This is a genomic window from Bradyrhizobium sp. CCBAU 11430 (assembly GCF_028128855.1).
Classification (GTDB): domain Bacteria; phylum Pseudomonadota; class Alphaproteobacteria; order Rhizobiales; family Xanthobacteraceae; genus Bradyrhizobium; species Bradyrhizobium ottawaense.
Genome location: NZ_LBJV01000058.1, coordinates 57,672 through 114,082, shown reverse-complemented (window position 1 = coordinate 114,082; position 56,411 = coordinate 57,672). Strand labels below are relative to the sequence as shown.

The window sequence follows — 56,411 nt, the reverse complement described above, 5'->3', positions numbered from 1 at the left end:
ACTCCGCTCGCGCCTCGCTCATGGCGTCGGGCATCCAGTCGTCGACGATCTCGCGCAACATCGCCGGTGCCAGCGCCACCGGCTATTCGCGCAAGATCGCCGTGCTGGACAACCTCCCCGGCACCGGCGTCTACGTCGCGGCGATCCAGCGCGCCGCCAGTTCGGGCCTCTATTCGAACGTGCTGACCGCGACCTCGTCGTCGGCCAAGCAGAGCGTGATCTATGACGGCCTGCAGAAGATCGCGGCCGCGACGGTGGACGATCCCGAGCTCGAGCAGTCGCCGACCGCCCAGCTCAACAAGCTGAAGCAGGCGTTGCAGCAATACGCCAACTCCACCGACAATGCGACCCTGGCGCAGGCGGCCGTGACGTCCGCCAAGGACATGGTGACCGGGCTCAACCAGGCCACCAAGACGGTTCAGTCGGTCCGCGAGGGGGCCGACGCCGACATGGCGAATTCGGTCGCCAACATCAACCAGCTGCTGTCCCAGTTCCAGACGGTCAACACCGCCATCGTGAAGGGCACGATCTCCGGCGACGACGTCACCGACTATCTCGACCAGCGCGACAGCATCGTCTCCAGGCTGTCGCAGGAGGTCGGCGTCTCGATGTCGATCCGGACCAATGGAGATGCCGCGCTCTATACCGACAGCGGCGTCGTGCTGTTCGACAAGACGGCGCGGGCCGTGAGCTTTGCGCCGACCAACGCCTATACCGCCGGCACCACGGGCAATGCCGTCTTCATCGACGGCGTTCCCGTGACCGGTGCCAATTCCGTCATGCCGCTCAAGTCCGGCAAGCTCGCCGGCCTGGCCCAGCTGCGCGACAAGGACACGGTCACGTATCAGAGCCAGCTCGACGAAATCGCGCGCGGCCTGATCGAGGCCTTCAAGGAAAGCGACCAGTCGGCTGTCCCGACGCTGGCCGACAGGCCCGGCCTGTTCACCTATCCCGGCGCGCCCGCGATGCCCGCGAGCGCGACGATCTCGGTGGGCCTCGCCGGGAGGATCTCGGTCGCCGCCTCGGTCGATCCGGCCGTAGGCGGAAATCCGAACCTGCTGCGCGACGGCGCCATCAGCGGCGTTGCCGCCTATAATTACAACACGACCGGCAATGCCGGCTTCTCGGCGCGGCTGCAGCAGCTCATCAACAAGATGGAAGCGCCGCAGCCATTCGATGCCACGGCTCAGGGCAAGCCGAGCGGCAGCGTGATCGAGTTTGCGTCTTCCTCGGCGAGCTGGATCGAAAGCCAGCGCAAGACCGCCGACGACAACGTCCAGTATCAGAATACGCTGCTCGACCGCAGCACCGCGGCGCTGTCCAACGTCAGCGGCGTCAACATGGACGACGAGATGGCGTTGATGCTCCAGGTCGAGCGCACCTATTCGGCGTCGTCGAAGATCATTTCCACCGTCGATGAGATGCTGCAGAGCCTGCTGGCTGCCGTAGGGAATTAAGTCATGATGAGCGCGAACTACATCTCGACCCTGATGCTGTCTTCATCGTTGAGGTCGTCGATCACGAACAACCAGAGCGCGCTGACCAAGGCCTCGAAGGAGGCGACCACCGGCCGTTTCGCCGATGTCGGCCTCGAGCTCGGCACGGGAACGGGCCGCGACGTGGCGCTGCGCGCCGATTTCAACTTCGCCGACCAGCTCGTCGACACCAACGAGCTGGTTTCGGGGCGCCTCGATGTGACCCAGAACCGGATCACGCAGCTAGGCAAGACCGCGTCGGAATTCCTCAAGAACCTGATCGCGGCCCGCGACGCCGACAGCGGCGCGAAGATCATCCTGCCGAGCGCGTCCGCGAACCTTCAGGACGTCATCGGCGCGCTCAACGTTTCCTACAACGGGTCGTATCTGTTCGGCGGAATCGATACGCAGACCGTGCCGGTCACGAACTACACGGCCGGCTCTACCAGCAAGAACCAGGTCGATGCGGACTTCCTGGCGACGTTCGGCTTCTCGCAGGCTGCGGCCGGTGTGAGCACCATCACTCCGGCGCAAATGCAGAATTTCCTCGACAACACCCTCGACCCCGAGTTCGCGAGCCCGGCCTGGAACGCCAACTGGTCGTCGGCCACGGACCAGACGCTGTCGAGCCGCATCTCCACGACCGAGGTTGTCGACAGCTCGGTCAGCGCCAACCAGCCCGGCTTCCGCAAGCTGGCCGAGGCCTACACCATGCTCACTGATCTCGGGAACACGAGCCTGAGCAAGGACACGTTTCAGGTCGTCGTCGACAAGGCCATCAGCCTGGTCAGCGGCGCGATCAACGATCTCGCCGTGCTCGGCGGGACCGTCGGCTCGATCCAGCAACGGGTCACCGGCGCGACCGAGAAGCTGAAGATCCAGAAGGACATCCTCAACGACCAGATCGTCAAGCTGGAGGCGGTCGACCCGACCGAGGCCTCGGTCCGCGTCAACACCCTGCAGACCCAGATCAAGACGGCGCTCGCGCTGACCTCGCAGCTCCAGCAGATCAGCCTCATCAACTATCTCTAGAGCCGAGGCTCGCAACCTCGTCCTGTTACCCGGTCTCCTGCGCAGAGTGATGCTGATGACGTTTGAAGCCTATGAATCGGTCGTCGACGAGAGCGGTTACGAGGCGCGGGGCCGCGAGCGGCAGGCGCTCAGCCTCGGCATCGACCGGCTCGAACGGATTCAGCGAGGCGTGTTCCGCCTCGAGGATCTGGTCGAGAGCCTGCTCTATGTGCGGCGCCTGTGGACGATCTTCATTGAGGATCTCTCGCACCCCGAGAACGGGCTTCCGGACAAGCTGCGCGCCGACATCATCTCGATCGGCCTGTGGGTCGTCAAGGAGGCCGATCGTCTTCGCGAGGAGAGGTCGAACGACGTGATGCAGCTCATCGAAATCAACCGCCTGATCCGAGACGCTCTTTGATGAAGATCTCCTTGCGGGCGGGCGAACGGATCTACATCAACGGCGCGGTGCTGCGCGTGGACCGCAAGGTCTCCGTCGAGCTCGTCAACGACGTGATGTTCCTGCTCGAAGGGCAGGTCATGCAGGCGTCCGACGCCACCACGGCGCTGCGGCAGCTCTACTTCATCGTCCAGCTCATGCTGATGAACCCGACCGACATCCGCGACGCCGCGGCACTCTACGCCCAGCATCACGCGGCCCTGTGCGCCGTGTGCGAGAGCCGGGAGATGCTGGACGGACTGGGCGCGGTCGACGAGCTGGTCGAGGCGACCCGCTACTTCGAGGCGCTCAAGCGGATCCGGGCCCTGTTCCCGGTCGAGCAGGCCATCCTGGCCGGCGCCATCACCGAGTCCCCATTCCAGGCTGCCTGACAGCGGAGAGGTACATGAACGTCAACAGTGCGACCGACAGCACGAGCAAGTCGTCCAGTTCGACCGGCTCCACCAATTCGACCTCGAGCAACAGCGTCGACTACAACACGTTTCTTCAGCTTCTCGTCGCCGAGATGAAGAACCAGGATCCGACCAATCCGATGGATACCTCGCAATATATGAGCCAGTTCGCGCAGCTCTCGACGGTCGAGCAGGCCATGCAGACCAACTCGAAGCTGGATGCGCTGCTGTCCTCGCAGTCGTTGTCGCAGGCCAACGGCCTGATCGGGAAAACCGTCAGCTTCACAGACGCCACCGGCGCCAGCTTCAGCGGCAAGGTCGTCTCGGTCTCCATCAACGCCGACGGCTCCATCGCGACCCTCGAGAACGGCACCAAGGTCGCGGTCGGGCCGGGACTCACGATCAGCCAGTCATGAACGAACGCGACGCTCTCGACATCGTCCAGGCGGCGATCTGGACCATCATCGTCGCCTCCGGGCCCGCGGTCGGCGCCGCGATGCTGGTCGGCACTATCATCGCGCTGATCCAGGCCCTGACCCAGATCCAGGAGGTGACGCTGACCTTCGTTCCGAAGATCATCGTCATCCTCCTGGTCGTTGCCGTCTCCGGCTCCTTCATCGGCGCGCACCTCTCCACCTTCACCGAGATGGTCTATTCGCGGATCGAGCGCGGCTTCTGACCCGCGCGGCCTCGGCCACCATCCCCGCGTAAGCTTTGCGGGGCAGATTAGGGGCGGACCCTCTGCCGGTGACCCATGGCCGATACGTTAGCTGCTAGCCTGCCGACCCCACGACGATTGGGGGCCGACGCCTTTTTCGCCGGCGGCATCGTGGCCATGCTCACGATCCTGTTCCTGCCGATCCCGCCGATCCTGATCGATCTCGGCCTCGCGTTCTCGATCGCGCTGTCGGCGCTGATCCTGATGGTCGCGCTGTGGATCCAGCGACCGCTCGACTTCTCCGCCTTCCCGACTGTGCTGCTGATCGCGACCATCCTGCGGCTGGCGCTGAACGTAGCGACCACCCGCCTGATCCTGTCGCGCGGCGGGGAGGGCGAGCAGGCTGCCGGCCACGTCGTCGCCGGCTTCTCCAAGTTCGTCATGGGCGGCGACTTCGTCATCGGCCTGATCATCTTCGCCATCCTGGTCACCGTGAATTTCGTCGTGATCACCAAGGGTGCGACGCGTATCGCCGAAGTCGGCGCCCGTTTCACCCTCGACGCCATCCCCGGCAAGCAGATGGCGATCGACGCCGATCTGTCGGCGGGCCTGATCGACGACAAGGAAGCCCAGCGCCGGCGCCGCGAGCTCGAAGAAGAAAGCGCGTTCTTCGGTGCCATGGACGGTGCCTCGAAGTTCGTTCGGGGCGATGCCATCGCCGGCCTGCTCATCACCGCGATCAACATTTTCGGCGGCATCATCATCGGCGTCACCCATCACGGGCTGACGCTGTCGCGCGCCGCCGACGTCTACACGAAGCTCTCCGTCGGCGACGGTCTGGTGTCGCAGATGCCGGCACTCATCGTGTCGCTGTCGGCCGGCCTGCTGGTCTCCAAGGGCGGCACGAGAGGATCGGCCGAGCAGGCCGTGCTGCGCCAGCTCGGCGGCTATCCCCGCGCTGTGTCGGCCGCCGCGCTGATGATGTTCGTACTCGCCTTGATGCCGGGGCTGCCGTTGGCGCCCTTCGTGCTTCTCGGCGGCGTCATGGCCTTCGTCGGCTACACCTTGCCGAGGCGGCAGGCGGCGCGGGAGCGGAAGGAAGATGTGCGCAAGGCCGACGAGCGCGCCCAGGCTGAGGCCAAGGAATCCGTCAAGGACCAGCTCAAGACCGCCGAGATCGAGCTTGCGCTCGGCGGCCATCTTTCGGTCCATCTGCTGGGCTCGCGCACCGAGCTGGCCCACCGCGTCGCCAAGATCCGCAAGAAGTTCGCCAAGCAGTACGGCTTCGTCATTCCCGAGATCAAGCTCAGCGACAATCTGTCGATCGACCCCAAGGGCTACCAGATCCGGATCCACGACACCCGCGTCGCCCATGGCGAGCTCCGGCTCGGCGAGGTGCTGGTGCTGGTCGACAAGGACGGCAAGCCCGACGTGCCCGGCGAAGAGGTGGTCGAACCCGCTTTCGGCATGAAGGCGCTGTGGGTGACGGAAGCCTTCACGGACGAAGTCAAGCGGCAGGGCTGCAAGCCGGTCGACAATCTGTCGGTGCTGCTCACGCATTTGAGCGAGGTGCTCCGGGCGAACCTCGCCCAGCTCCTGTCCTACAAGGACATGCGCGCGCTGCTCGACCGGCTCGATCCCGAGTACAAGCGCCTCGTCGAGGATCTCTGCCCGTCGCAGATCTCCTATTCCGGCCTGCTGGCGATCCTGAAGATCCTGCTGGCCGAGCGGGTCTCCATCCGCAATCTTCACCTCATCCTCGAGGCGATCGCCGAGATCGCGCCTCACGTGCGGCGCTCCGAGCAGGTCGCGGAGCACGTGCGGACCCGGCTTGCCCAGCAGATCTGCGGCGATCTCTCCGACAACGGCGTGCTCAACGTCGTCCGTCTCGGCAACCGCTGGGACCTCGCCTTCCACCAGAGCCTGAAGCGCGACGCCAAGGGCGACGTCGTCGAGTTCGACGCCGATCCGCGCCTGATCGAGCAGTTCGCGACCGAAGCCAGCGCCGCGATCCGCAAGTTCACCGAGAACGGCACCAGCGTGGTGCTGGCGGTGACGCCGGAAGCCCGGCCCTATGTCCGGATGATCCTGGAGCGGGTGTTCCCGACCTTGCCGATCCTGTCGCATGTCGAAGTCGCGCGCAGCGCCGAGATCCGGGCGCTCGGAGCCGTGTCGTGATCAGCGGCCTTGCCGACAGCGTGCTGGTGACGTTCATTGTGTTCTGCCGTATCGGCGCCTGCCTGATGCTGGTGCCCGGCTTTTCCAGCGTCAACGTTCCGGCACAGGTCCGCCTGTTCGTCGCGCTCGTCACGACGTTCGCGCTGACGCCGATCCTGATCGCGGTGCTGAAGCCGCTCACGGACAACGCCGCGCCGCTGACGCTGGCGCTCCTGATCTGCTCCGAGCTCGTGGTCGGCAGCGTCATCGGGCTCGGCGGGCGGGTGTTCTTTCTCGCGCTCCAGACCATGGCGACGGTGATGGCGAGCGCGATCGGGCTCAGCAACATCCCGGGAACGCCGGTCGCCGACAGCGATCCGGCGCCGGCGCTGGTGCCGCTGATCATGGTGTCCGTCACCACGCTGTTCTTCATGACCGACCAGCATTGGCAGGTCCTGCGTGGGCTGATGAACTCCTACGACGTCTGGCGTCCCGGGAGCCGGCTCGGCGGCGGCATGGCACTCGACCTGCTCGTCGGCCGCCTGTCGGAAGCGTTCGTGCTGACGCTGCGGATCGCCAGCCCGTTCATCGTCTATTCGGTGATCGTCAACCTGGCGGTCAGCCTGATCAACAAGCTGACGCCGGCAATTCCAGTCTATTTCATCTCCGTACCCTTCGTGCTATTCGGCGGCTTCCTGCTGCTCTACCTCACGAGCGACGAGCTGCTGACGCAATTCATGCTCGGCCTCTCGTCCTGGCTGGCGGAGTGAGCCTGTGATGACGTCGCGCGCGGACAAGCTCGGCCGGATGGTGTCGCTGGTGAAGCTCCAGCTCCGGTTGTCCGAATGGCAGCTCGCGCAGCTGCGGCAGCAGGAGCGAAGCCTGCAGGACGAGCAGGAATGGCTGGTGGGAGCCCTGAACGATGGCAAGCCGCCGGCGGGATCGTCGAGCGAATCGATCGCGCGGCGCTTGAACAGGACGAGCGTCGGTGCGCGCGAGATCCGGACGCAGGCCGCGCAGCAGCTCGACCAGGTCCGCGCCGAGAGCCGCCGCGTGAAGCAGCTCGAGCAGGTCGCGAAGGCGGCGCTGGCCGACAAGCTCCGTGACGCCGAGAAGCGCTCCCTCGAGGAGATGACGGGAATAAGCCCAGCCGTGCGCGCGTGGACGCCACGGCCAGCCAATCGGAACAAGCCATGATCGTGACCGCGACGCCCGACCTCGTTCTCGACGTCCTCGAGGCCGCCGATCCCGTGACCCAGCGCGCGGCGACCGCGAAACTCGATGCGCTGAAATCCTCCGATGCCGACTTCGCCGCAACGATGGACGCGGAGGCCGGCAAGGCGGCAGCTGCCGAGCAGTCCGCGACGAAGGTCTCCGAGGCGTCGTCGGATGCGGTGAATGGGGCCCCGGTGCGGATGATCAAGGCGCCGGCGTCGGGCGAGGTGTACCGGAAGTTCGAAGCTTTCATCCTCCAGACCTTCGTCGAGACGATGTTGCCGAAGGAATCCGAGCAGGTCTTTGGCAAGGGCACGGCCGGCGGCGTCTGGAAATCGATGCTGGCGGAGCAGCTTGGCAGCCAGCTGGCAAAGGGCAACGGCATTGGCATCGCCAAGCAGCTGGCCGCCGCCAATCCGGCGGGGCCGAACGGTGCCGGCAAGGCCGGATGATGATCCGCGAACGGGTGACAGAAGTTGAAGGGTGAATTTCCTATGCAGGCACAAGACAGCGCGGCGGCCATGGTGATCGAGCAGCCGGTCGTGGACACCGGGGTGATGACGACGGAAGCAGCAGAAGCCGATGCGCTGCTGCCGGTGCTGCTGCCGATCATGAGCGGCGAGGCCGTGGTCGACGGCGCGGATGCGGCGAGATTGGATGAAGTGCGGGGCCTGCTGGCAGCGATCCGCCGGCTCGAGAGCATCGTCGAGGAGGAGACGGTCGCGCTCACGACGCGTCAGAAGATCGATTTCGACGACTTCAGCGCGCGGAAGAGCCGGAGCATGCTCGAATTCGTCCGCCTGATGCGGGCGCGGATGCATCTCGGCGGCGACGTCGAGGTCACCGACGAGATTCAGCGGCTGCGCGAGAAGCTCGAGCGGAATCGCTCGATCCTCGAAATGCACTACGACGCGGTGCGCGAGATCGCGGGCATCATCGTCAAGGCGATCAAGGAGGCCGAGTCGGACGGCACCTATACCGGCCGCGCAGCGCAGGACGGAAAATGATCAGACTGGTGCTGGCCGGGCTCTGGGTATGCATCCTCACCGCGGGCACGAGCTATGGCGTGGCCTATTGGAAGGAGAACGGCAGCCTGCTGCCGGCGAAGGACGAATATCTCGACGGGCTGCAATACCAGAAGACCAGGGCTTTGAGCGTGCCCATGGTCGAGAACGGCAATGTGCAGGGCTATATCGTCGCGCGCTTCGTCTACACCGTGGAGGCGCGGACGATGCACCAGCTCAACGTTCCGCCGGAGCCGTTCGTCGTCGACGAGGCCTTTCGCAGGATCTATGCCGACGACCGTCTCGACTTCAGGAAGCTCGCCCGCTACGACCTCTCCATCCTGACGGCCGCCATCAAGCAGCGCGTCAACGAGCGGATGCAGGCTGACGTCGTCCAGGACGTCCTGGTCGAGGATTTCAATTACGTCTCCAGGGAAGAATTCCAGCAGAAGCCGTAGAGCGCGGGCTGAATAGGCGCAGCTGGTTCGTCACAAAGACGTCGTCATGCCCGGGCTTGCCCCGGGCATCCACGTTCTTGGTCCGGCGTAGCAACCCGTGGATGGCCCAAGCCCGGCCATGACGACGTGGAGACTCTTGCGCCCAATAGCTCCGATGGGATTGCCTCTTCACAAGAGGAAAACGCACCTCCATCGAGGCGCTATAGGGGGCTCATCCCACATCTCCCGCCGCCGAAAATGCAACGGCCTCTGCGATGGTGCTTCGCAGAGGCCGTTGTCTGTTCGTGGCAGGCTTGTGCCGTGTCAGTTGCCGACCGGATAGGCGGCCGGGACGGCATGCGCCCTGTTCAGGATGATGCCGACCTCGTCGAGCTCCTGCATCGGCACGTCGAGGGTGTCGCCGGCAGGGATGTCGAGGCGGTATCCGACGTAACGCCGGGCCACGATCGCGTCGAAGCCGAGGCGGTCGCGGAGTTTCTTGCGCAGCTTGCTGACGTGGCTCTCGATCACGCTCTCGTCGAAGGTGGACTCGAAGATGCCGTAGACCGCGTTGAAGATCTGCGTCTTGGTGATCCACTTGCCGTGATTGCTGACCATATATTCGAGAATGCGCAGTTCGCGGCGGGGCAGCGTGAGGGCGTGGCCCGCGATCTCGGGGTCACGGCCGTTGAAGAAGACCTGGATCCTGCTCTCGCAGGGCCTCGGCAGCTCGCCCACCCGGCGGCGCGCGATCGCGGCCGTTCGGGCAAGGATCTCGCGCAGGTGGATCGGTACGTGCACGACGTCGTCGACACCCGATTCGAACAGCTCCAGCGTGTTCTTGAGCATCTTCTGGCCGCTCATGGCGATGATGGGAGCCGAGGAACGCTTGCGCATCGCCCGCGGCAGGCTTCCGCGGGCATCGCAATCCCCGAGGAGGAAGGCGTCCACCGCTGCCAGATCCGATTCACTCGCGGATTGCAGCCAGTCCCAGAATTCCCCGGAGGAGAAGCCGATCGACGATACGCCTTCGCGAACGAGCCCTCCGACATAGCTGTTCGCGACGCTCTCGCGATCATCAACGATAATATACATCAGTCTTTCGCCCCTGTTTCGCACCTGTCGCGGCCGGATGGTTGTTGTGATGCCCGGCTCGGCAACGATGCTGTTTGACGACATTCCTTCCCGCGAACCGTTGTTATGGTTTCGATATTCGCGGGCAGCCCTACGCATTCAGTGCCTGCGTCTCGCAGGCCTGGTACTTCAACTCGATACTGAACGCTTACTGCGTGAGGCCCGGCGGGTGTCTTACGGATCACCTCGCGGGGCGGATTGAGAAACGACCTAGAACAGTTGCGCCAAGTTGCTCATCGCGTCCGAACGCCACTGAATCTGTGTCGATCTCCTCGCCAACTGGCGAGAATCACTTGAGTAGGACCGTAACAATTGCCGATTTCCGATCAAGCGTGCGAAACAAAGCGATTGCTACGTGTGCTTGATGCTGTTGGTTTGTTTCGGGTTGTTTCTTGATATATTCAAACGCATCAGTTGATTTGGAAACTAAACTAGTTCTGCATCGTGATGGGTCTAAGGTTCCGCATCCCCGTACAATCACAGCTATTTTAGGTGGTGGGGTGGATCAGGCATATCGAGGGGTTTTCAACCCGGGATTGACTCTCATGGGCGTGTTTCGCCGTGCGACAATTCGACTCACGTGTGGCGGCGAGACTCCAGCTTGGCGAAATCTTGGCGAGTGTGTGTCTTTCGAGTCGCACTCTCGCCACGTCCATGACGCGATTGACTCATGTGACGTCGCATCGCGCGCGATGGAAAAGTTTTCGATGCGCACGTTTCAGGCAAGCTTCGGCAAATAACGTCATCGTTCGACAGATCGAACCGAACGGAGCATTTTCACATGTTGTCCGATGGACAAGCTCGTCCCAACGCGACCACTGATGTTTCCGCAACGACGAAGCCGGCTCCCGAAGCACGCGATACGAAGGACGATACGGCGCGAGCGCCCAGGCCTGCCGCGGGCCCAAAGCGAGCGTCGGCCGCGGCAAGTGATGAAGCTCTGGCGAAGGAGGCACTCGAGGGGCTGAAACGTATTCGGGCCAAGGCGCGTCTCGACAAGATGGCGATCCCCAAGCCCGCGCCGACCGTGATCAAGCCGGCCGTGATCGTCGCCAAGCCCCCGCCGCCCCGTCCGACATGGGTTGCGCCGCTCGCGACATTGGCGGTCGCCGCCATGTTGGTGGTCTGCGCCTGCACCGGCGTGATCGCCTATCTCACCACGCAGCCCGCCCAGAACAACGTTGCAGCCAATACGGAGATCAGGAATCTGCGCGAGACCGTCGCGCATCTGCGCAAGCAGGTGTCGGGCGTGTCGGAAAATCTCGATGGCCTGCGCACCGCGGTGGATCAGTCGAGCAAGGCGACCAATGACCGTTTCGGCAGGTTCGCCGAGAATTTGGACCGTATCGAGCGGGTGAGCTCGTCCTCGACGGTGAAGCTCGACAAGCTCGCCCAAGCGCAGGTTCAGACGCCGGCTCCGGCGCCGGCCATGGTGCAATCGCAGCCCTCGCCACAGCAAGGATCGATGATGGCCTCGGTCGCAGCGCCCGAGTTCACGGGCTCGGTGTCTCCGTCCGAGCGCGCGCCGGCGCCGCGGAAGGTGATCAAGGGTTGGTCGGTCCGCCAGGCCTATGAAGGCATTGCGATCCTGCAGGGTCCGAACGGCGTCATCGAGGCCGTGCTGGGACAGCAGGTGCCGGGTCTTGGCCGCATCGAGGAGATCAGGAGCGAGAACGGGCGCCTGGTGGTGGAGGCGAGCGGCGGTGTCATCTATTCGTCACGTAAGGCGACGCCCTGATCGAGGGCTGTCCTCTATTGGCGGTGATGCTCGAAGCTGGTGCATAGCAGATCGACCTCCGCCTCCGCGATCGGCGAGCGGAACAGACGGCAGCTGAACTCGGCCGCTGCCTTGCTGTCGTTGGTGGTGCGCTCCTCCCGGAGGAAGATGCATCGTTTGCAAACGTCGGTGTGGTGCCGCTGCTCGGCCGCGTCCGACTGATCCAGCACGTGCCTGAAGGTGTCGCGGAAGCGGATCTTGACCTCCTCGTCGAGGACGGCAATCGCCTCGACCAGAACGCTGACGGGGTCGCGCACCAGGAACTTCTTGCCCTGCTGCGTCACGCTCAGCATCACCGAGCGCTTGTCGGTGGCCGAGCGTTTTCGCTCGATATAGCCCAGCCGCTCGAGCTCCCCGATGATGAACGAGGCGGTGCCGCGCGTGGTGCCGACGTAACTCGCGAGCGCCGAAGGCGTCCGGGAAAAACGGTTGGCGCGGGAAAGGAAGCGCAGCGCCATCCACTCGCGGTCGCGCAAGCCGTGCTTGGTGCCTTCGAACCACAGGATTCGTGCGACCTGCTCCAACAGTTCAATCGATTCGCGAGCCAAATTCATTTCAATTCCAGATCGGATAAAGCTTTATTCAATTGAGCCTTGGGGTGCGCAATCTGTGTGGACGAGAATGAAGTCCTCGCGTGACCCTTCGTCCGTTGCCGGACGGCGGACCGCGTGGGGAAGAAGCTCTCTGTTGCAGAGATGGAACTTCCGGCCGTGGAACTAGTGCGTCACAAAGAAAGTTCGAGTAAATCGCACGGCTCAAGTCCTCCGAAAATTTCAATCAAATGACGACGGCTCGCGCGTGATTGACGGTGATGTGTCCGATGCGCAAGCAACATGATGTGTCATTGTGGCCACTGCGGTGCCCATTTGTTGCGGGTGAGCGTCTCGAAGGCGCACACATGCGCATCACCTGCAGCAGTTGGCGGTGCGGCCGGCCGCGGGAGAACCCTCTTTTTCGGTTAATGGATGTTGCGATGCAGTGCAGCTAGACGGTTAAGTCCGGCACACGAGCGAAGCGAATGTCAGAGTGCCGTTGGGAGTCGAAACAGTCAGCGTTGTTCAACGTCCTGCAGCGTTGGCAGCCACGGTGGGCTCCTGCGTGGCGCAATCGTCGAACTTTGGCGCGATGAGCCCGATGCCCGAGATTGCGCCGGTGCAGAAACCGCACGGTCTGGCCTGAAAGCGCGCGTGCTCGCAGGCTGGTGATTTGCATCTCGCCGGCAACTATTGGCGAATGCGTCGCCCCCCGGGGATACCAGCACAGGCAGCAGCAAGGGATAGATCGATGAGCTTCGAAACTACCATGGCATCCGACGTCGTCGGGTTGACGAAAGTCGCCCCGGTCTCTCGCCGCGGGTTCATGAGCGCCACCGCGGCCGTCGCCGCCGGCTACACGCTTGCGGCCGGGCCCGTGCGCGCCGAGGCGATCACGACCGACGCCAATGGCCTTCAGGTCAGTGACGCCAGGATCAAGGTCGGCTCCGAAGAGATGCCCGTCTATTTCGCCCGTCCCGCCGGCAACACCAAGGCGCCGGTGATCATCGTGGCGATGGAGATTTTCGGCCTGCACGAATATATCAAGGACGTGACGCGGCGCCTCGCCAAGCTTGGCGCGTTCGCAATCGCGCCCGACTATTACTTCCGCAAAGGCATCGATCTGACCAAGGTCGCCGAGGTCAAGGATCTGCTCCCGGTGGTCAATGCCAAGCCCGACGCGGAGCTGCTGTCCGATCTGGACGCGGTGGCGGCCTGGGCTGGATCGCAAGGCGGCGACACTGCAAAGCTTGGCATCATCGGCTTCTGCCGTGGCGGGCGCACCGTCTGGGAATATGCCGCCCATAGCAGCACGCTCAAGGCCGGCGTCGCCTTCTACGGCACCTTGGTCGACCCCGAAAATCCGTTGCTGCCGAAGAGCCCGATGCAGCTCGCCCCCGAGATGAAAGCGCCGGTGCTCGGCCTCTATGGGGGCGCCGACACCGGCATTCCCGTCGCCCAGGTCGAGCAGATGAAGGCCGCGCTCGAGCAGAACAAGAAGACGGCCGAATTCAAGATCTACCCCGAAGCGCCGCACGGCTTCCATGCCGACTACCGCGGCAGCTACCGAAAGGACGCCGCGGAAGATGCCTGGAAGCAGGCGCAGGCCTGGTTCAAGAAGTACGGCGTGTTGAGCTGACGCTGGGTCAAAACAAAAGGGCGGCCCGATCGGCCGCCCTTTTTCTTTCAGTGCGTGCCGATCTCACTTCACCATCGCACCATAGACGATGTCCTGAACCTGCTCGCGATAATACTTCCTGAGCTCGCCGGGCGCAGCCGTTCCCACCACGACCACGAGACGCTCCTTCGGGTCGCAGAAGAACTGCGTTCCGTAGGCACCGTTCCAGGTGAACTCGCCGGGATTGCCGGGGACAGACGACAGCCCTTCGCTGGTGCGAACCGCGACCGAAAGGCCGAAGCCGAAGCCGCCGCGATGCGGCTCGACATTGGCCACGTTGTTCTTGATCTCGGGGCCAAGGTGGTTGGTCGTCATGTGATGCACGGTCTTCGGACCCAGGATGCGCTGGCCGTCGAGCTCGCCGCCGTTGAGCAGCATCTGCCCGAAGCGGGCGTAGTCGCCGACCGTCGCAAACGAGCAGGCGCCGCCGCAGTCGAACTTGGTCGGGGTGTCGAGCAGCTTGATCGCCTGCGGCTTGCCCGTCAGCGGATCGTTGGCAAACGGGCGGGCGAGGCGAAGGCGTTGCGCGTCGGTCGGGTGGAAGGTCGCGTCCTTCATGCCGAGCGGCTGCCAGACATTGGCGGCGAGATACTCGCCGAGCTTCTGCTCGCTCACCTTCTCGACGACGGCGCCGAGCACGTCGATCGAGAAGCCGTATTCGAACTCGGTCGAGGGCTGATGCGCCAGCGGCAGTTTGGTCATGCGGTCGATGAACGCCTGGGTGTCACCTTCGATCGCGGGCGCGACGCCGTCAGGATATTGCCGCGCCACCGGGCTCGAACTGTCGGGACGGCCGCCATACATCAATCCGGAGGTGTGCCGGTAGAGATCGTGGATGAAGATCGGCGAGGCCTGCGGCTCCAGCTTGAGCGAACCGTTGGCCTCGGTCACGCCGATTTTCATGTCGGAAAAGCCGGGATAGTAATCGGACAGCTTGGCCTGGAGCGGCAGCCGTCCCTGCTCCATCAGCGTCAGGCCCGCGACCGCTGCCATCGGCTTGGTCATCGAGGCCAGCGCGAAGATCGCATCGATCGGCATCGGCGTGCCCTTGTCCGGATCCAGCATGCCGTAAGCCTTGTAGTGCACGAGCTTGCCGTCGCGCGCGATGGCGACGACCGCGCCGGGGACGCGCTTGGCGGCGATCTCGCGAGCGAAGAAATTGTCGAGGCGCGCAAGGCCCTGACTGGAGAAGCCGACATCGTCGGGTTTGGCTTCGGGCAGCGGCGCGGCGATGGCCGTGCCGAATGTGATGACGGCAGTCGCCGCCGCGATCATGGCGATCGTCTTGTTCATTATGTTCCTCCCGCACGAGCTCGTTGTGTGAGGGGCTCGTTGCACGCCCAGATCACGACTGCACCGACGCGAAGTCAAGCGCGGGCAGGGCATGTCTGGGACGTGCCGGACGCGGCGGTGCCTTATCGTGCTTCGCCTGCATGCCACAACGCATCGAGGCCGCGCCGATAGGTCGGGTGGACAAGCGTGACGCCGAGCTCGCGCTTCAGTTTTGCGTTGGAGACGCGGGCGCTGCTGGCATAGAAGCTGCGGGCCATCGCCGACATCTCGGCCGTCGCGAACGCCTCTTCCGGCGGCGGCACAACGCCCATCAGTTTCGCCGCATAGGCGATCACGTCCTGCGGCGGCGCCGGCTCGTCGTCGCAGACGTTCCAGATGCCGCCGGTTCGGTGGGGAAGCGCGGCCATGATCGCGTTCGCGATGTCGTCGACATGGATGCGGTTGAAGACCTGGCCCGGCTTGATGACGCGGCGGGCTGTCCCACCCCGCAGTGTCGCCAGCGCGTTGCGGCCTGGGCCGTAGATGCCCGCAAGCCGCAGGATGGCGGCATCGCCGCGCGCCATGTCCATCCAGGCCTGCTCGGCGGCAACCCGCATGCGGGCGCGGTCGAGCGTTGCCTGCGGCGGAGTACTCTCGTCGACCCAGCCGCCGCCGTGATCGCCGTAGACGCCGATGGTGGAGAGATAGACGATCTTGCGGCGGCCCGTCGCCAGCACGTCGCCGAACGCGGCGATGGCGGGATCGCCGCTGCTACCGGGCGGGATCGATATGAGAAGGACATCGGCCTCGCGAACCTGCTCGACCGTCTCGCGTGCAGGAGGCTCGCCGGAAAAGGCATGCACCTCGATGCCGGCGAGGTCATCCCGCTTTCCGGGATCGCGCACGGTGCCGGCGATATGCGAGAAGCTGCCGCCATGTTTGCGGACGAAATGCCGGGCACTATAGCCGAGGCCAAGGATGAAGAGCCGCATGCGTCTCCTGTGCAGGTCGAAAGTTCCCGTCCGCGCCGTCGCGCGTCGTTTGCTCATAAGAGATTTTTGGGTCCGGCAAAAGATATTGCGATTTGTCTCGCCTCCTGCCTCGGGCGATGTTCGCCTGTCACCGGGAGGCATCGATCATGCAGGCAGAAGCGCTCGCCTTGGTGCCGCCGGATGCCAATGAGCTGGTCCGGCGCGCGGCCGCGCTGATCTTCGACGTCGACGGCACCCTGGCCGAGACCGAGGAGCTGCATCGGCAGGCCTTCAACCACGCCTTCGCGCACCACGGTCTCGGCTGGCAGTGGGACCGCGCGGTCTACAAGGACCTGCTGCGGGTGACCGGCGGCAAGGAGCGCATGCGCGCCTACCACGGAAGGCTGCGGAACGTCCCGCCGCTGCCGGACGAGGACATTGCCGCGCTTCACCGCATCAAGACCGCGCATTACGCCGAGCTGGTCGAAACCGGCTGCTGTTCCTTAAGGCCGGGCGTGATCGAGCTGCTCGCTGCGGCGAAGGCGCGCGGCCAGCGGCTTGCGATCGCGACCACGACCTCCCACGGCAATATCGATGCGCTGCTGTCGCAGGCGCTGGGGCCGAACTGGGCTGCGCAGTTCGACGCCATCGTCGCCGGTGACGATGTCAGGCACAAGAAGCCGGCACCGGACGTCTATCTGGAAACGCTGGCGCGGCTGCAACTCGGCGCGGCCGACTGCGTGGCAATAGAGGATTCCGCCAACGGGCTGATTGCGGCCTCACGCGCCGGCATTCCGGTTCTGATCACCCGGAGCATGTTCTTCGCGGATGATGATTTTTCCGCGGCGCGGGCCGTGCTGGATGACCTGTCGGAACTCGAAAAACAACCCCATGCACAGTAGCTCACGCCCGCGGGTCCGCCGCAGTCAGTGCACGCGGTGGCTCGCTCTATCGTCTTCAGCCTGCTCGACAATCTGCGCGATCGGGCTCGATTGGTGATGCACTAGCAGCCACTCGTCGCCGACGCGGCGAAAATGGTTCGCCGCGGCCAAGGCGGTGCCGTCGACGATCTCGATGCAGAGCACGCGGGCGCTGTCGCCGTCGACGATGACCTGCGGCTCGGCGCAGACGATCTGCGGCCGCTCCGGGTTTTGCAGGATGTCGCGCCAGCTTCCGATCACCGTGGCGCGCCCGATGATGGCCGGCCAACCGGGATGGATGCAGGAAATGGCGTCGTCGTCCACCCACAACCGTTCCATGCCGTCGAAGTCGCCGGTCGAAAACGCGGCGTAGAAGGCCGCGTTGGCGGCGATGATCTTGCTGTCCTTTGCCATCGCTCTCGGGTGGGGCAAGGACAGGCAAAAATCAAGCGCGACTTCCGTTCGACCTTGTGTCCGATTTGGACCGCAGTGCAGCATTGCCCGCTCAGTGGTCAGGCCGCGACGAGCGTCTCCACGGCCCGCCGCGCACCATCCCTGTAGAGACGGCCGAGCGCCGTGGTCACGGCCTCGCGCAGGCGCGGCTCGGACCCCAGCGGCCCGAACACCTTCTGAACCCCGAGCAGCGCAGGCGCGAGCCGCTCGGCAACGGGCCCCGCCTCGCGCGCCAGCGCGGCGAATTCGGCGGCGAGGGGATCGCGCACGTCGATGGCGCGGCCCTGCTCGTCGAGGCCGCTGACGTAGCGCATCCAGCCGGCCACCGCGAGCGCATGGGTCGAGATCGGCAGGTTCCGGGCGAGGCGGTCCTGCATCGCGCCGAGCAGCCGCTGCGGCAGCTTTTGCGAGCCGTCCATCGCGATCTGCCAGGTGCGGTGATGCAGTGCCGGATTGGCGAAGCGCTTGAGCAGTGAAGCGCGATAGGCGGCGAGATCAGTGCCGGCAGGCATCGTCAGCGTCACCGCGGCTTCCTCCATCACCTGCGCGGCCAGCCGCGCGAAGTGCGGATCCTGCATGGTGTCGGCGATGGTCTCGTAGCCCGCGAGATAGCCGAGATAAGCCAGCGCGGAATGGCTGGCGTTGAGCAGCCGCAGCTTCATCAGCTCGAACGGCTTGACGTCGGCAACGAGCTCGACGCCCGCGGCGGCAAGATCGGGCCGGCCCGCCGTGAAGCGATCCTCGACCACCCATTGCGTGAACGGCTCCGTCATCACGGGCCAGGCGTCGCGCATGCCGAGTGCGTTCGCGACCGCATCGCGGTCGCTATCCGTCGTCTCCGGCACGATGCGGTCGACCATGGTCGAGGGAAAAGCGGCATTGTCCGCGATCCACTTGCCGAGTTCCCTGGAGCGGAGCGCGGCGAATTGCGTCACGATGCGCTGCACGGTGTGGCCGTTGGCAGCGAGATTGTCGCAGCACAGCACTGTGAAGGGCGGTGCGCCTAGCGCGCGCCGGCGTGCCAGCGCCGCGACGATGAAGCCGGGCGCCGAGCGCGGCGCGTCGAAATTGTTGAGATCGTGCACGATGTCAGGATGCCGTTCATCGAGATCGCCGGTCTGCGGCGTGTGGCAATAGCCTTTCTCGGTGACCGTCAGCGAGACGATGCGAATGGCGGGATCGACCATCCGCTCGACCAGCGCCGCCGGCTTCTCGCGCGCGACGACGCTGTCGAGCAGCGCGCCGATCACGCGGTGCTCGGTGCCCTCGGCGGCACGCACGGCAACGGTGTAGAGATGATCCTGCGGGGCGAGGGCGTCGCGCGTATCCGGGCTGCGCAGGCTGGCGCCGACGATGCCCCAGGACGAGCTGCCGCTGGCAAGGCAATCGTCGATGACGACGGCCTGATGCGCGCGATGAAAGGCGCCGAGGCCGAGATGCACGATGCCGGGCGTGATTCGCGAACGGTCGTAGGCCGGGCGGCGGACGGCCGGCGGCAACCGGTCGAGATTGGCGCTGCCAAGACGCACGGAACCTGGGCGCATGGACGTCTCCCCTTGCCTTGCCGCTGCTTGACATGGCGCCCGTATCAGGTCAATGCTCCGGTCAATTGGTAAGACCAATTTTCCAAAATTGGCGGGCCGCGGGTCGAAATGCCTCGCGCGACCCTTTCGGGAGGACCAGCGTGCCGCTGGAAGCTGTGGAGGCGAGACGGCTTTATCGCCAGGTCGCCGATCAATTGCGGAGCCTGATCGACAGCGGCGAGTACGCGGTCGGCAGCCGCTTGCCGACCGAGCGCGAGCTCGCCGAGCAGCTCAAGGTGTCCAGGCCGACCGTGCGCGAAGCCTTGATTGCGCTCGAGGTCGAGGGGCGCCTGCGCATCCGTGTCGGCTCCGGCATCTATGTGATCGAGCCCGCCGCCATCGCCGCGCCCGCAGCCGCCTCCGTCATCGAGGGCCCGTTCGAGCTGCTGCGCGCCCGCGAATTCCTCGAAAGCGCCATCGCCGAACAGGCTGCGCGCGTCGCGACCAAAGACGACATCGCCCGCATCGATGCCTCGCTCCTCGCAATGGAGAATGTCGAGCATCCCGGCGAAGCCTCGATGGTGCATGACCGCGCGTTCCACGTCGCGATCGCCGGCAGCCTCGGCAATGCCGTTCTGGTGCGCGTCGTCGGCGAGCTGTTCGACCAGCGCCTCAATCCCTATTTCGCGCAGCTCGCGCATTATTTCGAGAGCCCGGGCACCTGGCGCACCGCGCTCGACGAGCATCGCGCCGTGCGCGAGGCGATCGCGGCGCATGATCCGCAAGCCGCGCGCGAAGCGATGCGCGCGCATCTGGCGCGCTCGCAGGAGCGCTTTGCGCAGAATTTCGGCGCCGAGAACGCGGCAGGATCATCTTCGGGGCGGGGCCGGACGGCGCGAGCACCGGCAAAGCCATCGAAACCGAAACCGGCGCCGAAGAAGAAGCAGGCCGGAGGCGGCAGCGCGCGGCGGCGATGAGATTGTACGGCCCGCATCCGTGCCGGGGCGGGTGAACAAGAAGCAGACTTGAACGATGGAGGAAAAGTCGATGTTGAAGAAAATGACGATTGCAGCAGTGATGTCCGCCGCCACGCTGTTGGCGGCCACCCAGGCCAGCGTGGCGCAGACCAAGCTCAAATGGGCCCATGTCTACGAGACCTCGGAGCCGTTCCACACCGCTTCGGTCTGGGCCGCGCAGGAGATCGGCAAGCGCACCAACGGGCGCTATGCGATCGACGTCTATCCGGCCTCGCAGCTCGGCAAGGAAGCCGACATCAACCAGGGCCTCTCGCTCGGCTCGGTCGACATCATCATCTCCGGCTCGAGCTTCGCGGCCAAGAGCTTCCCGCCGATCGGGGTGACCTACTATCCCTACACCTTCCGCGATGCCGATCATCTGCTCGCCTACACCAAGAGCGACATCTTCAAGGAGCTCGCCAAGGGCTATGAGGACAAGAGCGGCCACCACATCGTCGCGGTCACCTATTACGGCGTGCGCCAGACCTCGTCGAACAAGCCGATCAAGACTTGCGCGGACCTCAAGGGCCTGAAGATGCGCGTGCCCGACGTGCCGGCCTATCTCGCGATGCCGCGCGCCTGCGGCGCCAACACCGCGCCGATCGCCTTCGCGGAAGTCTACCTCGCGCTCCAGAACGGCACCGTCGAGGCGCAGGAGAACCCGCTGACCACGATCGAAGCCAAGAAGTTCTACGAGGTGCAGAAGCACATCGTGCTGACCGGCCACATCGTCGATCACCTCAACACGGTGGTCGCTGGCGCGCTGTGGAAGAAGCTCTCCGACGAGGACAAGAAGATCTTCACCGACGTCGCCCAGGAGGCCGCCGCCAAGGCGACCGCGGAGATCAAGCAGAACGAGGCCAAGCTGGTCGCCTTCTTCAAGGAGAAGGGCTTGAGCGTGACCGAGGTCGACAAGAACGAGTTCCGCGACACCGTGCTGAAGAACGTCGCGTTCGAGACCTTCGGCTATCGCAAGGCCGACTGGGAAAAGATCCAGGCGGTGAAGTGACGACGTAGTCGTCATCCCGGGGCGGCTCGAAGAGCCGAGCCCGGGATCTCGAGGTTCCGGGTCTGGTGCTAACGCACCATCCCGGAACGACGGAGCCAGTTTGAGGAGTCCCCCATGTCCACCGCCGAAATACACCGGCAGATCACCGCGGACGAGATCGCCCATACCTTCGAGGAGGAGGCGACGCCGAAGGTCGACCTCGGCATCTACGCGTTCGAGGACTGGGTGGCGCTCGCGATCTTCTGGGTGATGGCGCTCGCCGTCTTCCTCCAGTTCTTCACGCGCTACGTGCTCAACGACAGCTATGCCTGGACCGAGGAGATCGCGACCTATTGCCTGATCGGCGTCGTCTTCATCGGCGCCTCGATGTGCGTGCGGCTGTCGCGGCACATCCAGGTCGACCTCCTCTACCGCTATTTGCCCCACATCGTGGCGCGCGCGCTGTCGACGGTGATCGACCTGATCCGGATCGCCTTTTTCGGCTACGCCATCAAGCTGGTCTGGGTCTACATCCAGATCATCGGCGACGAGCAGATGACCACGATCAATCTTCCCAAGGACTACGTCTACTACGCCGTCCTGGCCGGCTTCGTGCTGATGTTCGTGCGCTCGGTGCAGGTGGCCATACAACATTTGCGACAGGGTTATTCGATCCTCGAACGTCCCGGCGCCTACGACGGTTTTGAAGGATAATCCCATGTTGCTGCTGCTTGGAGGCTTCCTCATCCTGATGCTGCTCGGCGTTCCCGTGGCGATTGCCATGGCCGCGTCGTCGCTGCTCTACATCCTGGTCAGCGGCGTGACGCCCGACGTCACGCTGGCGCAGCGCATGATCGCCGGCGTCGAGAGCTTTCCGCTGCTCGCGGTGCCGTTCTTCATCCTGGCCGGCAACCTCATGAACATCGCCGGCGTCACCGGGCGCATCTACAAATTCGCCGTCGCGCTGGTCGGCTGGATGCGCGGCGGCCTCGGCCACGTCAACATCATCGGCTCGGTGATCTTCTCCGGCATGTCCGGCACCGCGATCGCGGATGCCGCCGGTCTCGGCACCATCGAGATCAAGGCGATGAAGGACCACGGCTACTCCACCGAGTTTTCGGTCGGCGTCACCGCGGCCTCCGCGACGCTCGGCCCGATCATCCCGCCGTCGCTGCCCTTCGTGATCTACGGCATGATGGCGAACGTCTCGATCGGCGCGCTGTTCCTCGGCGGCGTCATTCCCGGCATCGTCATGACGCTGCTGATGATGGCGACCGTCACTTATTTCGCGCACAAGAACAAATGGGGCAGCGACACGCCGTTCTCCTGGCCGCAGCTCGGCTCGGCCGGCCTCGAGATCGCCATCGTGCTGGCGTTCCCGATGGCGATCTGGCTGATGGTGCTCGCGGGCATGTCGGTCAACATGGCCGTCGTCATCGGCCTCGGCACGCTGCTCATCATCGACTGGTATTTCGACTTCTCGGCGGTGATGGCGCTGATGGCGCCGGTGATCCTGATCGGCGGCATGACGCTCGGCTGGTTCACGCCGACGGAAGCCGCGGTTGCCGCCGTGATCTGGTCGCTGTTCCTCGGCCTCGTCCGCTACCGCACCATGACGCTGAAGACCGTGGCGAAGGCGACGTTCGACACCATCGAGACCACGGCCTCGGTGCTGTTCATCGTCACGGCGGCCTCGATCTTCGCCTGGCTGCTGACGGTGTCGCAGGCCGCCCAGATGCTGTCGGACTGGATGCTCAGCATCACCCACAACAAATGGGTGTTCCTGGCGCTCGCCAACGTGCTGATCCTGTTCGTCGGCTGCTTCATCGACACCACGGCGGCGATCACCATCCTGGTGCCGATCCTGCTGCCGATCGTGCTCAAGCTCGGTATCGACCCGATCCATTTCGGCCTGATCATGACGCTGAACCTGATGATCGGCCTGTTGCATCCGCCGCTCGGCATGGTGCTGTTCGTGCTCGCCCGCGTGGCCAAACTCTCGGTCGAGCGCACCACGGTCGCGATCCTGCCCTGGCTGGTGCCGCTGATGCTGGCGTTGATCGCGATCACCTACATCCCCGAACTGACCCTCTGGCTGCCAAAATACATGGGACTCTCCAAATGACCTCCACCGCTCTCGCCGCAACCCTGTTCGGTCCCGAAGATCTGCGCATGGTCGAGCATCCGCTCGACAAGCTCGCAGACGGCATGGTGCGCATCCGCTTCGGCGCCGGCGGCATCTGCGGTTCGGACATGCACTATTTCCGCCATGCCCGGACTGGCGATTTCGTGGTGAAGTCGCCACTGGTGCTCGGCCACGAGATATCGGGCGAAGTCGTGGAGATCTCCGGCTCCGCTGCCAATCTGAAGGTCGGCGACCGCGTCGCGGTCAACCCGTCGCGCTGGTGCGGCCATTGCGTCGCCTGCCGCGAGGGCCGGCCGAATCTGTGCGAGAACATCTACTTCATGGGCTCGGCCTCGAAGACGCCGCACATGCAGGGCGGCTTCGCCAACTATTTCGACGCGGTCCCCGCGCAGTGCGTGAAGATTCCCGATCACGTGTCCTATCAGGCTGCAGCGCTCGCCGAGCCGCTCGCGGTCTGCCTGCACGCGGTCGCGCGCGCCGGCAATATCGAGGGCAAGCGCGGCATCATCTTCGGCGCCGGCCCGATCGGGCTGTTGACCATGCTCGCCGCGCATCGCGCCGGGATGGCCGACATCACGGTCGCCGACATCGCGCCGGCACCGCTCGCCTTCGCGACCAAGCTCGGCGCTTCGCATGTGGAGAATGTCTCGGGCGGTGAGGAAGGACTGAAGGCGCAGGCTGCGTCGCGTCCCTATGACGTTGCGTTCGAGGTCTCGGGCACGGCCGCGGGCCTTGCGAGCGCCATCGGCATCGTCAGGCGCGGGGGCATCGTGGTGCAGATCGGCAATCTGCCCGGCGGCCAGATCCCGACGCCGTCGAATGCGGTGATGGCCAAGGAGATCGACCTGCGCGGTTCGTTCCGTTTCGGCTTCGAGTTCATGACGGCGGTGGAACTGATTTCCTCCGGCGGCGTCGACGTGCTGTCGCTGGTCACCGCCGAGCGGCCGCTCTCGACCGCGCCCGATGCGCTGCGGCTGGCGCTCGATCGCTCGCAGAGCGTCAAGGTCGTGCTGACCGCGAACTGACCTTGTTTTGACGCGTTTTCTTCACGCGAACCGGTATCCACTTCGCTCGAAAACGCTTTAGGAGATATCCATGATGCTGCAGGGTTGGCGCTGGTACGGGCCCGATGATCCCGTGTCCTTGGATGACGTCAGGCAGGCCGGGGCGACGGATATCGTCTCGGCGCTGCATCAGGTGCCGATCGGCGAGGCCTGGACCCGCAAGGCGGTCGAGGAGCGCAAGAACTTCATCGAGAACGGCCAGCCCGGCCGCTCGCAGCTGACCTGGTCGGTGGTGGAATCGATTCCGATCCCCGACGACGTCAAGCGGCTCGGCGGCAAGGCGACCAAGTCGATCGAGGCCTGGATCGCCAGCCTAGAAGCTGTCGCGGCCTCCGGCATCAAGATCATCTGCTACAATTTCATGCCCGTGGTCGATTGGTGTCGCACCGACCTCGAATGGGAGATGCCGAACGGCGCCCGCGCCATGCGCTTCGACCAGGACCGCTTTGCTGCGTTCGAGCTGCATATCCTCAAGCGCCCGGCTGCCGCACAGGACTATTCGCCCGAGCAGCAGGCGCGCGCGAAAAAGCTGTTCGACCAGATGAGCCAGGCCGACATCGACTATCTCGTCATGGTGATCGCCAGCGCGCTGCCCGGCTCGACCACCGAGCCGATGACCATTCCGCAATTCCGCGACCGGCTCGAGACCTATCGCGACATCACGCCAAATATCCTGCGGCAGCATCTCGCCGAATTCCTCGCGCGCGTGACGCCGGTGGCTGAGCAGCTCGGGGTGTCCTTGACCCTGCATCCGGACGATCCGCCGCGCCCGTTGTTCGGCCTGCCGCGCATTGCGTCGAGTGCCGACGACTATCAGGCGCTGTTCGACGCCGTGCCGTCCAAGGCCAACGGCATCTGCCTGTGCACCGGCTCGCTCGGCGTGCGCGCGGAAAACAATCTGCCTGAAATGGCCGAGCGCTTCGGCCCCCGCATCGCCTTTGCCCATCTGCGCGCAACCAAGCGCGAGGCCGACGGCCTGTCGTTCTACGAATCCGATCATCTCGACGGCGACGTCGACATGGTCGCGGTGCTCAAGGCGCTGCTGAAGGAGAACGCCACGCGTTCGCCGGACAAGAGAATCGTGTTCCGCCCCGATCACGGCCACCGCATGCTCGACGACCTCGCGGCGACCAAGCGCACCAACCCCGGCTACACCGCGATCGGCCGCCTGCGCGGCCTCGCCGAGCTCCGCGGCGCGATCCGCGCGATCGAGCATCGGTGATAGAGGCGGGGCTCGGCGACGGCCGACATCGCATCAACCCATGGCGAAATCGGCCGCCGTCTCGGCGTGAATGGCCGTGGTGTCGAACGTCTCCACCGTTGTGTCATCAGGGCCGACCAGCATCGTGATCTCGGTGCAGCCGAGGATGATGCACTCGGCGCCGGCGGCGACCAGCGCTGCCATCACGTCCTGGTAGCGGCGGCGCGAGGGATCGGCGACGATGCCGAGGCACAGCTCCTCGTAAATGATGCGGTTCACGTCGGCGCGCGCCTCAGTGGGAGGAACCAGCACGTCGAGATCATGCGCGCGCAGCCGGTCGATATAAAAGTCCTCCTCCATCGTGAACTTGGTGCCGAGCAGCCCGACCCGCCGATAACCTTTCGCCCGGATCCGCTGCGCCGTCGCGTCGCCAAGGTGGATGAACGGAACGGTCACGCTGGAGATGATGTCGGGCGCCAGCTTGTGCATCGTGTTCGTGCACAGCACGATCGCCCGCGCGCCAGCGCCTTCGAGACGCCGCGCGACCTCCGCCAGGCTGGCCGCCGCCTCGCTCCAGCGGCCCGCGTATTGCATCTGCTTGATCTCTTCGAAATCGTAGGAATACAGCAACAGCGGAGCCGAATGCAGCTTGCCCATGCGGTCGCGGACCCGCTCATTGATGAGCTTGTAGTAGAGCGCCGTGCTCTCCCAGCTCATGCCCCCGATCAGACCGATGGTTTGCATTCCGGTATCCTCGACGATGTGGTTCGGCCGGATCGTAAACGAAGACGTCGCAGCGCGGTAGCCATCGCTTGATTGCGGCCTAATGCACCGTCAGACCTGACCATCTCAGCGCTTCATCCGGGCCATCGTGGCTGTGTCGCCTTCTGTCAATCCACAAGCGCAAAAATATTCCACTTTACCGAAATTCGGTTTCGACGTATGTGTCGCCCATCCTGATCCGGCGAAAGGGGCGATCGTACGTCGTCACGAGCCGCGGATCGGGGAGCGGTGGACGCAGGCAGCGTCGTGCACGAGAGGCGGGAGCAGGGCGGGAGAACCCCGTGAGGTCCCGGCGGCGTGCGGACGAGCGGCGCTGATGCGTACGGCCAAATCGCGTGGTCCTGGCTGTCGTTGCTACAGCCAAGCCTTGCGGAGGTGCGCCGAGCCCGACCGGGCGAAGCGCATCGTCAATTCGCGGGGTGACGGAGGCAAGCAGGAACTCGTCTCCGGGGAGAGCGCGCCATACGCCGTCAGACCATCGCGCAGGGAAGGCCGGATGATCGGCTGCCCTGTGTCTCCCTCGTGCATTGCGTGTGCAATGTGTTCGCACGGGGGTCTTGCGGGTGCCAGCCGGCACCCGGCCTTCCCTGCGCCCTTTCATTGAGGGCGCGAAGAGAGCAAAACTCGGGCGGAAGCGCCGCGAGGATGAGATGGCATGTCTGCGAGTCACAACCTCCGAATCGTCGGGTGGGCAAAGCGCAAGCGTGCCCACGCATCTCGTGTCGCGATTGAATCTGGTGGGCACGGCGCGGTGCGCCTTTGCCCACCTACGGCACTGAAACTTGAAATGCACGTTGGAGAGCTGCAATGCCACCGGCTGCTCGAAGCAATCCAGCTTCTCTCCGCGGAGGGATTCTGGATTGCTTCGTCGCAAGAGCTCCTCGCAATGACGGTGTGGAGAGAGCGCGCACTACTCTCCGCTCTCGTGCCCCGGACGCAGCGCAGCGGCCCGGCGATGCGGAGCATCGTCCGGGGTGGTGCGCTGCAAAGCCGGGGCCCATGTCGCCGCGTGCCGTGCCGCCCCCGGGGGTCCCGGCTCTGCGCCGCAACGCCATAAGCGCGTTCACGCGCGTCTTCGACGCGCTATGCGCGTTGCGGCGCGTCCGGGACACGCAGGCGGCGCTATGTCGACCGCCATCCTTCCATCAAGCCCGACGAATGGGCGGTCGTGCAAACGGCACCGACGGGCATGACGTCTGCGCAGGCTAGGAGAAGCCTTTCGATCTTGCGTGCCCACCCGGCCTGTCCTACGCAGTCTCCGAATAGGTACGCATCGCCAAAGCCTTGAGGAGCCGTCATGACCATCCGCAACACTCGCACCGGGGGCCAGATCCTGATCGATCAGCTCGTCGCCCAAGGCGTCGAGCGCGTCACCTGCGTGCCGGGCGAGAGCTATCTGGCCGCGCTCGATGCGCTGCATGACAGCCCGATCGACGTCATGATCTGCCGCGCCGAGGGTGGTGCTGCGATGATGGCCGAGGCCTATGGCAAGCTCACGGGGCGGCCGGGCATCTGCTTCGTCACCCGCGGCCCCGGCGCGACCAATGCCAGCCACGGCGTCCACATCGCGATGCAGGATTCGACGCCGATGATCCTGTTCGTCGGCCAGGTCGACACCGGCATGCGCGAGCGCGAGGCGTTCCAGGAGCTGGACTACAAGGCGGTGTTCGGCACCATGGCGAAGTGGGCGGTCGAGATCGATCGTCCCGACCGCATTCCGGAGCTGGTGGCGCGCGCCTTCCGCGTCGCCATGCAGGGCCGTCCCGGTCCCGTCGTGATCTCGCTTCCCGAGAACATGTTGACCGAGACCGCCGCCGTTGCGGATGCCATGCGCATCGAGCCGGCCGTGAGCTGGCCCGCGCCGGCCGATATCGAAGAGCTCGGCGCCATGCTCGCGACCGCCAAGGCGCCGCTCGTCATCCTCGGCGGCTCGCGCTGGACCGATGACGCCACCAAGAGCATTGCCCGCTTTGCCGAGCGCTTCGACCTGCCGGTCGCAACCTCATTCCGCCGGGCCTCGCTGATCGATGCCGACCATTCGCATTATGCCGGCGATCTCGGCATCGGGCCGAGCCCGGGCCTGAAGGCGCGCATCGACAACGCCGATGTCGTTCTCCTCGTCGGCGGCCGCATGTCGGAGATGCCGTCCTCGTCCTACACGCTGCTCGACATTCCGAACCCGCAGCAGAAGCTGATCCACGTGCATCCGGGCTCCGAAGAACTCGGCCGCGTCTATCAGCCGGCGCTGGCGATCCAGGCGACGCCCGCGGCGTTTGCCGCCGCCGTCGAGACGCTGAAGCCTTCAGGCGCGGTGGCCTGGAAGGGCGAGGCCGCCAAGGCGCACGCCGATTATCTCGCCTGGACCGAGAAGGCGCGCGAGCTGCCGGGCACGTTCCAGTACGGGCAGGTCATGACCTGGCTGCGCGACCGCCTGCCGAACGACGCCATCGTCTGCAACGGCGCCGGCAATTATGCCGGCTGGATCCATCGTCATCACCGCTTCCACAGCTTTGCCTCGCAGCTGGCACCGACCTCGGGCTCGATGGGCTACGGCGTGCCGGCGGCGGTGCTGGCCAAGCGGCAATATCCGGATCGCACCGTCGTCGCCTTTGCCGGTGACGGCTGCTTCCTGATGAACGGTCAGGAGTTCGCAACCGCCGTGCAGTATGACGCGCCGCTGGTCGTGATCGTGGTCGACAATTCGCAATACGGCACCATCCGCATGCACCAGGAGCGCGACTATCCCGGCCGCGTCGTCGGCACCCAGCTCAAGAACCCCGATTTTGCGATGTACGCGAAGGCGTTCGGCGGCCATGGCGAGCGGGTCGAACGCACCGAGGAATTCGCGCCGGCGTTCGAGCGCGCGCTCGCCTCCGGCAAGCCGTCGATCCTCCACTGCATCATCGATCCGCGCGCGATTTCGGTCGGCAAGGACTTCGCGCCCGCGGTGAAGGCTTAGGCGATGGCGGCCGGCCGCCACGTCGCCATCATCGGCGCCGGCGCTGTCGGTGTCATCAGCGCGATCGAGGCGCTGCGCGAGGGCCATCGCGTCACGCTGATCGATCCGGGCGAGCCTGGCGGCGAACAGGCGGCGAGCTATGGCAATGCCGGCTGGCTGTCGTCACATTCGGTGATCCCGCCGGCGGAGCCGGGCATCTGGAAGAAGGTGCCGGGCTATCTCATGGACCCGCTCGGGCCGCTCGCGATCCGCTGGTCGTATTTGCCGAAAGCGCTGCCCTGGCTGGTCAAATATCTGCTCTCGGGCTGGACCGAGGCGCGGGTCGAGAAGACGGCGTTTGCCCTGCGCGACCTGTTGAGGGACGCGCCGCTGCTGCACCGGAAGCTGGCGGAAGAAGCGGGCGTTTCTGAATTGATCGAGCGCAATGGCGTGATGCATGTGTTTCCGTCGCGCGTCAATTTCGACAACGATCTCGGCTGGCGCCTGCGCAAGAAGGTCGGCGTCGAGTGGATGGAGCTCAACGCCGACGAGATGCGCCAGCGCGAGCCCGATCTGCATCCGCGCTACACCTTTGGCGTGGTGGTGGAGGAGGCCGGGCGCTGCCGCGATCCCGGTGCTTATGTCGCGGCGCTTGCCAATCATGCGATCGCCAGCGGCGTCACGCATGTGCGGGCCAAGGCGACCGGCTTGAGGTTGAATGGCGACAAGCTCGTGGCCGTCCTTACCGAGACCGGCGAGATCGCCTGTGATGCTGCCGTCGTCGCGGCCGGCGCCCGCTCGAAGCAGCTCACCGCATCGGTCGGCGATCCCTTGCCGCTCGAGACCGAGCGCGGCTACCACGTCATGATAGAGAACCCGGAGTCAGGTCCGCGCAGCTCGATGATGGCATCCGACGCCAAGATGGTGGTGAACTGGACCAACAAGGGCCTGCGCGCCGCCGGCACCGTCGAGATCGCCGGCCTCGAGGCCGCGCCGAACTGGAAGCGCGCCGAGATCCTGCGCAACCACCTCATCAGTATGTTTCCAAAACTTCCGAAGGATATTCCGCCTTCGCGCATAAAAACCTGGTTCGGGCATCGGCCGAGCATGCCGGATGGACGTCCCTGCATCGGCTATGCGCGCGCCTCGCGCGACATCGTCTATGCCTTCGGCCACGGCCATGTTGGCCTGGTTGGTTCGGCCCGTACCGGGCGGCTCGTCGCGCAGCTGCTCAGCGGCAAGGCGCCAGAGATTCCGCTGGCGCCGTTTGCGCCTGAACGCTTCCTCTGAGGTCGTGCATCCGGACTGCGCTCGCGCGTCTTGCCGGATTCCGATCGTCGCAAGGGCCTGAACAATCTCTGGTAGCGCTGCCGTGTGCATTGCCTTCGTCCACGCGGCCCCGGTATAAAGAGCTGTGTCCGGTCATCAATGCAGCTGATGAAGAGCAACGTGGAACTCGCTTCCGACAGCATCGTCGATCGCGTCTATGAACAGCTCAAGGCGATGGCCGTGAGCTACGCGTTACTTGCGTCTCCGTGCTGGAAAAGCACGTCGACCGCCGCCTCGACCGCATCACCGCCGCGATCAAGGAAGGCTACGCGCAGATTTACATGCCGGCGACGGCAAGGTCGGCGGCGAATTGAGGTTCTCTTGTCTGGAGTGAGACCATGAAGCTATCCGGTAAGGTCGCCGCCATCACTGGCGCAGCGCGCGGCATCGGCAAGGCCTGCGCGAAGAGATTTTTGGATGACGGCGTCAAGGTCGTGATTTCGGATGTCGATGCCGAGGGCCTCGCCAAGACGGCGGCCGAGCTCGGACATCCGGAGGCCTTGCGCACCGTCGTCGGCAACGTCGCCAAGCGCGCCGATGTCGACCAGCTCGTCGCCACCGCCGTGAAGGAGTTCGGCCGGCTCGACATCATGGTCAACAATGCCGGCGTCGCCCGCAACCGGGACATCCTGGAGATATCCGAAGAGGAATTCGATGAGATCATCGGCATCAATTTGAAGGGCGCGTTCTTCGGCGTCCAGGCGGCGGCGAAGCAGATGATCGCGCAAGGCGGCGGCGGGGTCATCATCAACATGTCCTCGGTGAACGCGCTGCTGGCGATCCCGGCGCTGGCAACCTACGCGATGTCCAAGGGCGGCATGAAGCAGCTCACCTCGGTCGCCGCGGTCGCGCTCGCCCCGCACAACATCCGCGTGGTCGCGGTCGGGCCGGGCACGATTTTAACCGACATGGTGGCATCGTCGATCTACACCTCCGAGGATGCCCGCAAGACCGTGATGTCGCGCACCCCGGCTGGCCGCGGCGGTGAGCCGAGCGAGGTGGCCTCCGTGGTCGCGTTCCTGGCGAGCGACGATGCGTCCTACATCACCGGGCAGACGATCTATCCTGATGGCGGAAGGCTGATCCTGAACTATACGGTGCCGGTGAAGGAGAAGTAGGAGCGCGAGTTCTCTCGGTCGTCATGCCCGGGCTTGTCCCGGGCATCCACGTCTCTCGGCAGTCGTCGCGCTACGTGGATGGCCGGGACAAGCCCGGCCATGACGGCGCATCTGACAGCCTCACTCCGCCGCAACCGTCATCCCGTAGCCCAGCCGCTTCGAGATAGCGCCGGCGCAGTCGCGCAAGGCATGCGCGATCGGGCTGTCCCAGCGGGCATCGAACGTGCCTTCCGGCCCCATCGCGGTGATGACCAGCGCGACATGGCCGGAATGATCGAACACGGGGGCCGAGAACGCATTGACGCCGGGCAGGGGATCGCCGAGCGCGCGGGCGAGGCCGTGCTTGCGGACCTCGGTCAGCATCTCGGCGACCTTCGGGCCCTTCACGGTGCGCTTCGGATTGTAGCCGACGCCGTGACGATCGAGCCCGCTCTCCAGCGCGGCGTTGATGGTCTTCTCCGGCAGGAACGCCGCAAAGGCGCGGCCAGTGGCCGTCTCCAGCAGCGCCATCACCGACCCCGCGCGCATCACGATGTGGACCGGCTGGGCCGGCTCTTCGAGCTGGACGACGGTCGGGCCGTACGTGCCCCAGACTGCCAGTGAGACCGCATGTCCGATCTGGCTCGCGAGCGCGGCGATCTTCGGCCTTGCGATGCGCACGCCGGAGAGCCGGCGCAGGCTGATCAGGCCGAGCTCCAGCGCCAGCGCGCCGATCTCGTAGCGGCCGGTGGTCTCGTCCTGCTCGATCAGCCCGATGCGGGAGAAGCTGGCGAGATAAGGATGCGCCTTGGCCGGCGACATGCCGGCCTCGCGCGCGAGATCGCGCAGCATCATCGGCTCGCCGCACCTTGCGAGCGCGCGGAGCAGCTCCCCGCCGACCTCGATGGACTGGATGCCGCGGCTTTCCCTCTTCATGCGCCTCCTGGCGTGGCTTAGGCCGCGTCGCGCTTGGCGGCGCTGTCGGCGAGATGACGCCCGGCAATGTAGCCGAAGGTCAGCGCCGGCCCAAGCGTGATGCCGGCCCCCGGGTAATTGCCGCCCATGATGCTCGCCATGTCGTTGCCGGCGGCATAGAGCCCGGGAATGACGCGGCCCTCGGCATCGAGCGCCCGCGCGCTCTCGTCGGTGACGATGCCGGCATAGGTGCCGAGATCGCCGACCACCATCTTGATGGCATAGAACGGCCCGTTCTCGATCGGCGCGACGCAAGGATTCGGGCCGTGCATGGCGTCGCCCTGGTAGCGGTTATAGGCCTTCGAGCCCTTGCCGAAGGCGGCATCATGGCCTTGCGGCGCGGTGGCATTGAACTGCCTGACGGTGTCGATGAACGCCGCCGCGTCGATGCCGGCCTTCGCCGCGAGCGCCTCCAGCGTGTCGCCGCGCATGAGATAGCCGGTATCGAGGTGATGACCCAGCGGCATCGGGAAGGGCGGCACGCAGCCGAGGCCGTATTTGCGCAGCGTCTTGTGATCGCAGACGAGGAAGGCGGCGATCTCCTCGCCGGGCTTGGCCGCCTTGACCATGGCCTGGACGAAGTCGTGATAGGAATTGCCTTCGTTGGCAAAACGCCGGCCGTCGCGCATCACCGCGATCACGCCCGGCTTGGCGCGGTCAATGAAATGCGGCATCACGCCCTTCGAGCCGTCCTTGCGCGTGGTCAGCGACACCGGCACCCAGGCCGCTGCGTTCGGCAGTCGATCCTCGATATGTCCGCCGGCGCGCTCCGCAAGCCGCAGTCCATCGCCGGTATTGCCGGTCGGCCCCGGCGAGAAATGCTCGTTGCCGGTCGGTGCGTGCGGAAACATTTTTCTGCGGCGTTCGACATCATGCGGGAAGCCGCCGCAGGCCAGCACGACGCCCTGGCGTGCGCGGACGCGCACCTCGCGTCCCTCGCGCGAAACGATCGCGCCGGTGACCGCGCCGTTCTCGACCGTCAGCTCGCGCATGGGCGCGGACAGCCACATCGGAATCTTCAGATCCTGCGCGGATTTCGCCAGCCGTCCGGCCAGCGCATTGCCGTTGGTCAACGTCATGCCGCGGCCGTAGCGCAGCACGTCCATCAGGTGACGCGACAAGCGCTTGGCGACGTAGACCGCGGAAGTCAGCGACTTCGTCACCCGCATGAAGTGGATGATCTCCTTGCCGCTTCCCAGCATCATGCCGAACACGGTCAGCTCCGGCAGCGGCATGCCCAGCGTCTTGATGAGGTCGCCGAGCTCGCGGCCGTCGAACGGGCGCGTCACCATGGAGCGCCCGCCTTGCGCGCCGCCGGGTGCTTCGGCGTGATAGTCGGGAAACACCAGCGGCATGTCGAAGCGGAGCGTGGTCTTGGTGGTGAAGAAATCGACGGCCTCGGGACCGGCCGAGAGAAATGCATCGACCCGTGCCGCGTCGTAATTGTTGCCGGCCTCGTGCCGCAAGTAGGTGCGGGCCTGTTCCGGCGTCTCGGCGATGCCGTAGGCCTTTGCCAGCGAGGTGCCGGGAATCCAGAGCCAGCCGCCGGAGCGGGCGGTGGTGCCGCCGAAGCGCGGCTCCTTCTCGACGATCAGCACGTCGAGGCCGCGATGGCGCGCGGTGATCGCGGCCGACATGCCGGAGCAGCCTGATCCGGCCACGAGCACATCGCACTCGTAAGTCTCAATTGCGCTATGCTCGCCGCCGGTCATGCTTGGCCTCACTTCTTCAGGAGCGGACATTTGGACTCGGAGACCGGGCGGAAGGCGTCCTCGCCCTTCACGGTCTTGACGATGTCCAGATAGTCCCACGGCTCCTTCGACTGTTCGGGCTTCTTCACCTTGGCGAGATACATGTCGCGGATGACGCGGCCGTCCTCGCGCAACTTGCCGCCGTGGACGAATGTATCCTCGATCGGCAGCTCGCGCATCTTGGCCATCACCTTGGCGGAATCGTCGGTGCCGGCCGCCTTGATGGCCTTGAGATAGTGCAGCACCGAGCCGTAGACGCCGGTCTGGATCATGGTCGGCATCACCTTGGTGCGCTCGTAGAACTTCTTCGACCAGGCGCGGGTTGCCTCGTCCATGGCCCAGTACGAGGCCGTGGTCATGTAGGTGCCCTGCGCGGCCTTGAGGCCGATCGCGTGCACGTCGGTGTCGAACATCAGGAGGCCGACGAGCTTCTGGCCGCCCTGGACGAGGCCGAACTCGCCGGACTGCTTGATCGCGTTGTCGGTGTCCTGGCCGGCATTGGCGAAGGCGACGACGTCGGATTTCGAGCTTTGCGCCTGGAGCGCGAAGGAGGAGAAGTCCGCGGTGTTGGTCGGATGCTTCACGCCGCCCAGGACCTTTCCGCCCATCTCATTGACGAAACGCGTGGCGTCCTTTTCGAGCTGCTGGCCGAAGGCGTAGTCCGCGGTGATGAAGTACCAGGACTTACCACCCTCCTTGATCACGGCGGAGGCCGTCACCTTCGACAGCGCATAGGTATCGTAGGTGAAGTGCACGGTGTTCGGGCTGCACAGCTCGTCGGTCAGCGAGCTTGCGCCGGGACCGGAGAGCAGCGCGACCTTGCCCCGCTCGCGCACCATGTTGTGGACGGCGATCGCGATGCCGGAATTGGGGATGTCGACGACCGCGTCGACCTTGCCGTTGTCGAACCAGCCGCGCACGATCTGCACGCCGACGTCGGTCTTCATCTGGTGATCGGCGCTGATGATCTCGATGGGCTTGCCGAGCACGGTCGGCCCGAATTCTTCCACCGCCATTTTCGCGGCCTCGACCGAGCCCGGCCCCGAGTTGTCGCGGCCCCAGCTCGACAGATCCGTCAGCACGCCGATCCGCACCGCGTCGTCGGAGACTTGCGCGGTGGCGACTGTGGTCATGGCTGCCGAAGTCATGGCCGCGAGCGTGGCGCAGGCCAGAAGCCCTCTCATCGTCGTTTCCTCTCTTTTATTGGCCGCATGGCGCGGCAGGCTGTTCTCGAGACAAATTAGATATAAGCAAATAAGTTTGTCAATGGTGAATTCGGGTCTGGATGGGTTCCTCTCGGCGGGTGAGACGACAGGAGGCACCGCTGCTTCAGCACCCGCGATTGCGAGGGCAGCGACTTGTCCGCCGAAGCCTTGGCGAAGGCGGAAGCAATCCAGACTTTCTCCACGGAGGCAGCCTGGATTGCTTCGTCGCAAGAGCTCCTTGCAATGAAGGATGTTGCGACACCTGCGCACAAAATCCCGCGTTGTTATCCTGTGAGAGCCATCACCCCTGCAGGTTGCAACCCTCGGCACGATTGGCCATGATGCTCTCCGGAATCTCTGGGGCGGGGCATGACGGCAGCAACGGGAGTCTCCGCGGCGGCGGAGAAATCGACGACGGCGCATGTGGTGTGGGCGAGCGCGCTCGGCACCGCGATCGAATGGTACGACTTCCTGATCTACGGCACGGCGGCGGCGCTGGTCTTCAACAAGCTGTTCTTCCCGAGCTTCGATCCCTTCGTCGGAACGCTGGCGGCGTTCTCGACCTATGCGGTCGGTTTCGTGGCGCGGCCGATCGGCGGCGCCATCATCGGGCATTACGGCGACCGGCTCGGCCGCAAGACCATGCTGGTCGCGACCATGATCGCGATGGGGCTCGGCACCTTCCTGATCGGCTGCCTGCCGACCTACAGCCAGATCGGCGTGTGGGCGCCGATCCTGCTCATCGTGCTGCGCTTCGTCCAGGGCATCGGCCTGGGCGGCGAATGGAGCGGCGCAGTCGTCATGGTGATCGAGCATGCCGGCAATCGCCGCGGCTTCTATGGCAGCCTGGTGCAGATCGGCTTTCCCGTCGGCGTTGCCGCATCGACCGGCATTTTCGGCTTGATGACCAAGCTGCCCGAAGCCGATTTCCTGAGCTGGGGCTGGCGCGTGCCCTTCCTGATCAGCATCCTGCTCGTCGGTGTCGGCTTCATCGTGCGGCTCAAGCTCGCGGAGACGCCGCACTTCAAGGAGGTGGTCGAGCGCAGGAGGTGCTGGCGCAGCCGGTGCTGGAAGTGCTCCGCCGCGACTGGCGTAGCTTTCTGCTGGCGATCGGCATCACGGTGTCGGAGGTCGGGCTTGCTTATCTCCTCACCGTCTTCACCGTGGTCTATGCTACGACGAAGCTCGGGCTGTCGCGCCAGGTGATCCTGGATGCCGTGGTCTATGCTGCCCTCGTCGAATTCGCGACGCTGCCGCTCGCCGGCTGGCTGTCCGACATCTTCGGCCGCAAAGCGCTGTATCTCGCCGGCGGCGTGTTCTCGGTGGCGTTGGCGTTTCCGTTGTTCTGGTTCCTCGATACCAAGGAGCCGGCACTGATCACGCTGGCACTCGTCGTCACGATGACGCTGACCCATGCGCTGCTGTTCGGGCCGAAGGCCGCGTTCATGCCGGAGTTGTTCCGCACCCAGGTGCGCTACAGCGGAGCCTCGCTCGGCGCCAATGTCGCGGCGGCGCTGAGCGGCGGCTTCTCGCCGCTGATTGCGACTGCGCTGCTGGCGTGGGCCGGCTCGTACTGGGCCGTGTCCGTCTACATCATCGCCCTCTCGATCATCACGATCGTCGCGACGCTGATGGCGCCCGAGACGGCGCGGGAGGCGCTGAGATCCTGAGGGGCAGCGCCTGCCCGGCGGCCCAAAAATTTTTCGGGCTGGCCCCTTGAAACCGACTTGCGATTTTCTAAGTCGTGTCTCGCCGCGAGAGCGGTGTGCCGGATGCCAAAAACAGGGTCCGGCACGGGCGCCTGGCTGGTCTTTCGGACCCGTCTGAAATCCCGCCTTGCGCTCCTTCGTATCCATCTTGCTCTTTGGAGGACTTGGTTATGAGGACCAGTTTTGACTTCGCGCCCCTATGGCGTTCCACCATCGGCTTCGACCACCTGGCCGACCTCGTCGACAGCACGCTGCGCCAGACGACTGAGGACAACTATCCCCCCTACAACATCGAGCGTTCCGGTGAAGACCATTATCGGATCAGCCTTGCGGTGGCGGGGTTTGGTGCCAACGACATCACCGTGACCGCCGAACAGAACGCGCTCACCATCGAGGGCAAGAAGCCCGAGACGGCCGCGCGCGAATACCTGTACCAGGGCATCGCCGCGCGTCCGTTCCGGCGCGTGTTCAACCTGGCCGACTATGTCCAGGTGAAGCAGGCCTCGTTCCAGGACGGGCTTCTGATCATCGACCTCGTCCGTGAGATTCCGGAAGCGATGAAGCCGCGCCGGATTCCGATCGCGGGCGCCCCTCCTGCGGCATCGCAGATCGAGAAGAAGGCAGCCTGACGCTCGATCAACGCTCGATCAAGACAGTGACGGAACGCGGCGCGCCGATGCGCGTCCGCGCTCCCGATGCATGGAGGAGAGAATAATGGGTTTTCGTAATCTCATTCCCTGGTCAGGGAAACAGGACCTCGCGCCTGCGCGCGACAATTTCGATCCCTTCCTGACACTTCATCGCGAGATGAACCGTCTGTTCGACGACGTTTTCCGCGGCTTCGGCGGGACGAGCCTGTCGCGGCTGATTGAGGGCCGTTTCGACTGGCCGAAGGTCGAGCTCAGCGAGACCGATAAGACGCTGACCGTCTCGGCCGAACTTCCCGGCCTGACCGAGAAGGACGTTCAGGTCGAGATTGCGGGCGGCGTCCTGACCCTCCGCGGCGAGAAAAAAGCCGAGCGCAACGGCGAAGGAAGGTACTTCACCGAGCGCTACTACGGTGCGTTCGAGCGGCAGATTCCGCTGGAGGGTGTCGAGGAGGACAAGGCCGAGGCGTCGTTCAGTAATGGCGTGCTGACCGTGTCGCTGCCGAAGTCGGAGAAGGCACGCGAAGGCGTCAAGCGCATCGCGATCAACACGCACTGACATCAAGCGGGACGGCGGCGGTCGGCGCCGCCGTCCAACGTCCACAAACCGGTCCCTTGGAAAGGAGCATGAGGGAGGCACGACCGATGACCAACCTGAACACCAATGCCGGCACTCTCAATCCGCTGTTTCACCCAGCTGCCCATTACGGTTCGCCCGCTGACGTCCTGAAGGCCGAGGAACTCTCCGCGCCGGAGAAGCGGATCATCCTGTCGTCCTGGGCGTCCGACATGTACGCGGTCGAATCATGTCCCGCGCTGCGCGAGATACCGGGCATGAGCCACACCATCCGGCTTGCCGATGTTCTGGCGGCGTTGCGTAAGCTCGACGGCGACAATGACAATGATGATCCGCCACGCGGGGGCGGCGTCCCGATGCGGCTGCGACGGCCCTGGGCCGCCGCAGAGAGGCGCGCCGCATGATCGTCACGCACACCGTTTTGACGCTCGTGCTGCTCGGCCAAGCCTCGGCGGCCTTCGCCGTGCCATTTCTCGCGGTACACGGTTTGGTCGCCGCACCGCGTGACTGAGGCCACCAGTTCTTCCATCCACATTGGACCATGCGGCAGGTGACCAAGATGAATGTCATGCGTTTGCTTTGGCTTGCATTGCTGGTGCTCGCGCTCACGGCATCGCAGCCGGCCGCTGGCCAAATTCCAGACCTGAAGACGGGCGGCTCGGTGCCCACGCTGGCGCCGCTCGTGCGTCAGGTGACGCCGGCCGTCGTCAACATCTCCGTGCATGGCCGCGTTCGCGAGGACAATCCGCTCTATCGCGACCCGCTCTTCCGCGAGTTCTTCGACGTCCCCAGGCAGATCGAGAAGGAGGTCAACGCGACCGGCTCAGGGGTCATCGTCGATGCCCAGCGTGGCCATGTCCTGACCAACAATCACGTGGTCGAAGGCACTTCCGCCGTTCAGGTCACAACCAAGGACGGCCGGCAATTCTCCGCCAAGGTCATCGGCCGCGATCCGCCGACGGACATTGCCGTGCTCCAGATCCAGAACCCATCCGGGCTCCAGGCGCTGTCCTTCGGCGACAGCGATGCGCTTGACGTCGGCGACTTCGTGCTTGCGATCGGCAACCCTTTCGGCCTCGGCCAGACCGTGACGTCCGGCCTCGTCAGCGCGCTCGGCCGGACCGGACTCGGCAAGCAGGGCTATGAGGACTTCATCCAGACCGATGCAGCGATCAATCCCGGCAATTCCGGCGGAGCGCTGGTCAGCCTGCGCGGTGAACTGGTCGGCATCAACTCGGCCATCATTTCGCCTGCCGGCGGCAATGTCGGCATCGGCTTTGCAATTCCCGTCAACATGGCGCGGAAGGTGATGGAGCAGATCGTCGCCAAGGGCCGCGTCGAGCGCGGCCGGATCGGCGTTTCTCTGAAGGACCTGCATCCCTCGGTCAACAAGGGATTGAACCAGGGAGCCGTCGTCGCGGAGATTGCGGCGGATTCGCCGGCGCAACAGGCGGGCCTGCGCAAGGGCGATATCATCACGAAAGCCGACGACCGTCCGATTCGCACCGCAGCCCAACTCCGCAACACGATCGGCCTCGCGCGCGTCGGCGAGGAGGTGAAGCTCACGGTGTCGCGAAATGGCGCACCGGTTGCGATCGTCGTGAGAGTGGCGCCCGCGTCCGATACGAGTAGTGCTGTCGCAGGCGGCGATCGTTTCGTCCGCTAGTGGATTTGTGCCGCGCGGCGATCAAGCTGCCGGCGCCGATCCATGTTGCTGGCATGCCAAATATCGACTATCAGCCGGATCGGCGCGCATGACGCTGCCCAAGCAAAGGCAAAGGGAGCACCCGAGATGACCTCACCCACGCGACGTGATCTGCTCGCAACCGCTGCGGCGGCCGCCGCCGTTTCGATGGCCGAGGTCGCACCCGCCGCCGCGCAGGCCGGACCCAAGTTCCCGGTGCCGATGGTGACGATCCCGATCGTCGGCGAGAGCCAGGTGTTTCAGGTCCGCCGCATCTACTGCATCGGGCGCAACTACGCCGCGCACGCGATCGAGCGCGGCTCGGACCCGAACCGCGAGCCGCCGTTCTTCTTCCAGAAGCCGACCGACGCGATCCAGAACGTCGCGGTCGGCGAGGTCGCCGATCATCCCTATCCGTCACTGACCAAGAACTATCATCACGAGGTCGAGCTGGTCGCCGCGCTGAAATCAGGCGGCACCAATATCCCGGTCGATAAGGCGCTCGACCACGTCTATGGCTACGCGCTCGGCCTCGACATGACCCGGCGCGACCTCCAGAACGGCATGGCCGCGGAGAAGAAGCCCTGGGAGATCGGCAAGAGTTTTGACCACGCCGCGGTGATCGGCCCGATTCATCCGGCCAGCAAGACCGGGCATTTCGACAAGGGCGCCATCTCGCTGGCGATCAACGGCACGGTGAAGCAGAACTCGGATCTCAGCAAGATGATCTGGAACGTGGCCGAGCAGATCGCAAAGCTGTCGGAAGCGTTCGAATTGAAAGCCGGCGATATCATCTATTCCGGCACGCCGGAGAATGTCGGTCCCGTCGTGAAGGGCGACGTGCTGCTGTGCAAGCTCGAGGGCTTGCCGGATATGTCGATCAGGATCGTGTAGTTGCTGCCGCCTCTCCCCGCTTGCGGCGGGGGCGATCGCGTTTGAGAGCTGTCCTGCGCCATCCTTCGAGACGCCCGCTCTAGGCGGGCTCCTCAGGATGAGGACGGAATGCGTAGCGGCAGTTCAACGGGTACGATGCTGCTTAGCCTCGTCGTAAGGAGACCGCGAAGCGGTCGTCTCGAAGGACGAGGCGCGCCGTGAGGTGTTGCCAAAGTCAAATACGACGACCGCGCTCTCCAGGAACAGAGGCCATTGTCGCCCCACAGCCGAGTTCCCCGCCGATTGCCTTTTGTTGGCCGGCAAGCGAACCTCGTGCGGCCATATTTGAGCAGGAGTGATTTCCCGTGAGGGAGGCGCTCCGATGACCAAGGCTTTGATCACTGTTGTCGCAATGCTGGCTTGTGTGCCGGTGAGTGCGGTTGCGCAGGAGCGCGCCGGCGATGCAGCACTCGGTGCCGTCTCCGGCGCGGTCGTGTTGGGGCCAGTCGGTGCGGTTGCCGGAGCCTTGATCGGCTACACTGCCGGACCTTCGATCGCCCGTTCCTGGGGTATGAGAGGTTCGCACTCGGCAGGACATCGGCCGCCGCCGCGCCGCGCGGCCGCGACCAGGAGCCCGACGCGCACCCGCGAGGCGATGGCAGCCAACGGTCAGATGCGAGCTGCCGGCAATCCGGCTCCGCCGGTTCAAGCCGCGCCCGCCGTGCCGGCGCAGAGCTCGACGCCGCCGGTTCAGGGATTCGACTGAGGCCGTCGCATGACGGGATGAGGGCCGATCGATGCTACGACGAACCTAAAGACATTCCACGCTAGGGCTGGCCGAGGATCTTCTTCGCGGCGCGAAGATGCGGCTTGTCGATCATCTGGCCGTCGAGCCGCAGCGTGCCTGAATTGGGATTGCTGGCGAACGCGGCGATCACTTTTTCCGCCCAGGTGCGTTCGGCCTCGGTCGGTTCGAATGCCGCGTTGACGACGTCGACGTGCTTGGGATGGATCAGCGCCTTGGCGGAAAACCCGTCGCGGCGCGCCGCGCGTGTTTCCTGCTCGAGACCGGCGAGGTTGTCGATGTCGGTATAGACCGTATCGATCGGCGCGACCTCGGCCGCGGCCGCCGCCATCAGGCAGAGATCGCGCGCGAGGCGATAGGGGCTGTGGAACACGCCGCCGGACGCCTTTTCGGTGGCGCCGAGCGAGGCCGAGAGATCCTCGGCGCCCCACATCAGGCCGGCGAGGCGAGGGGAGCAGCCCTTGTAACTGCCGAGCCCGAAGATCGAAGCCGCGGTTTCCGTCGCCACGCAGACGATGCGGGTGGTGCCGATCGCGATGCCGGCCGCTGCTTCCAAGGCTTCGAGCCAGGTTGCGACCTGCCTTACGTCGTCGCCGCCTTGCGATTTCGGCAGCACGATGCCGTCGGGCCTGCCGGGCAACACCGCGGCGAGATCGGCCAGCGTCATGCCGGTGTCGAGCGCGTTGACGCGGACATAGAGCTGGTGCGGGCCGCGTCGGCCCTTGAGCATCGTCAGCGTCAGCCCGCGCGCCTCCGCCTTCTTCTCGGTGACGACGGAATCCTCGAGATCGATGATCAGCGCGTCGGCCTTGCCTTCGCTCGCCTTCTCGAATTTGCGCGGGGAATCGCCCGGCACGAACAGCATCGAACGCATCAAACCGGCCTCTTGTGCATCATCGCCATGCGGCGGCATTTGCCGACGATCTCGTCGTTCTGGTTCAGGGCATGGTGCTCGAACTCGACGATGCCGGCCTTGGGCCGCGATTTGGATTCCCTCAACGAAAGCACCTTCGTCGTCGCCCGCAACGTGTCGCCATGGAAGACCGGCTTTGGAAAGGTGACGTCGGTCATGCCGAGATTGGCAACGGTGGTCCCCATGGTCGTATCATAGACCGTCATGCCGATCATGATGCCGAGGGTGTAAAGGCTGTTGAAAATGCGCTGGCCGAACTCGGTCTTTTCGGCGAAATGCGCATCGATGTGCAGCGGCTGCGGATTGAGCGTCAGCAGGCTGAACATGGTGTTGTCCATCTCCGTGACGGTGCGGGTCAGCGGATGCCTGAACTCCTGGCCTACGGAAAAGTCTTCGAAATACAGTCCGGCCATCGCGGTTTCCTCCCTGCGAAATAACGGCGCGCTCATAGCTTTACGTCGCATGACCCTATGCATGGTAGACACAGTTGATAGACAAATTCACGTATCTGTACGCGGTTTTTCGAGCTAAGAACCCAGCCAAGGGCACGTCAGGGCGCGAAGCAAGCGGCCACGGCCTTCGAGCGGGGAACGCGAAGAGACGGGAGATGGCGCGGTCGCGGCTCCCGACAAGGAGATCAAGACCATGGATTTCGCGCTCACCGATCAGCAGGAAGCCATTCGCGATGCCATCGCCAAGATCTGCGAAGGCTTTCCGGATGCCTACTGGCTGAAGAAGGACCATGACGGCGGCTTCCCGCACGATTTTCACAAAGCACTTGCCGACGCCGGCTGGCTCGGCATCTGCGTGCCGGAGGAATATGGCGGCTCGGGGCTCGGCATCACCGAAGCTGCGATCATGATGCGCACCATCGCCGAATCCGGCGCCGGCATGTCCGGCGCATCCGCCGTGCACATCAACGTGTTCGGCCTCAATCCCGTCGTCGTGTTCGGCACCGAGGAGCAGCGCAGGCGCATGCTGCCGCCGATGGTGGAGGGCCGTGAGAAGGCCTGCTTCGCCGTCACCGAGCCCAACACCGGCCTCAACACCACGCAGCTCAAGACCCGCGCGGTCGCCAAGAACGACCGTTACATCGTCAACGGCCAGAAGGTGTGGATCTCGACCGCGCAGGTCGCGCACAAGATCCTGCTACTGGCCCGCACCACGCCGCTGGAGGAGGTGCGCTCGCCGACCCATGGCCTCAGCCTGTTCTACACCGATTTCGACCGCACCAGGATCAAGGTCCACGAGATCGAGAAGATGGGCCGCAAGATCGTCGATTCCAACGAGCTGTTCTTCGAGGACTTTGAAATTCCGATGGAGGATCGCATCGGCGAGGAAGGCAAGGGCTTCCAGTACATTCTCGAAGGCATGAACCCCGAGCGTATCCTGATCGCGGCGGAGGCGGTCGGCCTTGGCAAGCTGGCTCTGGCGCGGGCCACGGAATATGCCAAGACGCGCGTGGTGTTCAACCGGCCGATCGGCAAGAACCAGGGCATCCAGCATCCGCTCGCGGTGAACTGGGTCGAGCTCGAGGCGGCGTGGCTGATGGTGATGTCGGCGGCCTGGCAATACGACAAGGGCATGCCGTGCGGCGCTGCGGCCAATGCCGCAAAGTATCTGGCGGGCGAAGCCGGCTTCTCGGCCTGCGAGCAGGCGGTGATGACCCATGGCGGCTTCGGCTACGCCAAGGAATTCCACGTCGAGCGCTATTTGCGCGAGGTCCTGATCCCGCGCATCGCGCCGGTCAGCCCGCAGCTCGCGCTCAGCTTCATCGCGGAGAAGGTGCTGGGGCTCGCGAAGTCGTACTGAACGAGCCTTGTGGCGCAAACCAAATAGGCCCGCCTATTCGGCGGCGATGCGCTCCATCGCCATGGCGCGTAGCCGGGCGCGCTGGATCTTCACGCCGTTGGCGCTGTCGGTGACGGGGAAGGCGTCTACGAGATAGATTCGCGCCGGCACCTTGTAGCCGGCGAGCCGCTCGCGCAGGCGCGCGACCAGCGTCTCCTGCATTGGCGGCTCCTTTGCCGGGATCACGAAGGCGACGCAGCGCGCCTGACCCTTGAGGTCGACTGCAACCACCTGGGCATCAGCCACGCCGGCACATGATTTGAGCTCGTCCTCGATCTCGCCGGGCGCGACGAGGAAGCCGCCGAGCCGCATGGCGTCGCCCGCGCGGGTCTCGTAGACGAAGGAACCGTCGCCGCGCAGCCGGCCGATGTCGCCGGTGCGGAAGAACCCGTCCGCGGTGATCGCATCGCGCGTCGCATCCGGATTGTTGAAATAGCCGAGGAAACGTGACGGCGCGCTGATCTCGATCTCGCCGGAAACGCCTTCGGCCGCAAGTTCGCCGGTCTCGGTGTCGCGCACGCGCACGCTTGCCTCGGGTGACATCGGCCAGCCGCCGCCCTCGATGCGGTCGGAAAAGGTGTCGCTGGTGCGGGCGATCGAGAATAGGGCCTGAACCTCGCTCGACCCGTAGAGGCCGAACAGCGGCAGGCCGCGCGCCTCGGCCTCCGCGGCAAGCTCGCGCCAGCCAGGCTGGAACGCGGCGAAGCCGCAGAGTTCGAGATGCGGGAATGGGCGTGGCGTACCGCTGAGGGCGACAATGCGCCGGAACATCTCGTCGGAGCCGAAGGCGTGCGTGATCCCCTGCGTGCTGAGGATCTCCAGTGCCGGTGCCGCCTCGAAGGCGTCGAGCACATGGACGGTCGCGCCCGCCGCGACGAAGCCGAGCAGGCTCGTCATGCCGAACGTGCCGCAGAACGGAAGCATGGCCAGCAGCGAATGACGCTGCGGATCAAGCCGAAGCGCCTTGGCGACAGAGACGGCGTGGCCCGCCAGCGTGCGCTGCGAATGCGCGACGAGCTTCGGGCCCTTGGTGGTGCCCGATGTCGTGTAGAGCAGCACCGGCAGATCGACGTCGTCCCGTATCGGAGAGGCGGCCGGATAGGGCTTTTCGAAAGCGTCGAAGCGGACACAGGGCCAATTGGCCTTGATCGCGTCCGCGCCGACCACCGCAAGCCGCTGCAGCGCCGGCACTTCGTCCTTGGCGATGTCGGCGAGGATCGCGGCAAAATCCACCGAGCGGAATGCGGCCTCGACCACCATCAGCCTGGCGCCGGACAAACGAAGCAGATGCGCGACTTCCGCGCTGCGATAGCGGGTATTGACGGCCGCGACGATCGCGCCAAGGCGGGCGGCGGCGAACAGCAGCGCGATCCATTCGATCCGGTTGACCAGCCAGACCGCGATCACGTCGCCCTTGCCGATGCCTTGCGCCGCAAGCCAGGCCGCGGTCTGCTCTATCCTTTCGGAGAACTCAGCGCGCGAGACCCGCGTGCCGTCGAATACGAAGGCGGTATCGGCGGCGGCCTCGGTCCGGATCAGCGATTGCAGTGAAAACGCGTTGGCACTCATGGCAAGGGGAGTAACCCGATCGCGCCAACCTGTCTACTTGGTGCCGAACATCCGGTCGCCGGCATCGCCCAGGCCCGGCACGATGTAGCCGTGGTCGTTGAGCCGCTCGTCGATCGCGGCGGTCCAGATCGGCACGTCAGGATGCTCGCCCTGGAATTGCGCGATGCCCTCGGGCGCGGCCAGGAGGCACACGAAGCGGATGTCGCGGGCGCCGCGGGCCTTGAGCAGAGAGGCGCCGGCGCAGGCCGAGTTGCCGGTCGCCAGCATCGGATCCATCAGGATCACGGTGCGATCCGACAGGTCCTGCGGCGCCTTGAAGTAATATTCCACGGCTTGCAACGTCTCGGGGTCGCGGTAGAGCCCGATATGGGCGATGCGCGCCGATGGCATCAGCGCCAGCATGCCGTCGAGGAAGCCGACGCCGGCGCGCAGGATCGGCGCCAGCGTGAGCTTCTTGCCGGCGATCTTGGGCGCCCGCATCGGCGCGATCGGCGTCTCGATCTCGACCAGCTCCAGCGGCAAATCCCGGGTCACCTCATAGCCAAGCAGCATCCCGATCTCGTTCAGGATCTCGCGAAAGCTCTTGGTCGAGCGATCCTTCTCCCGCATCAGCGAGAGCTTGTGCTGGACCAGGGGGTGGGCGACGATGTTGACATTGCCAGTGCTCATGAAACCGCTCTACACGTTTCCCTAGAATTGCGCCAGATCGGCCCGGCTTTTTCCGCCGGACAGGCGGCGTCAACCGGGCATCGCCACCGCGCTGCGGGCCGGGTTGCTCGCGGCATAGGCAGCCATGGTCAGTTCGCGGTTGGAGCGGAGGAGCTAGACGCCGAGCCTGCGTGCGACAAGGATGAGTGCAGCGGTTGTTCAAAGCCATCTGTCAGCACCGGCATTTTCCAGGATCCTTCCGTCAGGCTGCCTAGCCGCAATTGTCGCAAGCGAGCGGCTCGTAAAGCGGATCCAGCACAGGACGAACGGAAGGAACGCTCGGCCGCGGCACGTCCGCGGCCAATGCCCGGACCTCGACGAGGGCCGACAGCAGAGCCAGCGCGAGGTCGGAATGGCGCGCCTCGACCGCGGCGTCCAGCCAGTCCGGCAGCTCACGGGCGCGCGACAGTGCGCAATGCCACTCGCCCTCGTCATAGGCGATGCGGCGGACCTGCCACATCGGCAGCTCGAGCTCGATCAGCGCCAGCACCGCATCGGCCCAGGCCTCGACGTCGATCAGGCGCATGATGCGTGCGGGGCGTTCGCCTTGGCCGAGCGTGGGGACACGCCGGCAGGCGTGCGCGATGATGTCGAGCATCAGCGGCCGGGTCATCGCCGGTGCCGCGCGAAGCTGCTGGCTGAGGAAAGGTGGGTCGAGGCGTCGGAGAGCGGCGGTCATGTCAGGCCTCCTGGATTTGGCGTCGGTCAGTCGGCCGGCCTTGCCAGGATGGCGGGCAGTGCATTTGAAAACGAGATGGGGAAGAGGGGGGAGATATAGGGATTTCATAAGTGGCGCGTGGGTGGGCGAGGGGCGCAATCGCCCCATTCTCCGCTGTCATCCCCGCGCACGCGGGGATCCATAACCACAGGCAGTAGCTGAGGCGCAAATCAGGTCACTCCGAGTCCTCGCCCAACCTCTCCCTGTGGCTATGGATCCCGGATCTGCGCTGCGCTTGTCCGGGACGACGGGGGTTGTCTTCCGATCTCGGCCCGCGCCGGCCTTTATGAGATTCCTATATCTTCGCCATAGCCCTCATCTCGAAAACCTATGTCCGGGGTGGCACTTCAGCACGGTCGAGAATCCCGGCTGTCGCCCGTGGAAATGCATTCCATTTCCGGCGCGAGCCGCCGGGTCACCGTGAGAAAGTTGCGCCGGATCTGACGGCGCAACGAGGAGTATCGCCATGATGGACATCCTGATGCTGGTGCTGGGCTTCGTCTTCTTCGCCCTCGCGATCGGCTACACCTACGCCTGCGAACGGCTGTGACGGAGCAAACCATGATCTTCGATTATGCGCTCGCCGGTGCCGTCTCGTTCGGTCTGCTGGTCTACCTCACCTATGCGCTGCTGCGGCCCGAGCGGTTCTGACCCGTGCTGCTGCTCGTCGAATTGCTGCTGGCGGACGCGGTGCTCGTCGCCTGCCTGCTGACGGTGCTCCTGCCGCTGTTGCGGGCAAAAAGTCTGAAGGATTGCACCAAGCCTGAAGGGTTGATTCCATGACTGTGATCGGTTGGCTCCAGATCATTCTGTTTTGCGCCATTATTGTTGCGCTGGCCAAGCCGCTCGGCTGGTACATGACGCGCGTATTCAACGGCGAGCGGACGTTCCTGTCGCCGGTGCTGCGCCCGATCGAGGCCGGCATATACTGGATCTCCGGCGTCGACGAGAAGCGCGAGCAGCATTGGCTGACCTACACGGTCGCCATGCTGCTGTTCCATGTCGGCGGCTTCCTCATCATCTACGGCGTGATGCGGCTTCAGGCCGTGCTGCCCTTCAATCCGGCCGGACAGGGCGCGGTCGCTGAGGATCTTTCCTTCAACACCGCGGTCTCCTTCATCACCAACACCAACTGGCAGAACTACGGCGGCGAGAGCACGCTGTCCTATCTCGTCCAGATGCTCGCCCTGACGCATCAGAACTTCCTGTCGGCGGCAACCGGCATCGCGCTGGCGATGGCCCTGATCCGCGGCTTCTCGCGCGCCTCAATGCGCACGGTCGGCAATTTCTGGGTCGACGTGACCCGCTGCACGCTCTACGTGCTGCTGCCGATCTGCGTCGTCTACGCGCTGTTCCTGGTCTGGCAGGGCATGCCGCAGACGCTCGGCCCATATATCGAGGCGACCACGCTCGAAGGCGCCAGGCAGACCATTGCGGTCGGCCCGGTCGCTTCCCAGGTGGCGATCAAAATGCTCGGCACCAATGGCGGCGGCTTCTTCAACGCCAACGCCGCGCACCCGTTCGAGAATCCGACCGCGCTGTCGAATTTCGTGCAGATGCTGTCGATCTTCGCGCTCGGCGCCGCGATGACCAACGTGTTCGGCGGCATGGTCGGCAACCAGCGCCAGGGCTGGGCGATCCTGTCCGTGATGGGCGTGCTGTTCGTCGCAGGCGTCGCCATCACCTATTGGGCGGAGGCCAATGGCACCTCGACCATGCATGCGCTGGGCCTGACCGGCGGCAACATGGAGGGCAAGGAGGTTCGCTTCGGCATCGTCGCGTCCTCGCTGTTCGCCGTCGTCACCACGGCCGCTTCGTGCGGCGCGGTCAACGCCATGCATGACAGCTTCACCGCGCTCGGCGGCATGATCCCGCTGATCAACATGCAGCTCGGTGAGATCATCATCGGCGGCGTCGGCGCCGGCCTCTATGGCATGCTGCTGTTCGTCGTGCTCGCGATCTTCGTGGCGGGGCTGATGGTCGGCCGCACGCCGGAATATGTCGGCAAGAAGATCGAGGCACGCGAGGTCAAGATGGCGATGCTCGCGATCCTGGTGCTGCCGCTGATGTATCTCGGCTGGACCGCGGTCGGCGTGGTCTATCCGGCGGCGGTCGCCTCGATGGCCAATGCCGGCCCACACGGCTTCACCGAGGTGCTCTATGCCTTCACCTCGGCGACCGGCAACAACGGCTCGGCCTTCGCGGGCCTCACCGGCAACACGCTGTTCTACAACCTCACGCTGGCAAGCGCGATGTTCGTCGGCCGCTTCTTCATGATCGTCCCGGCGATGGCGATTGCGGGCTCGCTGGCCGCCAAGAAATCCATCCCGCCGTCGGCAGGCACCTTCCCGACCACGGGCGGGCTGTTCGTCGGCCTCGTCGTCGGCGTGATCCTGATCATCGGCGGCCTGACCTTCTTCCCGGCACTCGCGCTCGGCCCGATCGTCGAGCATCTGGCGATGAACGCTGGCAACCTCTTCTGATTGTCTGGAGTGACCTCCATGGATACGATGAAACTGCAAAAGCGTGCTGCCGTCTCGGCAATGCTCGATCCGAAGATCGTGCTGCCGGCGATCCGCGCCTCCTTCACCAAGCTCGATCCGCGGCTGATGGTCAAGAACCCCGTGATGTTCGTGGTCGAGGTCGTGGCCGCGCTGACGACGGTGATCTTCCTGCGCGACGTCGTCGCGGGCGGCGCTGGCCTCGGCTTCACCTTCCAGATCATCGTCTGGCTCTGGTTCACGGTGCTGTTCGCCAATTTCGCCGAAGCGGTGGCCGAAGGCCGCGGCAAGGCGCAGGCTGAATCGTTGCGCAAGACCCGCACCGAGAGCCAGGCCAAGCTGCTGACCGGCGCCGGCCAGGACTTCAATCTCGTGCCGGGGACCAGCCTCAAGGTCGGCGACATCGTGCTGGTCGAGGCCGGCGACACCATTCCCTCCGACGGCGAGGTGATCGAGGGCGTCGCGTCCGTGAACGAGGCCGCCATCACCGGCGAGTCCGCGCCCGTCATCCGCGAATCCGGCGGCGACCGTTCCGCGGTGACCGGCGGCACGCAGGTGCTGTCCGACTGGATCCGTGTCCGCATCACGGCGGCGCAAGGCTCGACCTTCATCGACCGCATGATCAAGCTGGTCGAAGGCGCCGAGCGGCAGAAGACGCCGAACGAGATCGCGCTCAATATCCTGCTCGCCGGTCTCACCATCATCTTCGTGTTCGCAACCGTGACCATTCCGAGCTATGCGGCCTATGCCGGCGGCTCGATCTCGGTGATCGTGCTGGTCGCGCTGTTCGTGACGCTGATCCCGACCACGATCGGCGCACTGTTGTCGGCGATCGGGATCGCCGGCATGGACCGCCTGGTGCGCTTCAACGTGCTGGCGATGTCCGGTCGCGCCGTCGAGGCCGCCGGCGATGTCGACACGCTGCTGCTGGACAAGACCGGCACCATCACGCTCGGCAACCGGCAGGCGACGGCGTTTCGCCCGGTGCGCGGCGTGACCGAGCAGGAGCTCGCCGACGCAGCCCAGCTCGCTTCCCTCGCCGACGAGACGCCGGAAGGCCGCTCCATCGTGGTGCTGGCGAAGGAGAAATACGGCATCCGCGGCCGCGACATGGCGGAGCTCGGCGCCACCTTCATTCCGTTCACGGCGCAGACCCGCATGAGCGGCGTCGATGCCGGCGGCTCGTCGGTGCGCAAGGGCGCGGTCGATGCGATGCTCAGCTATGTCGGCGGCGGCGCGCAGCTGGCGGTTGCTTCTGGCAACGCGGCGCGCGCCATTCAGCCCAGCGGGCTCTCTGAGATCGGCCGCGAGATACAGACCATCGCGGATGAGATCGCCAAGGCCGGCGGCACGCCGCTGGCGGTCGCGAGGGACGGCAAGCTGCTCGGAATCATCCAGCTCAAGGACATCGTCAAAGGCGGTATCCGCGAGCGTTTTGCCGAGCTGCGCCGCATGGGCATTCGCACCATCATGATCACCGGCGACAACCCGATGACGGCGGCTGCCATCGCAGCGGAGGCAGGGGTCGACGACTTCCTGGCGCAGGCAACCCCCGAGGACAAGCTCAAGCTGATCCGCAACGAGCAGGCCAAGGGCAAGCTGGTTGCGATGTGCGGCGACGGCACCAACGACGCCCCGGCGCTTGCGCAGGCCGACGTCGGTGTCGCCATGAACACGGGTACGCAAGCTGCCCGCGAGGCCGGCAACATGGTCGACCTCGACTCCAACCCGACCAAGCTGATCGAGGTCGTCGAGATCGGCAAGCAGCTCCTGATGACGCGCGGCGCGCTGACGACGTTCTCGATCGCCAACGACGTCGCAAAATACTTTGCGATCATTCCGGCGATGTTCCTGGCGTTCTACCCCCAGCTCAACGTCCTCAACGTCATGAATCTGTCGAGCCCGCAGAGCGCCATCCTGTCGGCGATCATCTTCAACGCGTTGATCATCATTGCGCTGATCCCGCTCGCGCTGAAGGGCGTCGCCTATCGCGCCGTCGGTGCCGGCGCGCTGCTCCGGCGCAACCTCTTGATCTACGGCCTCGGCGGCATCGTCATTCCCTTCATCGGTATCAAGGCGATCGACCTCGTCGTCGTTGCTTTACACCTGGCTTGACCGTCCCCGCGCGGTGCAAGGCGCCGCGCGCCATGACGAAGACTTAGGAGACCAACATGCTCAGAGAAATCCGCCCCGCCATCGTCCTCTTGCTGGTGCTCACCGCCATCACCGGCCTTGCCTATCCGCTGGCGATGACGGCCATCGCCGGCGCGCTCTTCCCGGCGCAGGCTCAAGGCAGCCTGATCGAGAAGGACGGCAAGGTGATCGGCTCCGCCCTGATCGGGCAGGAGTTCAGGGACAACAAATACTTCCACGGCCGTCTCTCGGCGACGGTGGCGCCCGACCCGAACGATCCGACCAAGACGGTGCCGGCGCCGTACAACGCCGCCAATTCCGGTGGCTCCAACCTCGGCCCGACCAGCAAGGCGCTGGCCGACCGGCTCAGGGAAGATGTAGACAAGCTCAAGGCTGAGAATCCGAACGCTGCCGTGCCGGTCGACCTGGTGACAACCTCCGCCAGCGGCCTCGATCCTGATATCTCGCCGGAAGCGGCGCAATTCCAGGTGCCGCGCGTGGCCAGGGCGCGGAATATGCCGGAGGATCAGGTCAAGCAGATCGTGACCGCCAATACCGAAGGCCGCTTGTTCGGTCTGATTGGCGAACCCAGGGTTAACGTTCTGGCACTGAATCTCTCGCTGGATCGCGCCGCCGCCAGGTAGCGGTCTAGGCTCGCGTCACGCAGATGATTATATTGGCAAAATGGTCCGAGAGCGCCGCGATCCCGAACAACGTCCGTCGCCCGAGGCGCTGCTGGAAGCGGCGCGGCGGGAAGGGAGCGCGAGCGGCAAGCTGAAGGTTTTCGTCGGCGCCGCCCCCGGCGTCGGCAAAACCTACGAGATGCTGCAAAGCGCCCACGCCAAGCGCAAGGCCGGCATCGACGTCGTGGTCGGCTTCGTCGAGACCCACGGCCGCGCCGAGACCGAGGCGCTGGTGCGCGGTCTCGAAGTGGTCCCGCGCAAGCGGCTCGACTATCGCGGGCAGATCGTCGAGGAGATGGATCTCGATGCGGTGATCGCGCGCCGGCCGCAGATCGCGTTGGTCGACGAGCTCGCCCACACCAATGCGCCCCTTTGCCGCCATCCCAAGCGCTATCTCGACGTCGAGGAATTGCTGTCCCACGGCATCGACGTCTACACCGCCGTCAACATCCAGCACATCGAGAGCCTGAACGACGTCGTCGCCCAGATCACCCATGTCAGGGTACGCGAGACCGTGCCGGACTCGGTGTTCGATCGCGCCGACGCGATCGAGCTGATCGACCTCACGCCCGACGATTTGATCCAGCGCCTGAAGGAGGGCAAGGTCTATGTGCCCAAGCAGGCCGAGCGTGCGCTGGAGCATTATTTCTCGCCGGGGAACCTGACGGCGTTGCGCGAGCTCGCTTTGCGCCGCACGGCGGAGCGGGTCGACGAGCAGCTCCTCAACCACATGCAGGCCAACGCGATTCCCGGGCCCTGGGCCGTCGGCGAGCGCATTCTCGTCTGCGTCAGCGAGGATCCGCGCGCCGCCGGTCTCGTCCGCTACACCAAGCGGCTGGCGGACCGGCTGCATGCCCCCTTCACCGCGGTTTCGATCGAGACGCGGCGATCGCTGCAATTGTCCGATGAGCAGCGCGACCGGCTGGCCGATACGCTGCGGCTCGCGGAATCGCTCGGCGGCGAGGCGTTGACCATTCCGGCGGTCGGTCGCCGCATCGCCGACGACGTCGTCAATTTCGCGCAAGGCAACAACGTCACCCAGATCGTGATCGGCAAATCGACCCGCTCGCGCTGGTTCGAGATGACACGCGGCTCGGTCGTCCATGATCTGGTTCGCCGCGCGGGCAACATCACGGTTCATGTCATCGCCGGCGACGAGCTGCCGGGCGAGGGGGCGCCCAAGACGGCGGTGCAGACCGCCGTGCGGTCCGAGCCGTTCAATCCGTTGCCTTATCTGAAGGCGCTCGGCATCGTGCTGATCGGACTTGGTGCCGCCAAGTTGATCCAGCCCTATTTCGGCATCGAAAACGTCGATCTCGTGCTGCTGACCTCGGTCGTGGCAGTTGCCCTGCGCTGTGGCCTGTGGCCGTCCCTGCTGGCGACTGTCGCGGCCTCGCTCTGTTACAATTTCTTCTTCCTGCCGCCGATCCACACCTTCACGATCACCGACCCGACCAACGTCGCCGCCTTCGTGCTGTTCATGGTGGTGGCCATGCTCGTCTCCAATGTTGCGGCGCGCGTGCGCACGCAGGCCGATGCCGCCATCGGCCGGATCAGGATGAGCGAGCAGCTCTACGCCTTCAGCCGCAAGCTCGCCGGCACCGCAACGCTCGACGACGTGCTGTGGGCGACGGCTTACCAGATCGCGTTGATGCTGAAAGTCCGGGTGGTTTTGCTGCTGCCGGAAGCAGGTCTGCTCACGGTGAAATCCGGCTATCCGCCCGAGGACGAGCTCGATCAGGCCGATCTCGCCGCCGCCAACTGGGCCTGGAGCAACGACCGCCCCGCCGGCCGCGGCTCGGACACGCTGCCGGGTGCAAAACGGCTGTTCCTGCCGATGCGCACCGGGCGCGGCCCGATCGGGGTGATCGGCATTGACGACGACCGCACCGGTCCGCTGCTGACGCCGGACCAGCGCCGCCTGCTCGATGCGCTGGTCGACCAGGGCGCGCTCGCGATCGAGCGCGTGCTGCTGGTCGAGGACATGGACCGCGTCAAGCGCACCGTCGAATCCGAGCGGCTGCGGTCGGCGCTCCTGACCTCGATCTCGCACGATTTAAAGACGCCGCTCGCCTCGGTGCTGGGGGCGGCCTCCACCATGCGCGATCTCGCCGGCGCGCTTTCCGACACCGAGAAGCGCGACCTGCTCGCGACCGTGATCGACGAATCCGAGCGGCTGAACCGCTTCATCGCCAATCTGCTCGACATGACCAAGCTCGAGTCGGGTGCCGTCGTGCCCAACGCGGCGCTGCACGATCTCGGTGAGATCGTGGGCAGCGCGCTGCGGCGTGCAGCCAAGATTCTCACCGCACACGAGGTCGAGCTGGTGCTGGCCGCCGATCTGCCGATGCTGCAGCTCGATGCGGTGCTGTTCGAGCAGGTGCTGTTCAACCTGCTCGACAACGCTGCGAGATATTCGCCACCCGAGACCACAATCTCGATCCGCAGCCGGCGTGACAGCGATCATGTCGTGCTCGAGATCGCGGACGAGGGGGCCGGCATCCCGCCTGATGAGCTCGAGAGCGTGTTCGACAAGTTCTACCGCGTTCAGAAAGGCGATCACGTCCGTCCCGGCACGGGGCTCGGGCTCGCCATCTCGCGCGGCTTCGTCGAGGCGATGCGGGGCACGATCTCGGCCGCCAACCGCAGCGACCGCAGTGGCGCTGTCCTCACCATCCGTCTTCCCGTTCCGGCAGAGAGCCGCGCATTGGATACCGCCGCATGAGCGCTGCCCCGATCAAGGTCCTGGTCATCGACGACGAGCCGCCGATCCGCAAATTGCTGCGGATGGGGCTGACGACGCAAGGCTATGAGATCCTGGAAGCGTCGAACGGCAAGATCGCACTGGAGAAACTCGTCGAGGAGCCGGCGCTGATCATCCTCGATCTCGGTCTGCCCGACGTGCAGGGACACGAGCTGCTGCGCACCATCCGCGCACGCAACGAAGGCGTGCCGATCGTGGTGTTGTCGAGCCGTGGCGACGAAGCCGGCAAGGTACAGGCGCTCGATCTCGGCGCCGACGATTATCTCACCAAGCCGTTCGGCATGGACGAGCTCCTGGCCCGCCTGCGCGCGGCGCTGCGGCACCAGCTCCAGATCCAGGGCGAACGCCCGGTGTTTCGCAGCGGTGATCTCTCGGTCGATCTCGTGCGCCGCATCGTCAAGGTCGGCGAGCGCGAGGTGAAGCTGTCGCCGAAGGAATACGACCTCCTGCGCGTGCTGGTGCAGCACGCCGGCAAGGTGCTCACCCACCGCTTCCTGCTGAGGGAGCTCTGGGACGAATTGACCGACGCGCAATACCTACGCGTCTATGTCCGCCAGCTCCGCCAGAAGATCGAAGCCGACCCGGAGCGGCCGCAATTTGTGCTGACCGAGACGGGGATCGGGTACCGGTTGAAGGCGGGGGATTAGGCTCCGACTTCGACAGCCCGTAGGGTGGGCAAAGGCGCAAAGCGCCGTGCCCACCATTCTCGCGAT

General features: G+C 65.1%; 53 protein-coding genes and 1 pseudogene (1 of these 54 only partly in view). 39 read left to right on the top strand and 15 right to left on the bottom strand.

The features are described 5' to 3' along the window. The 12 genes from flgK to XI04_RS18675 all read left to right on the top strand — a co-directional run. A protein-coding gene (gene flgK, locus XI04_RS18730) for a flagellar hook-associated protein FlgK (protein ID WP_028145730.1) crosses the window boundary here: on the top strand, positions 1-1,457 show its 3' portion. The gene continues 22 nt to the left of window position 1, outside the view; the window shows 1,457 of its 1,479 coding nt (coding positions 23-1,479); the start codon falls outside the window, past its left edge; the stop codon is at positions 1,455-1,457. Between the two features lie 3 nt (positions 1,458-1,460). Further along, entirely contained in the window at positions 1,461-2,507 is a 1,047-nt protein-coding gene (locus XI04_RS18725; RefSeq protein ID WP_028145729.1) for a flagellar hook-associated family protein, read from the top strand. 55 nt (positions 2,508-2,562) lie between these two features. After that, positions 2,563-2,907 carry a flagellar biosynthesis regulator FlaF gene (flaF, locus tag XI04_RS18720; RefSeq protein WP_028145728.1) on the top strand — a complete coding sequence of 115 codons (345 nt, stop codon included), beginning with the start codon at positions 2,563-2,565 and terminating at the stop codon, positions 2,905-2,907. Next, entirely contained in the window at positions 2,907-3,317 is a 411-nt protein-coding gene (gene flbT, locus XI04_RS18715; RefSeq protein ID WP_018318460.1) for a flagellar biosynthesis repressor FlbT, read from the top strand. Before flaF ends, flbT begins: the two co-directional genes overlap by 1 nt. Positions 3,318-3,331: 14 nt before the next feature. Then, positions 3,332-3,754, top strand: coding sequence for a flagellar hook assembly protein FlgD (gene flgD / locus XI04_RS18710; RefSeq protein ID WP_018318461.1), 423 nt, complete (start codon positions 3,332-3,334; stop codon positions 3,752-3,754). Continuing rightward, positions 3,751-4,017 carry a flagellar biosynthesis protein FliQ gene (gene fliQ, locus XI04_RS18705; RefSeq protein WP_018318462.1) on the top strand — a complete coding sequence of 89 codons (267 nt, stop codon included), beginning with the start codon at positions 3,751-3,753 and terminating at the stop codon, positions 4,015-4,017. The genes flgD and fliQ overlap by 4 nt, the downstream gene beginning before the upstream one ends. A 75-nt stretch (positions 4,018-4,092) precedes the next feature. Beyond that, positions 4,093-6,174 (top strand): flagellar biosynthesis protein FlhA, encoded by a 2,082-nt coding sequence (flhA, locus tag XI04_RS18700; protein WP_028145727.1) that lies wholly within the window; start codon positions 4,093-4,095, stop codon positions 6,172-6,174. Then, entirely contained in the window at positions 6,171-6,923 is a 753-nt protein-coding gene (gene fliR, locus XI04_RS18695) for a flagellar biosynthesis protein FliR (protein WP_028145726.1), read from the top strand. Before flhA ends, fliR begins: the two co-directional genes overlap by 4 nt. Before the next feature lie 7 nt (positions 6,924-6,930). Further along, entirely contained in the window at positions 6,931-7,350 is a 420-nt protein-coding gene (locus XI04_RS18690; RefSeq protein WP_028145725.1) for a hypothetical protein, read from the top strand. Then, positions 7,347-7,820: a rod-binding protein gene (locus XI04_RS18685; RefSeq protein ID WP_028145724.1), complete on the top strand. Its 474-nt coding sequence runs from the start codon at positions 7,347-7,349 to the stop codon at positions 7,818-7,820. The genes XI04_RS18690 and XI04_RS18685 overlap by 4 nt, the downstream gene beginning before the upstream one ends. Positions 7,821-7,862: 42 nt before the next feature. Beyond that, complete coding sequence (locus XI04_RS18680) at positions 7,863-8,375, top strand: hypothetical protein (RefSeq protein ID WP_028145723.1); 513 nt, start codon at positions 7,863-7,865, stop codon at positions 8,373-8,375. Further along, positions 8,372-8,830, top strand: coding sequence for a hypothetical protein (locus XI04_RS18675; protein WP_028145722.1), 459 nt, complete (start codon positions 8,372-8,374; stop codon positions 8,828-8,830). Before XI04_RS18680 ends, XI04_RS18675 begins: the two co-directional genes overlap by 4 nt. Positions 8,831-9,133: 303 nt before the next feature. Here the strand turns inward: XI04_RS18675 and XI04_RS18670 are convergent, their stop codons facing one another. Further along, the gene (locus tag XI04_RS18670; RefSeq protein WP_038950144.1) at positions 9,134-9,904 is read right to left on the bottom strand and encodes a response regulator transcription factor; all 771 of its coding nucleotides are present in this window, start codon (positions 9,902-9,904) and stop codon (positions 9,134-9,136) included. A gap of 820 nt (positions 9,905-10,724) precedes the next feature. On the opposite strand from XI04_RS18670, the gene XI04_RS18665 reads away from it, so the two are divergent. Further along, positions 10,725-11,681: a hypothetical protein gene (locus tag XI04_RS18665; protein WP_028145720.1), complete on the top strand. Its 957-nt coding sequence runs from the start codon at positions 10,725-10,727 to the stop codon at positions 11,679-11,681. Between the two features lie 14 nt (positions 11,682-11,695). On the opposite strand, the gene XI04_RS18660 is transcribed toward XI04_RS18665, so the two are convergent. Then, a complete protein-coding gene (locus XI04_RS18660) occupies positions 11,696-12,274 on the bottom strand; it encodes a MarR family winged helix-turn-helix transcriptional regulator (RefSeq protein WP_028145719.1) in 579 nt (192 codons plus the stop codon). Between the two features lie 730 nt (positions 12,275-13,004). Between XI04_RS18660 and XI04_RS18655 the strand changes: the two genes are divergently transcribed. After that, positions 13,005-13,892: a dienelactone hydrolase family protein gene (locus XI04_RS18655; protein WP_028145718.1), complete on the top strand. Its 888-nt coding sequence runs from the start codon at positions 13,005-13,007 to the stop codon at positions 13,890-13,892. 63 nt (positions 13,893-13,955) lie between these two features. Here XI04_RS18655 and XI04_RS18650 read toward each other — a convergent pair whose 3' ends face one another. After that, entirely contained in the window at positions 13,956-15,224 is a 1,269-nt protein-coding gene (locus XI04_RS18650; protein WP_271623735.1) for a serine hydrolase domain-containing protein, read from the bottom strand. Positions 15,225-15,346: 122 nt separating this feature from the next. Further along, positions 15,347-16,195 (bottom strand): SDR family oxidoreductase, encoded by an 849-nt coding sequence (locus tag XI04_RS18645; protein ID WP_038970821.1) that lies wholly within the window; start codon positions 16,193-16,195, stop codon positions 15,347-15,349. 146 nt (positions 16,196-16,341) lie between these two features. On the opposite strand from XI04_RS18645, the gene XI04_RS18640 reads away from it, so the two are divergent. Further along, positions 16,342-17,076 (top strand): HAD family hydrolase, encoded by a 735-nt coding sequence (locus XI04_RS18640; protein WP_038970834.1) that lies wholly within the window; start codon positions 16,342-16,344, stop codon positions 17,074-17,076. Positions 17,077-17,100: 24 nt separating this feature from the next. Here XI04_RS18640 and XI04_RS18635 read toward each other — a convergent pair whose 3' ends face one another. Continuing rightward, positions 17,101-17,508 carry a nuclear transport factor 2 family protein gene (locus XI04_RS18635; RefSeq protein WP_038950138.1) on the bottom strand — a complete coding sequence of 136 codons (408 nt, stop codon included), beginning with the start codon at positions 17,506-17,508 and terminating at the stop codon, positions 17,101-17,103. A 98-nt stretch (positions 17,509-17,606) separates the two neighbouring features. After that, positions 17,607-19,091 (bottom strand): mannitol dehydrogenase family protein, encoded by a 1,485-nt coding sequence (locus tag XI04_RS18630; protein WP_271610423.1) that lies wholly within the window; start codon positions 19,089-19,091, stop codon positions 17,607-17,609. A 140-nt stretch (positions 19,092-19,231) separates the two neighbouring features. Here XI04_RS18630 and XI04_RS18625 point away from each other — a divergent pair, with 140 nt between their 5' ends. The 6 genes from XI04_RS18625 to uxuA all read left to right on the top strand — a co-directional run bounded on the left by XI04_RS18625 (position 19,232) and on the right by uxuA (position 25,506). Further along, positions 19,232-20,047, top strand: a complete 816-nt coding sequence (locus XI04_RS18625) for a FadR/GntR family transcriptional regulator (protein WP_028145712.1) — start codon at positions 19,232-19,234, stop codon at positions 20,045-20,047. Between the two features lie 82 nt (positions 20,048-20,129). Beyond that, complete coding sequence (locus XI04_RS18620) at positions 20,130-21,095, top strand: sialic acid TRAP transporter substrate-binding protein SiaP (protein WP_370126372.1); 966 nt, start codon at positions 20,130-20,132, stop codon at positions 21,093-21,095. Positions 21,096-21,209: 114 nt separating this feature from the next. Continuing rightward, entirely contained in the window at positions 21,210-21,788 is a 579-nt protein-coding gene (locus XI04_RS18615; protein WP_028145710.1) for a TRAP transporter small permease, read from the top strand. Positions 21,789-21,792: 4 nt separating this feature from the next. After that, the gene (locus XI04_RS18610; protein WP_028145709.1) at positions 21,793-23,199 is read left to right on the top strand and encodes a TRAP transporter large permease; all 1,407 of its coding nucleotides are present in this window, start codon (positions 21,793-21,795) and stop codon (positions 23,197-23,199) included. Further along, the gene (locus XI04_RS18605; RefSeq protein WP_095425977.1) at positions 23,196-24,245 is read left to right on the top strand and encodes an L-idonate 5-dehydrogenase; all 1,050 of its coding nucleotides are present in this window, start codon (positions 23,196-23,198) and stop codon (positions 24,243-24,245) included. The genes XI04_RS18610 and XI04_RS18605 overlap by 4 nt, the downstream gene beginning before the upstream one ends. A 70-nt stretch (positions 24,246-24,315) precedes the next feature. Beyond that, positions 24,316-25,506, top strand: a complete 1,191-nt coding sequence (gene uxuA, locus XI04_RS18600; protein ID WP_095425978.1) for a mannonate dehydratase — start codon at positions 24,316-24,318, stop codon at positions 25,504-25,506. Positions 25,507-25,539: 33 nt separating this feature from the next. Here uxuA and XI04_RS18595 read toward each other — a convergent pair whose 3' ends face one another. Beyond that, entirely contained in the window at positions 25,540-26,229 is a 690-nt protein-coding gene (locus XI04_RS18595) for an aspartate/glutamate racemase family protein (RefSeq protein ID WP_038970815.1), read from the bottom strand. A gap of 1,336 nt (positions 26,230-27,565) precedes the next feature. On the opposite strand from XI04_RS18595, the gene XI04_RS18590 reads away from it, so the two are divergent. From XI04_RS18590 to XI04_RS18580, 3 genes are all read left to right on the top strand, one after another. Next, entirely contained in the window at positions 27,566-29,227 is a 1,662-nt protein-coding gene (locus tag XI04_RS18590; RefSeq protein ID WP_271610425.1) for a thiamine pyrophosphate-binding protein, read from the top strand. A 3-nt stretch (positions 29,228-29,230) separates the two neighbouring features. Next, a complete protein-coding gene (locus XI04_RS18585) occupies positions 29,231-30,496 on the top strand; it encodes an NAD(P)/FAD-dependent oxidoreductase (RefSeq protein WP_212429024.1) in 1,266 nt (421 codons plus the stop codon). 377 nt (positions 30,497-30,873) lie between these two features. Next, positions 30,874-31,653 (top strand): SDR family NAD(P)-dependent oxidoreductase, encoded by a 780-nt coding sequence (locus XI04_RS18580; protein WP_038951129.1) that lies wholly within the window; start codon positions 30,874-30,876, stop codon positions 31,651-31,653. A gap of 120 nt (positions 31,654-31,773) precedes the next feature. On the opposite strand, the gene XI04_RS18575 is transcribed toward XI04_RS18580, so the two are convergent. From XI04_RS18575 to XI04_RS18565, 3 genes are read right to left on the bottom strand one after another with little or no spacing between them, the layout of a single operon-like run. Then, complete coding sequence (locus XI04_RS18575) at positions 31,774-32,568, bottom strand: IclR family transcriptional regulator (RefSeq protein ID WP_028145702.1); 795 nt, start codon at positions 32,566-32,568, stop codon at positions 31,774-31,776. A 17-nt stretch (positions 32,569-32,585) separates the two neighbouring features. Further along, positions 32,586-34,319, bottom strand: a complete 1,734-nt coding sequence (locus XI04_RS18570) for an FAD-dependent oxidoreductase (protein WP_271610426.1) — start codon at positions 34,317-34,319, stop codon at positions 32,586-32,588. Between the two features lie 8 nt (positions 34,320-34,327). Beyond that, positions 34,328-35,542, bottom strand: coding sequence for an ABC transporter substrate-binding protein (locus XI04_RS18565; protein WP_271610427.1), 1,215 nt, complete (start codon positions 35,540-35,542; stop codon positions 34,328-34,330). 390 nt (positions 35,543-35,932) lie between these two features. On the opposite strand from XI04_RS18565, the pseudogene XI04_RS18560 reads away from it, so the two are divergent. The 7 genes and pseudogenes from XI04_RS18560 to XI04_RS18530 form a co-directional block, all read left to right on the top strand. Then, a pseudogene (locus XI04_RS18560) lies at positions 35,933-37,192 on the top strand (MFS transporter); the annotation flags it as partial. Between the two features lie 250 nt (positions 37,193-37,442). Next, on the top strand, positions 37,443-37,901 hold the full coding sequence (locus tag XI04_RS18555) for an Hsp20 family protein (protein ID WP_028145698.1): 459 nt from the start codon (positions 37,443-37,445) through the stop codon (positions 37,899-37,901). A gap of 85 nt (positions 37,902-37,986) precedes the next feature. Further along, positions 37,987-38,478 (top strand): Hsp20/alpha crystallin family protein, encoded by a 492-nt coding sequence (locus XI04_RS18550; RefSeq protein WP_028145697.1) that lies wholly within the window; start codon positions 37,987-37,989, stop codon positions 38,476-38,478. A gap of 86 nt (positions 38,479-38,564) precedes the next feature. Then, positions 38,565-38,900: a hypothetical protein gene (locus tag XI04_RS18545; protein ID WP_212429022.1), complete on the top strand. Its 336-nt coding sequence runs from the start codon at positions 38,565-38,567 to the stop codon at positions 38,898-38,900. A gap of 155 nt (positions 38,901-39,055) precedes the next feature. Continuing rightward, positions 39,056-40,162 (top strand): trypsin-like peptidase domain-containing protein, encoded by a 1,107-nt coding sequence (locus XI04_RS18540; RefSeq protein ID WP_095426126.1) that lies wholly within the window; start codon positions 39,056-39,058, stop codon positions 40,160-40,162. 126 nt (positions 40,163-40,288) lie between these two features. Next, complete coding sequence (locus XI04_RS18535; RefSeq protein ID WP_028145694.1) at positions 40,289-41,074, top strand: fumarylacetoacetate hydrolase family protein; 786 nt, start codon at positions 40,289-40,291, stop codon at positions 41,072-41,074. Between the two features lie 361 nt (positions 41,075-41,435). Continuing rightward, positions 41,436-41,819: a hypothetical protein gene (locus XI04_RS18530; RefSeq protein WP_271610428.1), complete on the top strand. Its 384-nt coding sequence runs from the start codon at positions 41,436-41,438 to the stop codon at positions 41,817-41,819. A 61-nt stretch (positions 41,820-41,880) separates the two neighbouring features. On the opposite strand, the gene XI04_RS18525 is transcribed toward XI04_RS18530, so the two are convergent. Together XI04_RS18525 and XI04_RS18520 are read right to left on the bottom strand one after the other, a co-directional pair. Next, positions 41,881-42,732, bottom strand: coding sequence for an HpcH/HpaI aldolase/citrate lyase family protein (locus tag XI04_RS18525; protein WP_028145692.1), 852 nt, complete (start codon positions 42,730-42,732; stop codon positions 41,881-41,883). Then, positions 42,732-43,235 (bottom strand): MaoC family dehydratase, encoded by a 504-nt coding sequence (locus tag XI04_RS18520; RefSeq protein ID WP_333909114.1) that lies wholly within the window; start codon positions 43,233-43,235, stop codon positions 42,732-42,734. Before XI04_RS18520 ends, XI04_RS18525 begins: the two co-directional genes overlap by 1 nt. Before the next feature lie 181 nt (positions 43,236-43,416). Between XI04_RS18520 and XI04_RS18515 the strand changes: the two genes are divergently transcribed. Beyond that, the gene (locus XI04_RS18515) at positions 43,417-44,583 is read left to right on the top strand and encodes an acyl-CoA dehydrogenase family protein (RefSeq protein ID WP_038951120.1); all 1,167 of its coding nucleotides are present in this window, start codon (positions 43,417-43,419) and stop codon (positions 44,581-44,583) included. Positions 44,584-44,616: 33 nt separating this feature from the next. On the opposite strand, the gene XI04_RS18510 is transcribed toward XI04_RS18515, so the two are convergent. From XI04_RS18510 to XI04_RS18500, 3 genes are all read right to left on the bottom strand, one after another. Further along, on the bottom strand, positions 44,617-46,191 hold the full coding sequence (locus tag XI04_RS18510) for an AMP-binding protein (RefSeq protein ID WP_028145690.1): 1,575 nt from the start codon (positions 46,189-46,191) through the stop codon (positions 44,617-44,619). Positions 46,192-46,224: 33 nt separating this feature from the next. Continuing rightward, complete coding sequence (upp, locus tag XI04_RS18505) at positions 46,225-46,860, bottom strand: uracil phosphoribosyltransferase (protein WP_028145689.1); 636 nt, start codon at positions 46,858-46,860, stop codon at positions 46,225-46,227. A gap of 250 nt (positions 46,861-47,110) precedes the next feature. Then, positions 47,111-47,578, bottom strand: a complete 468-nt coding sequence (locus XI04_RS18500) for a hypothetical protein (protein WP_161966365.1) — start codon at positions 47,576-47,578, stop codon at positions 47,111-47,113. A gap of 600 nt (positions 47,579-48,178) precedes the next feature. Between XI04_RS18500 and XI04_RS18495 the strand changes: the two genes are divergently transcribed. Genes XI04_RS18495 through XI04_RS18465 form a run of 7 tightly spaced genes read left to right on the top strand, consistent with a single transcriptional unit; the run spans position 48,179 to position 56,345 of the window. After that, positions 48,179-48,268 (top strand): K(+)-transporting ATPase subunit F, encoded by a 90-nt coding sequence (locus tag XI04_RS18495; RefSeq protein ID WP_018641117.1) that lies wholly within the window; start codon positions 48,179-48,181, stop codon positions 48,266-48,268. Between the two features lie 3 nt (positions 48,269-48,271). Then, positions 48,272-48,400 carry a hypothetical protein gene (locus XI04_RS18490; protein WP_256379457.1) on the top strand — a complete coding sequence of 43 codons (129 nt, stop codon included), beginning with the start codon at positions 48,272-48,274 and terminating at the stop codon, positions 48,398-48,400. Next, positions 48,397-50,100, top strand: coding sequence for a potassium-transporting ATPase subunit KdpA (kdpA, locus tag XI04_RS18485; protein ID WP_095425990.1), 1,704 nt, complete (start codon positions 48,397-48,399; stop codon positions 50,098-50,100). The genes XI04_RS18490 and kdpA overlap by 4 nt, the downstream gene beginning before the upstream one ends. 18 nt (positions 50,101-50,118) lie before the next feature. Beyond that, a complete protein-coding gene (gene kdpB, locus XI04_RS18480) occupies positions 50,119-52,233 on the top strand; it encodes a potassium-transporting ATPase subunit KdpB (protein ID WP_038951115.1) in 2,115 nt (704 codons plus the stop codon). A gap of 56 nt (positions 52,234-52,289) precedes the next feature. Next, positions 52,290-52,895: a K(+)-transporting ATPase subunit C gene (locus XI04_RS18475; RefSeq protein ID WP_271610429.1), complete on the top strand. Its 606-nt coding sequence runs from the start codon at positions 52,290-52,292 to the stop codon at positions 52,893-52,895. Between the two features lie 40 nt (positions 52,896-52,935). Next, positions 52,936-55,659, top strand: a complete 2,724-nt coding sequence (locus tag XI04_RS18470; protein WP_271610430.1) for a sensor histidine kinase — start codon at positions 52,936-52,938, stop codon at positions 55,657-55,659. Continuing rightward, positions 55,656-56,345 (top strand): response regulator, encoded by a 690-nt coding sequence (locus tag XI04_RS18465; RefSeq protein ID WP_271610431.1) that lies wholly within the window; start codon positions 55,656-55,658, stop codon positions 56,343-56,345. Before XI04_RS18470 ends, XI04_RS18465 begins: the two co-directional genes overlap by 4 nt. Positions 56,346-56,411: the final 66 nt, after the last annotated feature.

Excerpts from the sequence above, each read along its gene's own strand:
- XI04_RS18725 (WP_028145729.1), top strand. The coding sequence starts at position 1,461 with ATGATGAGCGCGAACTACATCTCGACCCTGATGCTGTCTTCATCGTTG.
- flaF (WP_028145728.1), top strand. The coding sequence starts at position 2,563 with ATGACGTTTGAAGCCTATGAATCGGTCGTCGACGAGAGCGGTTACGAG.
- flbT (WP_018318460.1), top strand. The coding sequence starts at position 2,907 with ATGAAGATCTCCTTGCGGGCGGGCGAACGGATCTACATCAACGGCGCG.
- flgD (WP_018318461.1), top strand. The coding sequence starts at position 3,332 with ATGAACGTCAACAGTGCGACCGACAGCACGAGCAAGTCGTCCAGTTCG.
- fliQ (WP_018318462.1), top strand. The coding sequence starts at position 3,751 with ATGAACGAACGCGACGCTCTCGACATCGTCCAGGCGGCGATCTGGACC.
- flhA (WP_028145727.1), top strand. The coding sequence starts at position 4,093 with ATGGCCGATACGTTAGCTGCTAGCCTGCCGACCCCACGACGATTGGGG.
- XI04_RS18690 (WP_028145725.1), top strand. The coding sequence starts at position 6,931 with ATGACGTCGCGCGCGGACAAGCTCGGCCGGATGGTGTCGCTGGTGAAG.
- XI04_RS18685 (WP_028145724.1), top strand. The coding sequence starts at position 7,347 with ATGATCGTGACCGCGACGCCCGACCTCGTTCTCGACGTCCTCGAGGCC.
- XI04_RS18680 (WP_028145723.1), top strand. The coding sequence starts at position 7,863 with ATGCAGGCACAAGACAGCGCGGCGGCCATGGTGATCGAGCAGCCGGTC.
- XI04_RS18675 (WP_028145722.1), top strand. The coding sequence starts at position 8,372 with ATGATCAGACTGGTGCTGGCCGGGCTCTGGGTATGCATCCTCACCGCG.
- XI04_RS18670 (WP_038950144.1), bottom strand. The coding sequence starts at position 9,904 with ATGTATATTATCGTTGATGATCGCGAGAGCGTCGCGAACAGCTATGTC.
- XI04_RS18665 (WP_028145720.1), top strand. The coding sequence starts at position 10,725 with ATGTTGTCCGATGGACAAGCTCGTCCCAACGCGACCACTGATGTTTCC.
- XI04_RS18660 (WP_028145719.1), bottom strand. The coding sequence starts at position 12,274 with ATGAATTTGGCTCGCGAATCGATTGAACTGTTGGAGCAGGTCGCACGA.
- XI04_RS18655 (WP_028145718.1), top strand. The coding sequence starts at position 13,005 with ATGAGCTTCGAAACTACCATGGCATCCGACGTCGTCGGGTTGACGAAA.
- XI04_RS18650 (WP_271623735.1), bottom strand. The coding sequence starts at position 15,224 with ATGAACAAGACGATCGCCATGATCGCGGCGGCGACTGCCGTCATCACA.
- XI04_RS18645 (WP_038970821.1), bottom strand. The coding sequence starts at position 16,195 with ATGCGGCTCTTCATCCTTGGCCTCGGCTATAGTGCCCGGCATTTCGTC.
- XI04_RS18640 (WP_038970834.1), top strand. The coding sequence starts at position 16,342 with ATGCAGGCAGAAGCGCTCGCCTTGGTGCCGCCGGATGCCAATGAGCTG.
- XI04_RS18635 (WP_038950138.1), bottom strand. The coding sequence starts at position 17,508 with ATGGCAAAGGACAGCAAGATCATCGCCGCCAACGCGGCCTTCTACGCC.
- XI04_RS18630 (WP_271610423.1), bottom strand. The coding sequence starts at position 19,091 with ATGCGCCCAGGTTCCGTGCGTCTTGGCAGCGCCAATCTCGACCGGTTG.
- XI04_RS18620 (WP_370126372.1), top strand. The coding sequence starts at position 20,130 with ATGACGATTGCAGCAGTGATGTCCGCCGCCACGCTGTTGGCGGCCACC.
- XI04_RS18615 (WP_028145710.1), top strand. The coding sequence starts at position 21,210 with ATGTCCACCGCCGAAATACACCGGCAGATCACCGCGGACGAGATCGCC.
- XI04_RS18610 (WP_028145709.1), top strand. The coding sequence starts at position 21,793 with ATGTTGCTGCTGCTTGGAGGCTTCCTCATCCTGATGCTGCTCGGCGTT.
- XI04_RS18605 (WP_095425977.1), top strand. The coding sequence starts at position 23,196 with ATGACCTCCACCGCTCTCGCCGCAACCCTGTTCGGTCCCGAAGATCTG.
- uxuA (WP_095425978.1), top strand. The coding sequence starts at position 24,316 with ATGATGCTGCAGGGTTGGCGCTGGTACGGGCCCGATGATCCCGTGTCC.
- XI04_RS18595 (WP_038970815.1), bottom strand. The coding sequence starts at position 26,229 with ATGCAAACCATCGGTCTGATCGGGGGCATGAGCTGGGAGAGCACGGCG.
- XI04_RS18590 (WP_271610425.1), top strand. The coding sequence starts at position 27,566 with ATGACCATCCGCAACACTCGCACCGGGGGCCAGATCCTGATCGATCAG.
- XI04_RS18585 (WP_212429024.1), top strand. The coding sequence starts at position 29,231 with ATGGCGGCCGGCCGCCACGTCGCCATCATCGGCGCCGGCGCTGTCGGT.
- XI04_RS18580 (WP_038951129.1), top strand. The coding sequence starts at position 30,874 with ATGAAGCTATCCGGTAAGGTCGCCGCCATCACTGGCGCAGCGCGCGGC.
- XI04_RS18575 (WP_028145702.1), bottom strand. The coding sequence starts at position 32,568 with ATGAAGAGGGAAAGCCGCGGCATCCAGTCCATCGAGGTCGGCGGGGAG.
- XI04_RS18570 (WP_271610426.1), bottom strand. The coding sequence starts at position 34,319 with ATGACCGGCGGCGAGCATAGCGCAATTGAGACTTACGAGTGCGATGTG.
- XI04_RS18565 (WP_271610427.1), bottom strand. The coding sequence starts at position 35,542 with ATGAGAGGGCTTCTGGCCTGCGCCACGCTCGCGGCCATGACTTCGGCA.
- XI04_RS18555 (WP_028145698.1), top strand. The coding sequence starts at position 37,443 with ATGAGGACCAGTTTTGACTTCGCGCCCCTATGGCGTTCCACCATCGGC.
- XI04_RS18550 (WP_028145697.1), top strand. The coding sequence starts at position 37,987 with ATGGGTTTTCGTAATCTCATTCCCTGGTCAGGGAAACAGGACCTCGCG.
- XI04_RS18545 (WP_212429022.1), top strand. The coding sequence starts at position 38,565 with ATGACCAACCTGAACACCAATGCCGGCACTCTCAATCCGCTGTTTCAC.
- XI04_RS18540 (WP_095426126.1), top strand. The coding sequence starts at position 39,056 with ATGAATGTCATGCGTTTGCTTTGGCTTGCATTGCTGGTGCTCGCGCTC.
- XI04_RS18535 (WP_028145694.1), top strand. The coding sequence starts at position 40,289 with ATGACCTCACCCACGCGACGTGATCTGCTCGCAACCGCTGCGGCGGCC.
- XI04_RS18530 (WP_271610428.1), top strand. The coding sequence starts at position 41,436 with ATGACCAAGGCTTTGATCACTGTTGTCGCAATGCTGGCTTGTGTGCCG.
- XI04_RS18525 (WP_028145692.1), bottom strand. The coding sequence starts at position 42,732 with ATGCGTTCGATGCTGTTCGTGCCGGGCGATTCCCCGCGCAAATTCGAG.
- XI04_RS18520 (WP_333909114.1), bottom strand. The coding sequence starts at position 43,235 with ATGCGACGTAAAGCTATGAGCGCGCCGTTATTTCGCAGGGAGGAAACC.
- XI04_RS18515 (WP_038951120.1), top strand. The coding sequence starts at position 43,417 with ATGGATTTCGCGCTCACCGATCAGCAGGAAGCCATTCGCGATGCCATC.
- XI04_RS18510 (WP_028145690.1), bottom strand. The coding sequence starts at position 46,191 with ATGAGTGCCAACGCGTTTTCACTGCAATCGCTGATCCGGACCGAGGCC.
- upp (WP_028145689.1), bottom strand. The coding sequence starts at position 46,860 with ATGAGCACTGGCAATGTCAACATCGTCGCCCACCCCCTGGTCCAGCAC.
- XI04_RS18500 (WP_161966365.1), bottom strand. The coding sequence starts at position 47,578 with ATGACCGCCGCTCTCCGACGCCTCGACCCACCTTTCCTCAGCCAGCAG.
- XI04_RS18495 (WP_018641117.1), top strand. The coding sequence starts at position 48,179 with ATGATCTTCGATTATGCGCTCGCCGGTGCCGTCTCGTTCGGTCTGCTG.
- kdpA (WP_095425990.1), top strand. The coding sequence starts at position 48,397 with ATGACTGTGATCGGTTGGCTCCAGATCATTCTGTTTTGCGCCATTATT.
- kdpB (WP_038951115.1), top strand. The coding sequence starts at position 50,119 with ATGGATACGATGAAACTGCAAAAGCGTGCTGCCGTCTCGGCAATGCTC.
- XI04_RS18475 (WP_271610429.1), top strand. The coding sequence starts at position 52,290 with ATGCTCAGAGAAATCCGCCCCGCCATCGTCCTCTTGCTGGTGCTCACC.
- XI04_RS18470 (WP_271610430.1), top strand. The coding sequence starts at position 52,936 with ATGGTCCGAGAGCGCCGCGATCCCGAACAACGTCCGTCGCCCGAGGCG.
- XI04_RS18465 (WP_271610431.1), top strand. The coding sequence starts at position 55,656 with ATGAGCGCTGCCCCGATCAAGGTCCTGGTCATCGACGACGAGCCGCCG.